Genomic DNA, 44,169 nt, shown 5'->3' with positions numbered 1-44,169 from the left:
GAGCCCGGTTCAATACCGAGCTCACGCCCTCGCGGCCTAATCTGAGTTCACGGTCCAACAAACCGGGACCAGTTCACAGCTGGCACCGCGCCTCCCGTTGTGTCAGGTGCGTCCGGACAGGACGCCTGGTCGCTACGCGCGACCGCGGATCGTCCGGAGCAGCCAGCCGATGACCGCCAGCAGGATGAGCACGATGCCCACCCAGAGCAGGAACTTCAGCGCACCGACGAAGATGCCGCTGAAGAGCAGGACGAGGCCGACGATGATCGCGATGATCAGCAGTGCGGGCATGAGGGTCTCCTATCCCTGGAACGAGACCGAGCAGATGCCCGGACCGTCAGGGACGCTACTCCTCGGCGTGCCGACGCGTTCGCTCAGCCGACGAGGTTCTGCACGAACACGTGCGGCGTGAAGCCGGTGAGGTCGTTGATGCCCTCGCCCTGCCCGATGAGCTTGATCGGGATGCCGGTCTTCTCCTGCACGCTCAGCACGAAGCCGGCCTTCGCCGAGCCGTCGAGCTTCGTGATGACGAGGCCGGTCACGCCGGCGCCCTCGATGAAGGCCTGGGCCTGTGCGAGGCCGTTCTGGCCCGTCGTCGCGTCGAGGACGAGCAGGACCTCGCTGATCTCGGTCTGCTTCTCGACCACGCGCTTGATCTTGGTGAGCTCGTCCATCAGCCCGGCCTTGGTGTGCAGGCGCCCGGCGGTGTCGATGACGACGATCTCGGTCTGGTCGCGGATCGCCTTCTCGACGGTCTGGTACGCCACCGACGCCGGGTCCTGCCCGGGCTGCGACGGACGGACGACGTCGACCCCGGCACGCTGGGCCCAGGTGGCGACCTGCTCGACCGCCGCGGCGCGGAACGTGTCCGCCGCCCCGACGAGCACCGTGCGGTCGTAGGTCTTCAGGAACTTGGCGAACTTGCCGATCGTCGTGGTCTTGCCGACGCCGTTCACCCCGACGACGAGCACGACGGCGGGCCGCGCGCTGAGCTTCAGGGTGGTGTCGAGCTTCGAGAGGCGTTCCTCGAGGACCTCGCGGAGCATGCGCTGCAGGTCGGCGGGGTCGGTCGTGCCGTACCGGTCGACGCGGGCGTGCAGGTCCTCGATGATCTCCTCGGAGATGTCGGGCCCGAAGTCGGCGCCGATGAGGGCGGTCTCCAGGTCCTCCCACGTGGTCTCGTCGATCGTCTTGCGCTGGAAGAGGCCGCGCAGCCGTGAGGACAGTGACCAGGAACTCGCCATGCTCCCAGCTTAGAGCGCGGCGCATGTCCGCTGTGCCCGGTATGCTCGGGAACACGAAGGGGAGTATTCCCTCTCGGTGACCCCGTCAGTACGGTCCGGAACGATCCGGCCCCGGGGCGCCGGTCGTGCGACACCGGTTCCGGTGCCGTGCGACGGAAGAGACCTTCAGGCCTCGGCGTACCCGCACATCAGCGGCGCGCCCTACCTGAAGGAAACCGTGGACGTCCCACTCTTCGTCTGGCTCATCACGATCGCCGGCATCCTCGCGCTGCTGGTGTTCGACTTCTACTCGCACGTGCGCACGCCGCACGTGCCCCACATCCGCGAATCCGCGTTCTGGTCGGCCTTCTACATCGGCCTGGCGATCCTGTTCGGCATCGGGATCCTGGTGTTCGGCGGCGGGCAGGCCGGCGGTGAGTACTTCGCCGGCTGGCTGACCGAGAAGGCGTTGTCGGTCGACAACCTCTTCGTCTTCCTCATCATCATGTCGAGCTTCGCCGTGCCGAAGGAGTTCCAGCAGAAGGTCCTGCTGGTCGGCGTCGCGATCGCGCTCGTCGCCCGCGGTGTCTTCATCGCCCTCGGCGTCACCATCATCGAGAACTTCTCGTGGGTCTTCTACCTGTTCGGTGCGCTGCTGTTCTGGCTCGCCTGGTCGCAGGCCCGCAGCGGCAACGACCACGGCAGCGAGGGCGAATCCCGGCTCATCCGGATCCTCAAGCGCATCATCCCGACCTCGGACCACTACGACGGCGACCGCCTGACCACCCGCGTCGACGGCAAGCGCCTGTTCACCCCGATGCTGCTCGTCATGGTCGCCATCGGTCTGACCGACGTGCTCTTCGCGCTCGACTCGATCCCCGCGATCTTCGGGCTGACGCAGGACGCCTTCATCGTGTTCACGGCGAACGCGTTCTCGCTGCTCGGCCTCCGGCAGCTGTACTTCCTCATCGCCGGCCTGCTCGAGCGCCTCATCTACCTGGGTCAGGGCCTGGCCGTCATCCTGGCGTTCATCGGTGTGAAGCTCGTCTTCCACGCCATGCACGTCAACGAGCTGCCCTTCATCAACGGTGGCGAGCACATCGAGTGGGCGCCGGAGATCCCGATCTGGTTCTCGCTGGGCTTCATCGCGCTGACGATCGCGGTCGCCACGACCGCGTCGCTGGTGGTCTCGAAGCGCCGCCAGGAGCGCGGGCTCACCCCGACCGGCGAGCCGAAGGAGTCGGTCGAGGCCGACGCGAAGTAGCCGTCACCACCTGACGGCCGGGAGGCGCGGTGCCAGCTGGCACCGCGCCTCCCGTCTGTCCGGGCGTCGTCCGGAGCGTCAGACGGCCTGGCGACCAGGGGTCGCGTCGAGCAGGTGGGCCAGGTGCTCGGGCACCGAGCCGCCGCGGGCCACCGTCGCCCGCGCCCAGAGCCGGCCCGCGCGGTACGACGACCGGACCAGCGGTCCGGCGAGCACCCCGGCGAAGCCCATCTGCTCGGCGACCTGGCGGAGCTCGACGAACTCCTCCGGCTTGACCCAGCGCGCGACCGGCAGGTGCCGGGGCGACGGTCGGAGGTACTGCGTCAGCGTGATGATGTCGGTGCCGGCGTCGTACAGGCGCTGCAGGGCGTCCTCGATCTCGATGCGTTCCTCGCCCATGCCGAGGATCAGGTTCGACTTCGTCACGAGCCCGGCGTCGCGGCCCTGGGTGATGACGTCGAGGGACCGTTCGAACGTGAACGCCGGCCGGATCCGCTTGAAGATCCGCGGGACGGTCTCGACGTTGTGCGCGAAGACCTCGGGACGGGCGCCGAACACCTGGCCGAGCTGGTCGGGTCGACCGTTGAAGTCCGGCACCAGGATCTCGACGCCGGTGCCGGGGGAGTGCTCGTGGATCGCCCGGATGGTCTCGGCGTAGAGCCACGATCCACCGTCGGGCAGGTCGTCACGCGCAACGCCGGTCACGGTCGCGTACTTCAGGCCCATCTCCGCGACGGAGTCCGCGACCCGGCGGGGCTCGTCGCGGTCGAGCGGCTCCGGCTTGCCGGTGTCGATCTGGCAGAAGTCGCAGCGTCGGGTGCACTGCGAACCGCCGATCAGGAAGGTGGCCTCGCGGTCCTCCCAGCACTCGAAGATGTTCGGGCAGCCGGCCTCCTGGCAGACGGTGTGCAGCTGCTTCTCGCGCACCAGGCTCGACAGCTCGCGGAACTCGGGTCCCTGCGTGGCACGGGTCTTGATCCACGCGGGCTTCGTCTCGATCGGGGTCTCGGCGTTCCGGGCCTCGACCCGGAGCATGCGGCGGCCTTCGGGGGCGAGGGTCATACGAGGGTCTCCTGTCGGGCGGGCGCGGTGCTGGTCCTGCGGGGGGTCGTGCTGATCCGGCGGCCGCTGTGCATGCCGTCGACGGCCTGCTGGACGCCGTGCGCGACCACGGGTGCGAGGACGTCGACGGTCACGGGAGCGAGCCCCGCGTGCGCCGCCGCGGCGCTCAGGGTCGTGACCCCGGCGTCCGCGATGCCGCACGGGACGATCGCGGCGTAGGCGTCGAGGGCGTTGTCGCAGTTGATCGCGATGCCGTGGCTCGTCACGCCCTCGGCGACGTGCAGCCCGATGGCCCCGACCTTGGCGGCGGGGGAGCCGTCCGTGCCCGGCACCCATGCGCCGCTGCGACCCTCGACCCGTTCGGCGTGCACCCCCACGGCCGCCGCGGCGTCGATGACGACCTGCTCCAGGTCACGCACCCACGCGACGACGTCGATCGGCGCGGGCAACCGGAGGACCGGGTACGCGACGAGCTGTCCGGGACCGTGCCAGGTGATGCGTCCGCCACGGTCGACGTCCACCACGGGGGAGCCGTCGGTCGGCAGGTCTGTCGGCTCGGTGCGACGGCCGGCGGTGTACACGGACCGGTGCTCGCACAGCACGAGGGCTCCGGCGGAACGGCCGGCGACGACGTCGGCGCGCAGGGCCTGCTGCAAGCGGAGCCCGTCCGCGTGGTCGAGCAGCCCGGTCGGTCGCAGGATCTCGAGTTCCGGCATGCGGTGAGCGTACGGCAGTTTCTGGACGGCGTCCAACAACCAGGGGGACCGAGACCAGGGCGGCCCCCGCGGGTCCCGTCCTGGTCAGCGCAGCCGGTCGAGCTCGCCGAGGAAGTACGCGTCCGCTCGGGCGTGCGCGGCGGCGGAGGTGTTCTCGGGCGGCAGGTCGTCGAAGGACCGTGCCAGGTCGAGTTCCGCGTCGACGAAGCGGACGAGGACATCGGGCGGGGTGCCGGTGCCGACCTCTCGCGTCCGTGCCTTCACCGCGATGAGTTCCGCCGTGGCGTCCGCCACCGCGCGGTCGACGGTCGACTCGGCGAGCAGCGTCGGCAGGTCCATCGGCGGCGTGGCGCTCTCCGGGTGCTCCCGCAGCCAGCGGAGCGAGGCGGCGGTGCGGAGCACGTAGAAGAAGCGCTTTAGCGTGACCTCGCGCTCGTACTGCCGTTCGGCGACGTGCAGGTAGTGCCGGCCGATGCGCCCGCGGTCGGCCACGCTCGCGACGAACGCCAGCAGGCGGTCGCGGAAGCCCTCGTCGCCCGAGTACACGATCGGTGACCGCAGCCACTCACCGACCGTCGCGTTCCCGTTCACGGCCAGGCGGACCGTCTTGGCGAGGTCCCACCCGTTGACGTCGAAGACCTTGTCCAGCGGCGTCTCGATGACGTCACGGCTGGGCCAGAGCGACAGGTAGTCGTCGGGCCGTCGCACGTACAGGAACCGGCAGTCGTAGTCGCTGTCCGGTGACGGGAAGCCCCAGGCGCGGCTGCCGCTCTCGATCGCCCAGGGGATCGTCACGCCGAGGTCGGTCTGCAGACGCGCCAGGCGCCCGTCGATCTCGGTGACCACCGTGGGGTCGAGCTCCTCGGGGACGGCGCGCATGCCTCGACGATACCGAGCGCTGGACGCCGGATCAGGTGATCTGCTCGTCTACCAGTAGAATCGACGGATCATGGCGCAATTCGGTTCACTCTCCGATCGGCTGACCGAGACCTTCCGCAATCTGCGGAGCAAGGGTCGGCTGACTCCGTCCGACGTCGACGGCACCGTCCGCGAGATCCGGCGGGCGCTCCTCGACGCCGACGTCGCGCTCGAGGTCGTCAAGGCGTTCACCGCATCGGTGCGCGAGCGCGCCCTCTCCGACGAGGTCAACAAGGCGCTCAACCCGGCGCAGCAGGTCGTCCAGATCGTCAACGAGGAACTCGTCGGCATCCTGGGTGGGCAGCAGCGACGGCTCGAGTTCGCGAAGCAGCCGCCGACGGTCATCATGCTCGCGGGTCTGCAGGGTGCCGGTAAGACCACCCTCGCGGGCAAGCTCGGCAAGTGGCTCAAGAAGGACGGCCACACCCCGATGCTCGTCGCGGCGGACCTCCAGCGTCCGAACGCCGTGCAGCAGCTGCAGGTCGTCGGCGAGCAGGCCGGCGTGCACGTCTTCGCGCCCGAGCCCGGCAACGGTGTCGGCGACCCGGTCAAGGTCGCCAAGAACGCCATCAAGGCTGCGATCGACCAGCAGTACGACACCGTCATCGTGGACACGGCCGGTCGTCTCGGTGTCGACGCCGAGCTGATGAAGCAGGCCGCGAACATCCGCAAGGCCGTCGACCCGGACGAGGTCCTGTTCGTCATCGACGCGATGATCGGTCAGGACGCCGTCAACACGGCCCGGGCGTTCCAGGAAGGCGTCGACTTCACCGGTGTCGTGCTCTCGAAGCTCGACGGTGACGCCCGTGGTGGTGCTGCCCTGTCGGTGGCCAGCGTGACCGGCCGCCCGATCATGTTCGCGTCGACGGGTGAGTCGCTCGACGACTTCGAGCCGTTCCACCCGGACCGCATGGCGAGCCGCATCCTCGACCTCGGCGACATCCTGTCCCTCATCGAGCAGGCGCAGGGCGCCTTCGACGAGGAAGAGGCGCGCAAGGTCGCGGACAAGATCGCGACCGACAACTTCACGCTGAACGACTTCCTGCAGCAGATGCAGCAGCTCCGCAAGGCCGGCTCCATCAAGGGCATGCTCGGCATGCTCCCGGGAGCCAAGGGCATGCGCGAGGCGCTCGACAACTTCGACGAGCGCGAGATCGTCCGCACCGAGGCGATCATCCAGTCGATGACGCCCCAGGAGCGCGAGCTCCCGAAGCTCCTGAACGGTTCGCGTCGTCTGCGCATCGCGCGCGGTGCCGGCTCGACCGTCACCGAGGTCAACGCCCTGGTCAACCGCTTCGAGCAGGCCTCCAAGATGATGAAGACCGTCGCCCGCGGTGGCGTGCCGCAGATGCCGGGCATGGGTCCGATCCCGGGCATGCACGGCGGCAAGAAGCAGCAGCAGGGCGGCAAGAAGAAGTCGAAGGTGGGCAACCCCGCCAAGCGTGCGGCCTTGGCTGCCGGCGCGGCGGCTGCGCCGCAGCAGGCCCCGAAGGGGTCCGGACTCGGCCTCGGGGGTGCCAAGGGCGGCAAGGCACCGACCGAGGAAGAGCTCGCGTCGCTGCAGAAGTTCCTGGGTCGCTAGTCGCGACCACCTGACGGACGGGAGGCCCGGTGCCAGCTGGCACCGGGCCTCCCGTCCGTCGTCCGGTCGCGTCGCGACGTTCCTTCCCATCGCACGCGCGATGGAAAGTGGAATCGGGCGTACCTGGTCGTAAGGAAGGACCAGGTACGCCCGAATCGGCCAGGTACGCCCGGGGCGGTCCGGTCGCGACTAGAGCGCGTCGCGGAACTCCGTCACCAGGTGGCGGACCACGGCGCGGAGGTCGCCGCCGTTCTCCTGCGCGACCTGCAGCTGCCGCTGGTACGAGGCGCCGCGCTCGATCATGGTGTCGAGGTGGTGCAGCTCGTCGAGGCAGCCGAGCCGTTCGGCGATCGGGTCGAGCCGCTGCACCAGGTCGTGCACCTCGTCGGTCACGAGCCGCTCGTCGCCGGCGACGTTCGTGATGATCTCGGCCTCCATTCCGTAGCGGGCCGCGCGCCACTTGTTCTCGCGGATGAACCACGGCTGCATGGTGGGCAGGGTCTCACCGGCGTCGAGCCGGTCCGAGCAGGCGGTGACCAGGCACTGCACGAGCGCGGTGACGGCGCCGACCTCGTGCAGGGTCGAGATGCCGTCGGACACCCGGTTCTCGAGCGTGCCCCAGCCCGGTGACGGTCGGATGTCCCAGCGCAGGTCCTTCACCCCGTCGATGACGCCGGTGTGCGTGAGGTCGCCGACGACCTCTTCGAAGTTCGCCCAGGCGCCGAGCTGCGGCGGGAGTCCGCCGGTCGGGAGCTGCTGGAACATGAGGGCGCGGTTCGAGGCGTACCCGGTGTCGGTGCCGCCCCAGAACGGGCTCGACGCGGTGAACGCCTGCAGGTGCGGGACGTAGGCGAGCATCGCGTTCATGATCGGGACCGCCTTGTCGCGGTCGTCGATGCCGACGTGCACGTGCACGCCCCAGATGAGCATCTGGCGTCCCCACCAGCGGGTGCGGTCGATCAGGGTCGTGTAGTGCTCGCTGTCCGGGGTGATCTCCTGCTGGTCCCACACCGCGAACGGGTGTGTGCCGGAGCACATCACCTGGGCGTCGAGCGGCTCGGCGGCGTCGATGACCTCGCCGATGATGCCGGACAGCTCGCTCGTCGCAGCCCCCACGCGGTCGTGAACGCTCGAGACCACCTCGACCGTGTTGGTCAACAGCTCCTCGGTGACCCGGTCGTGGTCACCGAGCCGCTCGTGCACGGCGGCGATGACGGCGGGGGCGCGGGGCGCGAGGTCGCCGGTCGACCGGTCGACCAGCGGGAGTTCCCACTCGACGCCGATGGTCGACGGGCGGGACTCGGTGAAGCGGATGTCCATGCCGTCCATCCTGCCCGGGTCCTTGTCGGACACGCACAACGAAGCGGTGTCCCGATCGTGCGGATCGTTCCGCAACTAGTTCCACTCCGGGCGTACCGTTGAAATGTTCCTACAGGGAAGAGGTACGCATGCAGTTGGTCGTGCGCGGGACGAACGCCCCGCTCGTCGGAGAGCTCGACATCCCGGTCTCGAAGTACCACGCGCACCGCGCGCTGGTGCTCGCGTCGCTCGCGAAGGGGACGAGCATCGTCTCCGGGGTCAGCGCGACGCGACAGGTGGAGTGGACCGTGGGCACGCTCCGCGCGCTCGGGGTCGACGTCAGGCGTCGAGGGAACGCCTACCACGTGACCGGGCTGGGTGGCCGGTACGCGGCGACCGACGTCGTGGACCACGGTTCGCGCGGTGCCGAGGGGCTGCTCAACATGGGCTCCTCGGGCACCACGCTCTACTTCATGACCGGGCTTGCCTCGCTGGCCGACCGCCCGATGACCCTGTCGGGCATGAAGTACTTCCAGCGCCGGCCGATCAAGGCGCTGCTCACCTCGCTGACGCAGATGGGGGTCGAGCTCGAGGCGACGAACGACTGCCCGCCCGTCACCGTGCAGCCGAAGCGTCCCCGCGGCGGGGACGTGACGATCGCCGGCACCCTGTCGCAGTGGGTCTCCGGACTGCTGCTGGTGGCACCCTTCGCCGAGCACGAGACCCGGATCCACATCACCGGCGGGCGGCTCAACGAGCAGCCCTACGTCGAGCTCACCGTGCGGATGATGCGGCAGTTCGGCCTGACGGTGGAGGTCTCCGACGACTGGCTCGAGTACCGGATCCCGGCGGGCCAGCAGGCCACCCCGCACGACTACGTCATCCCGCCCGACATCGGCTCCGCAGCGTTCGGCATCGCGGCGGCCGGCACCCGCGAGTCGAACGTGCTGCTGCGCGGCATGACGGCCACGACGACGGCCGAGACGGACCACCCGGAGAGCGAGTTCCTCGACCTCGCCGCCGCGATGGGCGTCCCGATGCGGATCGACGAGGAGACCGGCTTCGTCCGGATCGAGCACGACGGGTCCCCGCTCCGGCCGCTCGACGTCGACTGCCGTCCGATCCCGGACCTGCTGCCCGTACTGTCGACGATGGCCACCTTCGCCGAGGGGACCAGCCGACTGTGGAACGTGGCCCACATCCGGCTGAAGGAGTCCGACCGGGTCGCCGCGATGCTCCAGCTGAACCGGATGGGCGGCCGGGCGGAGCAGGGTGCGGACGAGTTGCGTGTCACCGGCGTGGGCGCGGCCGGGCTGCACGGTGCGCCGATGTCCTCGTTCAACGACCACCGCGTGCTGATGTCGCTGGCGGTCGCCGCGTCCCAGGCAGACGGGGTGTCCGGGTTGACCTACCCGCATGCCTACCGGATCTCCTACCCGACGTTCCTCGAGGCGATGAACTCCGTCGGCCTCGACATGTCCGTCGGCGACCGCCACGCCGCCCAGGTGGCACGGGACGAGCGGATCGACGCCGCCGAGGCAGACGGGGTCCGCACGCACCTCGGCACGCCCCTCGAGACGTCGGCGGCGCCCGAGCCCACCGACCAGCCGGTCGCGCAGGCCGCCGCCACGCAGCCTGCCGCAGCGCAGCCCACCGCCCCGCAGCCCGCCGTCGCCGTGCCCGAGCTCGCCGGCGTCGACGCGGACCCGCTCGTCCTGAGCGAGCGGGTCCGCGCCCTGTCGCAGACCGACCCCGACGGCCTGGCGGTGATCGAGGTCGGCGGTGCGACACCGGCGAACACCACGTGGAAGGAGCTGCAGGACGAGGCCGACCGGGTCTCCGCCCTGCTCCTCGAACTCGGCGTCCGCACCGGTGAATCCGTCGCGATGCAGCTGCCGAACTGGCGCGAGTTCGTGTCGATCACCCTCGGAGCGATCCAGATCGGCGCCGTCGCGACCCCGATCATGCCGGTGTTCGGTCCCCGCGAGACCACGATGACCCTCGCGCGTTCGAAGGCCCGCGTGGTCTTCCTGCCGAACGTCTTCCGGAAGCGCCGTCCCGCGCTCGAGCTCCTCGACGTCATCGACGAGGCCGCCGCGCAGGACCGTCGCCTGTCGCTCGAGCACGTCATCGTGCTCCGTGCGGAGGCGCGCGGGCAGGGGGACACCCCGACGAACCAGCCGCCGCTGCCAGCCGACGCGCTGGAGCGTGTCGTGGCGAGCGACTGGCACTGGCGCTACTTCGAGAACGCCCTCGCCGCCGTGCACGTCGACGTCGACGAGATCGCGTCGCACGCTCCGGGGCCGGACGACGTCTGCCAGCTGCTCTTCACGTCCGGCACCACGGGCGAACCGAAGGGCGTGCAGCACCCGCACCGCACGCTCGGGCTCGCGACCGCCATGCACGTGGCACAGTCCGGTCTGACGAGCGCGGACCGCATCTACATCCCGTCGCCGCTCGCCCACCAGACCGGGTTCCTGTACGGCATGCTGCTGGCCTTCCGACTCGGTGCGCCGCAGGTCATCCAGCCGGTGTGGGACGGCCGGGTCGCACTCGAGCAGGCGTTCGGCGTCGCGAAGGCGTCGTTCGTGCAGTGCGCGACGCCGTTCCTGACCGACCTCGTCGACCTGGTCGAGGCCGGTGCTCCGCAGCCCGAGTCGCTCCGGGTCTTCGTGCCGACGGGCGCCGCGGTGCCCCGTGCACTCGCCCAGCGAGCGAGCACGGTGCTCGGCAGTGCCATCCTCGGCGCCTTCGGGACGAGCGAGACGTGTCTCGGGGCCCTGTCCAGCCCGAGCGACGACCCCGCCGACGCGTACGGCCACGACGGCCGGGCGCTGCCGGGCATCGCGATCCGCATCGTCGACGACGCGGGGATCGAGCTGCCCGCCGGTACCGAGGGCAACTTCGAGCTGCACTCGCCGACGATGTTCGACGGGTACCTCGACCGCCCCGACCTGACCGACGACGTGTTCACCGTGGACGGCTGGTACCGCACCGGCGACCTGGCGAAGGTCGACGAGAAAGGCTTCCTGTCGATCACCGGACGCGTGAAGGACGTCATCAACCGCGGCGGCGAGAAGATCCCCGTCGTCGAGATCGAGAACCTGCTGTACCAGCACCCGCTGGTCACGGACGTCGCGATCGTGGCGATGCCGGACGAGCGGCTCGGTGAGCGTGCCTGCGCCTGGGTCGTGAACGCCCGCGCGGACGAGCCGCTCGACTTCGCCGGCATGCAGCAGTACCTCGACAACGCCGGCGTGAGCAAGTACTACTGGCCGGAACGACTCGAGTCCACCACCGAGCTGCCGCGCAACGCGGTCGGCAAGGTCCAGAAGAACATCCTGCGCGAGCAGGCGGCCGCGCTCGTCGCGACGAAGGAGAACGAGACACGATGACGATCGTCGAGCAGACGAGCACGGGCTTCGACGAAGCCGCCTTCCAGCAGCTCAAGGCCGAGGTCACCGAGTGGGTCCGCGGCCCCGGCGAGGAGTGGGCGGACGAGATCGAGCGCACCGGCCGGGTCGCTCCGGAGCTGTTCCAGGAGCTCAAGGAGAACGGGTGGCTCAGCCTCGCCGCCCCGACGGAGCTCGGCGGACGGGCGATCCCCTTCTCGCGGTACCTCGAGATCATGGAGGTCATCTCCCGCTCGCACGCCTCCATCCGGATGCTGGTGCACGTCATCAACGGCACCTGGCGCGCGATGGCCCCCTACGCGACGCCGGAGCAGATCGAGCAGGTCGTCAAGCCTTCCGTCGCCGGTGACACGCTCGTCGCGTTCACCCTGACCGAGGCCACCGCGGGCACCGGAGCGGACATCCGCACGACGGTGCGACGCGAGGGCGACACCTACGTGATGAACGGCGAGAAACACCTCATCACCTTCGGGGTCAAGGCCGACCACTGGCTCATCGCCGCTCGGCTGGAGGGCACCACCGGCCAGGACGGCACGGTCGCGTTCCTGATGCCGAACAGCGGGCTGCCGGGTGCCGAGGTGATCGACGACTCCGACACCATGGGCATCCGCGGCACCGACCACGCGATCCTGCGGTTCACCGAGACGCCGATCCCCGCCAGTGCCCGCCTGGGCGCGGAAGGCCAGGGCCTCGAGGTCGCGCTCGGCGGCTTCCTGCTGCCGAGCCGGGTGTCCGTCGCGATGAGCGCCGTCGGCCTCGCCGAGCGGGCGAACGAGCTCGCCGTCGAGTACGCGAACAAGCGCGAGACGTTCGGCAAGCGGCTCTCCAGCCGCCAGGCGATCCAGTTCTACCTGGCCGAGAACTACGCCGACATCGCCGCGGCACGCGCCCTGGTGCTCGAGGCCGCGCGGGCGTACGAGGAGGACCGTCCCGACGCCGGCACCCTCTCCAGCGCGTCGAAGATGATCGCCGTCGACATGCTCGCCCGCGTCACCGACAAGGCCCTGCAGGTGCACGGCGGTCAGGGCTACTGGAAGCGCAACGCCATCGAGCGCGTCTACCGCGACGCACGCGCGCAGCGCTTCGAAGAGGGCACCAACGAGATCCAGAAACTGATCGTCGGCCGCGCCGTCGTGACCGGCCAGGCCGGGTTCTAGACCGCAACCCAGTACCGGACGGGAGGCGCGGTGCGGGCCCGCCCCGCGCCTCCCGTCCGTCACCCACCACCGTCAGCAAAGGACCGCAGTGACCGACTCCACCAACGCTCCCATCGCACTCATCACGGGTGCCTCGCGCGGCATCGGCCGCCTGCTCGCGCAGAAGCTCGGCCAGCGTGGCGTCACCGTCGTGGTGACGTACAAGGGCAACGCCGACCTGGCCGAGGAGTCCCTGGCCGACGTCAAGGCGGCCGGCGGCGACGGCATCACGGCGCAGGTCGACATCGAGCAGCCGGAGTCGATCGACGCCCTGTTCGACCTGGTGCGCGACACCTACGGACGCCTCGACATGTTCGTGGCGAACGCTGCCGCCAGCGCGTTCAAGCCCGTCGCCGACCTCAAGCTGCACCACCTCGACCGCAGCTACGCCACGAACGCCCGCTCGTTCGTGCTCGGGGCCCAGCGCGCCGCGGAACTCATGGACCGCGGTGGCCGCATCGTCGTCGTGACGTCGTACGGATCGCTCCGGGCGTTCCCGACCTACGCCGCACTCGGTGCCGCCAAGTCGATGAGCGAGGCGTACATGAAGTACATGGCGGTGGAGTTCGGTCCGCGCCAGATCACCGTCAACGCGGTGAACGGCGGCCTCATCGACACCGACTCGCTCGAGTACTTCTACACGAAGGTCCCCGGCCAGGCACCGATGGACACCGTGCTCGAGAAGCTCCCGCTGCAGCGCCCCGGGACGGCCGACGACATGGCCGACGCCGTCGACTTCCTGCTGTCGGACAAGGCCGGGTACATCACCGGGCAGGTCCTCTCGGTGGACGGCGGTCTGACGGTCATCGCGCCGCCGTACTGGTCGGACACGACGTCGCCCCTCCGCGACGCGGTGCTGCCGGCCGACGCTCCGGGCTCGGACACCGCAGAATAGGCGCATGAGCAGCGTCGCTTCCGCCCCCGTCGTGCCGGAGTCCCTCCGGAGGGTCGCGTCACCCTGGACCCTCGGCCCCCTGCACCTGGCGAACCGGGTGGTGATGGGGTCGATGCACACCGGGCTCGAGGTACGCGACGACGGCGGAGCCGGCATGGCGGCGTTCTACCGCGAACGGGCGGCCGGCGGAGCGGCGTGCATCATCACCGGCGGCATCGCGGTGAACGACGAGGCCCGCGGCGGTCCCGACTTCGCGGTGTTCGGCGTCGGGGGCGCCGATGAGCGGTTCCGGGTGGCGGTCGACGCCGTGCACGACGAGGGCGGGACGATCCTCGCGCAGCTGTTCCACGCCGGGCGGTACGCCCTCGCCGCGGGGATGGTCGACCGGCACGGGGACCCGCAGCGCGTCGTGGCACCCACGGCCCTTCCTTGGGCAGCCGCCCGCGGCGTGGTGCCGACCGAGCTGACGTCGGCCGAGGTCGAGCGGACCATCGAGGACTTCGCCGCCGCCGCCCGCACCGCCCGCGCGATCGGGTTCGACGGCGTCGAGATCATGGCGTCCGAGGGGTACCTGATCAACCAGTTCCAGTCGCCGCTGACGAACCTGCGCGACGACGAGTGGGGCGGCGATGCGGAACGGCGTCGGCGCTTCGCGATCGAGGTCGTCCGGGCCGTGCGCGCCGCGGTGCCGGAGCTTGCCGTGACGATCCGGCTGTCCGGCGCGGACCTGATGCCCGGCTCGTCGACCGACGACGAGGTCGACGCGCTCGTGCACGACCTGCTGCCGCTCGGGCTCGACGGCATCTCGGTCGGCATCGGCTGGCACGAGTCCCGCACCCCGACCGTGCAGGCCTCGGTGCCGCACGGGGCCTGGCTGGCGTACGCATCACGGATCGCTGCCGTCGTGCGCTCGTCCCCGTACCCGGACGTCCGCGTGATCGCGTCGAACCGGATGACGGACCTGCGGGACGGTGACGCCGTGCTCAGCGACGGCCTGATCGACGCCGTCGCCCTCGCCCGGCCGTTCCTCGCCGATCCCGCCATCGTGTCGCGCTCGCTCGCGGGCGGGTTCGCACTGGTGAACACCTGCATCGGCTGCAACCAGGCATGCCTCGACCGTTCGATCATCGGCGCACCGGTGTCGTGCCTCGTGAACCCGCGGGCGGCCCGCGAAGTGGCCTTCCCCGCACGGCCGACCGCGGACCCGAAGCGCGTCGACGTCGTCGGGGGCGGACCGGCCGGGCTCGCCGCCGCGGTGGACGCCGCCCGACGGGGCCACGACGTCACCGTCTGGGAGGCCTCCGACCGCCTCGGCGGCCAGTTCGACCTCGCCGCACTCGTCCCGGGGAAGGAAGACTACGCCGCCACCGTGCGGTCCGCCCGCGCCGAGCTCGCGGAGCGGGGCGCCACGATCCACCTCGGACGCCCGGCGACGGCTGCGGACCTCGTCGACAGCGACGCCGTCGTGCTCGCGGCCGGCGTGGTCCCGCGGAGCATCGACGTCCCCGGCAGTGACCTGCCGCACGTGCTGTCCTACGAGCAGGCACTGCGGGACGGCGTGCCGGAGGGCACGGTCGCGATCATCGGCGGCGGCGGCATCGGGGTGGACACCGCGGCGTTCCTGACCGAGTCGCCCGACGAGGTCGTCCGGGCCGCCGAGTTCGCGGCCCGCTGGGACCTCGACGTGTCCGAGGAACTCGTCGGCGACGTGCCGCAGCGGCTCCCAGCGGCACAGCGCACCACCCGGCCGGGGTCCGAGGTGACGGTGCTCCGGCGTTCGGGCAAGTTCGGCCAGGGGATCGGCATCACCTCGCGCTGGGTCGCGATCGGTCGGCTGCGGGACGCCGGGGTGCGGATGGTCGGCGGCGTGCAGGAGTACCTGCGCATCGAACCCGGGGTGCTCTGGATCCGCGACGAGCACGGGGACGAGGTGGGCGTGTCAGCGGACACCGTCGTGGTCTGCGCCGGGCAGGAGCGCTCGAGCGACGCCGAGGGCGACGCGCCCGACGGACTCGCCACGGGCCTCCAGACCGCCGGCGTCCCGTACGCCGTCGTCGGCGGCGCGCGGGACGCACGGAGCGTGGACGCCGTCCGGGCGACGTCCGAGGCCCTCGAAGCGGTGCGGCGCCTCGCGCCGTAGCGAGTCGGCTCGCATCACGGCCGGGAATCTGCAAGAATGAACGGTCGAATCGCCGCAGCTCGACCCTCTATCCAGCTGTGAGCGATCTCTCTCGAGCTTTCGCCGTGTGTGCCCCCACGCCCGCGGTTCCAGTTCAACCACAACGAAAGCAAACAGGAGCAATTGTGGCTGTCAAGATCCGTCTGAAGCGTCTCGGTAAGATCCGTGCGCCCTACTACCGCATCGTCGTCGCCGACTCGCGCACCAAGCGCGATGGTCGTGTCCTCGAGGAGATCGGTCAGTACCACCCGACCGAGGAGCCCTCGGTCATCAAGATCGAGTCCGAGCGTGCGCTCTACTGGCTCGGCGTCGGCGCGCAGCCGACCGAGCAGGTCGCGGCCCTCCTCAAGCTGACCGGCGACTGGGCCAAGTTCAAGGGCGAGAAGGACACCGAGTCCAAGGTCAAGGTCGCCGAGCCGAAGCCGGCCTTCCAGGTCGACTCCTCGAAGAAGGCCGTGCTCAAGCCGAAGTCGGAGAAGACGGCTCCCGCCGCCAAGGCCGACGACGCCGAGACCGCCGACGAGACGACCGAGGCGTAGTCCTTGCTCGAATCCGCGCTGACGCACCTCGTCAAGGGGATCGTCGATCACCCTGACGACGTGCGCGTCGCCAGCTCCACCTCCCCACGCGGCGAGGTCCTCGAGGTGCGCGTGCACCCCGAGGACCTCGGCCGCGTGATCGGTCGCGCCGGGCGCACCGCCAAGGCGCTCCGCACCCTCGTCACGGCCCTGGCCGACGGCAAGCGCGTGCGGGTCGACGTGGTGGACACCGATTCCTAGGGAGACGACCCAGCTCCGGGTGGGTCGAATCACGAAGGCGCACGGGCTCAAGGGCGGCATCAAGCTCGAGCTCTACACCGACGACCCGGATCGTCGGTTCACCCCGGGCGCCACCTTCACGCTCCAGGTCCCCGACGATTCACCGTGGTCGGGCAAGACCCTCGAGCTGGACGAACTCCGCTGGTACAACGGTCACCCCGTCGCGTTCTTCGCCGGGATCGACGACCGTACCGCGGCCGAGTCCCTGGCACGCATCATCCTCTGGGTCGAGCAGGACGCCGACGCCGAGACCGGTGAGGACGACGCCTGGTACGACCACCAGCTCGTCGGGCTGAAGGTCCTGCGCGACGGCGTCGAGGTCGGCACCGTCGCCCGGGTGGACCACATGCCGGCACAGGACCTGCTCGCGATCGACACGCCGTCCCGCGGCGAGGTCCTCGTGCCGTTCGTCTCGGCCATCGTGCCCGCGGTCGACATCTCGGCCGGCACCGTCACGGTGACACCGCCGCAGGGCCTGTTCGAGGACCCCGAGGACACGTCCCGCCCCGAGACGGTCACGGACTAGCTCCCGTGCGGATCGACATCGTCACGATCTTCCCGGAGTTCTTCTCCGTGCTGGACGTGTCCCTGCTGGGCAAGGCGCGCTCCGGCGGCCTGCTGGACCTCCACGTGCACGACCTGCGGTCGTGGACCACCGACCGGCACCGAACCGTCGACGACACCCCGTACGGCGGTGGCGCCGGCATGGTGATGAAGCCGGAGCCGTGGGCGCAGGCGCTCGAAGCGCTCTTCCGCCCCGACGGCTCGTCGACCCTGGTGGTCCCGACGCCGGCCGGCACCCCCTTCACGCAGTCGATCGCGCGCTCGCTCGCGTCGACGTCGGAGCACCTCGTCTTCGCCTGCGGGCGGTACGAGGGCATCGACGCCCGCGTCTTCGAGTGGGCGTCGTCCCGCGCCACCGTCGTCGAGCTCTCGCTCGGCGACTACGTGCTGAACGGCGGCGAGGTCGCCGCGATGGCGATGATCGAGGCCGTCGGCCGTCTCGTCCCCGGTGTCGTCGGCAACCCCGAGTCGCTGGTGGAGGAGTCCCACGAGGACGGCCTGCTCGAGTACCCCTCCTACACCAAGCCCGCGTCGTGGCGCGGAATCGACGTCCCCGACGTCCTGCTCAGCGGGCACCACGCCCGCGTCGGCGCGTGGCGGCACGAGCAGCAGCTGGAGCGGACGCGGCGCGTCCGTCCCGACCTACTGCCGCCTTCCTGACCGGCTGGCGCGCTTGCCTGCTGGACGAGTTTCGGGCTGAGCGACACTCCTCGCGGTTCGTTCCGCGTGAACGGTCGCTGAGCACGAAACCCGGCTCCGTAGCGTCTGCCTGGAGGCACGGGGCGGGCCCGCACCGTGCCTCCAGTCCGTCAGCCGGTCAGGTCGGCGCGCTGGGCGCGACGCAGGGTCAGGACCTCGGGGCCTGCCTCGGTGACCGCGACCGTGTGTTCGACATGCGCGGCACGCGAGCCGTCGACGCTGCGCAGGGTCCAGCCGTCGTCGTCCTGGTAGAGCTCGTCGGTGGTCTGCATCAGCCACGGCTCGATCGCGACGACCAGTCCCGGCCGGAGCTTCAGGCCGCGACCCGGACGGCCGTCGTTCGGCACGTGCGGGTCCCCGTGCATCGTGCGACCGACGCCGTGCCCGCCGAACTGCAGATTGACGTCGTGACCGGCCTGGTGTGCCACGTGACCGATGGCGTGCGAGACGTCGCCGAGCTTGTTGCCGGGAGCGGCCTGGGCAATGCCGGCCGCCAGTGCCCGTTCGACGGTGGCGATCAGGGCCTGGTCCTCGTCGCGGGGCCTGCCGACCTGGACGCTGACGGCGGAGTCCGCGACCCAGCCGTCAACGCTCGCGGCGAAGTCCAGGCTCACGAGGTCGCCGTCCTGCAGTGTGTAGTCGTGCGGCAGGCCGTGCAGAGCAGCGTCGTTGACCGAGGTGCAGAGGTTCTTGCCGAACGGCGACATGCCGAACGACGGGTGGTAGTCGACGTAACAGCTCTCCGCCCCGCGTTCGGCGATCATCCCGGCCGCGACGCGGTCGAGGTCGAGCAGGTTGACGCCGACGTCGACCGTCTCGAGCAGTTCGTCGAGGACGTCGGCCACGAACCGGCCGGCGACGCGCAGTCCGTCCAGCTCGGCGGGGGTGCGGAGTTCGATCATGGGTCCATCCTCGTCGTTTTGTCTCCCGCGCTCTCTGTGGCAGTATTGAACGCTGTGCCCTGGCTGGACTCTGCCACGGGGGAGTCGCCGACACCGGGCACGCACCACCACTTTCCGAACCTTCGATCCGCGGCGACCCGTGCGCGTCCGCAGAGAGTGAAACCCACCATGAGCCAGCTCCTCGACAACGTCGACGCAGCATCGCTGCGTACCGACGTCCCGGACTTCCGCCCCGGCGACACCATCAAGGTGCACGTCAACATCATCGAAGGCACGCGCTCGCGTGTCCAGGTCTTCCAGGGAGTCGTCATCGGCCGTCAGGGCCACGGCATCGGCGAGACCTTCAAGGTCCGCAAGGTGAGCTTCCAGGTCGGCGTCGAGCGCTGGTTCCCCGTGCACTCGCCGATCATTGACCACATCGAGATCGTCACCAAGGGTGACGTCCGTCGTGCGAAGCTCTACTACCTGCGCGAGCTCCGCGGCAAGGCGGCCCGCCGCAAGATCAAGGAGAAGCGCGACGCCTGATCGCCTTCACAGTGAACGTCCGCGAGCCGGACGGCGCTGCGAGCCCCTCGTCCATGTACGGTTGTGCATCGACGGGGGGCTCTTCCCATTGCGGGGAGTCAGTGGTTCGAACGAGAGCGGAAATGACGGACACGACAGAGGATTCCGGGCGCAGGCCACGTGCCGAGAAGCAACGGAACGGAGTCCTCACATTCCTCCGCGACCTCGTCATCATCTTCATCGCGGCACTGCTCGTGTCGTTCCTGGTGAAGACCTTCCTGATCCGGTCGTTCTACATCCCGTCGGCGTCGATGGAGAACACGCTGCAGATCAACGACCGGGTGATCGTCAACGAGCTCGTCCCCGGCGCCGTGGCGCTGAAGCGGGGGGACGTCGTCGTCTTCAAGGACCCGGGCGGCTGGCTCACCGGGTCCGAGGTGCCGAGCGTCACGCCGGACACCCAGCCCGCCAAGGCCATCGACTGGCTGCTCACGCAGGTCGGGCTCGGCACCGGTGACAGCGACGACCACCTGATCAAGCGCGTCATCGGGCTGCCGGGCGACAAGGTGTCGTGCTGCAACGACCTCGGACAGATGTCCGTCAACGGTGTGCCGATCAAGGAGCCGTACCTGAAGCTCCCCGCCGGCGCCCCGGCCTCGGCCACCGACTTCTCGGTCACCGTGCCGAAGGGCACCATCTGGGTGATGGGCGACAACCGGAACGACTCGAAGGACTCCCGGTACAACGGCGACACCCCGTCGAAGGGCTTCGTCCCGATGTCCGACGTCACCGGTCGCGCGTTCGTCATCTCCTGGCCTGCGAGCCGCTGGACCTGGCTCGACGACCACCCCGAGGTGTTCGCCGGCGTGGAGGAGCGCGACGAGTGACGGCAGTCCGTCCTTCGCTCCGGGTCGAGAAGCGCCTACTGGCTGCGGGTCGCGTGACGGTCATCGGCATGGACGAGGTAGGCCGTGGCGCCATCGCGGGTCCGGTCGGCGTCGGTGTGGCCGCGGTGACGCTCGACATCGGTCGTGTGCCCCAGGGGCTCGCAGACTCGAAGCTGCTCTCCGAAGCGCGCCGGACCGACCTCGTTCCCGTCGTGCAGCGGTGGGCACGCACGGCGGTGGGCATGGCGTCAGCGGAGTTCGTCGACCAGCAGGGCATCGTCCCCGCCCTCGGCGCAGCCGGTGCACAGGCACTCGGCTCCCTGGTCGCCGACGGGGTGTCACTCGACGGCGCGGTGGTGGTGCTCGACGGCTCGTTCGACTGGTTGAGCCGCGCCGTGCCGGCGTCGCTGCGCCCGGCCGACGATCCGCTCGAGGTCGTCGTGCGGGTCAAGGCGGACCGCGACTGTGCCTCGGTGGCCGCAGCATCGGTGGTGGCCAAGGTCGCTCGTGATGCGGTCATGATCTCGGCGCACGACGAGGCTCCGCACTACGGGTGGGTGTCGAACAAGGGCTACGGGTCGACGGCCCACTACGACGCGATCCGGACGATCGGGGCGCACGCACTGCACCGGAAGTCGTGGTTGCACCAGGCCTCGAACGTCGCGCTGGACGGGTTCGAGGAACTCGACGCGATCACGGCCCTCGCTGGTCGTCCGCTCGGGCGTTCGTCGCCGTAGACTGTGGGCGCAATGGATGAGGACGAATTCGACGACTACGACCGCGAGGTCGAGCTGGCCCTGTACCGCGAGTACCGAGACGTGGTGTCGCAGTTCCGTTACGTGGTCGAGACGGAGCGCCGTTTTTACCTGGCGAACGAGGTCGAACTCGTGCGCCGTGACACGGAGCACGACTTCTACTTCGAACTGACGATGAACGACGTCTGGGTCTGGGACGTCTACCGTTCCGATCGGTTCGTCAAGGGTGTCCGGGTCCTCACGTTCAAGGACGTGAACGTCGAGGAACTCACGACGCGTGAACTCGAACTGCCGAAGGAACTCGCACTCGACGAGTGATCGTCAATTTACTTTCTTCTGCTCCTTTCTCGGTGAATCGCCGCTGACCCGAACTGACGGGGAATTGTTCGCGCTATTCTGATGGGGAAACAACCGCCCCACGAACAGGAGCACCCCATGGCACAGAAGGTCACCGTCCAGCTCGTCGACGACCTCGACGATTCCCCCATCACCACCGGTGAAGGTCGGACGGTCGAATTCGCGTTCGACGGCTCGTCGTACGAGATCGACCTGTCGAACGACAACGTCGACAAGTTCCGCGAGGCGATCTCCGACTACATCGCCGCAGCGCGCAAGGTCTCCGGTCGTCGCACCGGTGGCGGTTCCGCACCGAAGTCCGCCCCCAAGCGCGGCAACTCGGAAGAGCTGGGCAAGATCCGCGAGTGGGCCAAGGAGAACGGGTACGAAGTCTCGTCCCGCGGCCGGATCTCGACCCAGGTGCAGGAAGCCTACGCAGCAGCGCACTGACGCTCGTCACGGCAGGACCCGGGTGATCTCGATCGCCCGGGTCCTTCTTCTTTCCTCCACAGGAGGAATCAGCCAGGGGTGATTCCACAGATTCTGCAACTCCACCGGTCAGGGTGTTCGTTCCGGAGAGCGTTGTCGTGGAGGCAACGACATGGAACAAGACGTGCAACGTCCAACGGGGCGGTCGCTCCGGAACGGTCGACTCGGACGATTCGGTGAAGAACGGGCGGTGGTCTGGCTCGAAGCGCGGGGATTCCGTGTGCTCGAGCGGAACTGGCGATGTGCCCGTGGGGAGATCGACATCGTCGCGTGGGATTCCTGCACGCTCGCGTTCATCGAGGTGAAGACCCGGTCCGGGGCGGCGACCGGTCACCCGTTCGAGGCGATCACCGCAGCGAAGCTCACCCGGATGCGGCGACTCGTGCCCGAGTGGTTCGACGCGCATCCCGGGGTGTCGGCGCGCGCGGTCCGGGTGGACGTCGTCGCGGTCCACGTCGACGGCCCCCGCACCGTCGTCGAGCACCTGGCGGGTGTGCTGTGACCGGCATCGGGCGGGCGGCTGCGGTCGCGCTCCTCGGTGTCACCGGTCGGTGCATCGAGGTCGAGGCGCACCTGACCAGCCAGCTCCCGGCCTTCAGCATCATCGGTCTGCCCGACACCTCGCTGGGCGAGGCACGGGAACGCGTGCGATCCGCGGCGACGAACGCGGGGTGCCCGCTGCCCGCACGTCGGATCACCGTGAACCTGACCCCGGCGGCGATCCCCAAGCGCGGTTCCGGGTTCGACCTCGCCATCGCGATGGCCGTGCTCGCCGGTGCCGGGCTGGCGCCGGACGTCTCGGAGCGCGTCGTGTACATCGGCGAGCTCGGCCTCGACGGGCGGGTGCGTCCGGTCCCCGGGGTGATCCCGATGCTGGTCGCCGCGCGCGACGCAGGCGCCGACCGCGTGGTGCTGCCGGTCGGCAACCTGACCGAGGCCCGCGTGGTCAGCGGTGTACGGGTCCGGGGCGTGGACTCGTTGCGGGCGGCGGCCATCGATGCCGGAGCGCTCCTGCCTGCGGTCGAGGTCGACCCGGTGCTGCCGGTCCCGATCACGGCGGTCCCGCGTCCCGTGGCCGAACTGTCGGACGTCGTCGGGAACCCGGTCGGCGTCCGGGCGCTCATCGCGGCGGCGGCCGGGGGACACCACGCACTGCTGCTCGGGCCGCCCGGTGCCGGCAAGACGATGCTCGCCGAGCGACTGCCCGGGCTGCTGCCCGACCTCGACGACGAGACCGCGCTCGAGGTCGCCGCCGTCAGGTCCGTCGCCGGACTCGGCCCCGCGTCGTGGAGCACGAAACCACCGTGGGAGGCTCCGCACCACTCCGCCTCGGCGGTCTCGCTCATCGGCGGTGGGTCGGGGGTCCTCCGCCCCGGAGCCGTGTCGCGCGCCACCGGGGGGATCCTGTTCCTCGACGAGGCGCCCGAGTTCCCGAGGGCCGTGCTCGACGCGCTCCGGCAACCGCTCGAGTCCGGTCGGATCACGATCCACCGTGCGGCGGGCGCGGCCGAGTTCCCCGCACGCTGCCAGGTCGTCCTCGCGGCGAACCCCTGCCCCTGCGGCAACGCCGGTGGTGCGCACGGGCAACCGTGCGAATGCTCCCCGAGCACCGTCCGCCGGTACCTCGGGCGGATGTCCGGGCCCCTGCTCGACCGGATGGACATCCGGGTGCTCGTGCCCCGCGTGACGACGGGTCGGATGCGGGACGCGGACGGCAGCACCCCGACGACGGCGGTCGCGCGTGCCGCGGTCGCGGCAGCCCGGTCTCGGATGGTCGAGCGACTGCGCGGGACAGGATGGTCGCGCAACGCCGAGGTCACGGGGACGTGGCTCCGGGCCGAGGGGCGCATCGAACCCGGGTCGACGGCTGACCTCGACCGCGCACTCGACCTCGGCACCCTGACGATGCGTGGGTGGGACCGCGTGATGCGACTGGCGTGGACGCTGGCCGACCTCGACGCGGTCGAGCGGCCCACGGGTGCGCACGTCCGCGGAGCGCTCGCGCTGCGGAGCGCCCTGTGATCCCCGCGGGCACCGAGCTCCTCGACACCGTGGCGCGCCTGCTCGGTTCCAGTGGTGCTGGGGTCGACCCGGTGCCGGCCGCGGCCCGCGTCGCGTGGTCGGCCATCGTCGAGCCGGGGGACTCCGTCGCGGGAGAGCTCCTCGCCGGACTCGGACCGGAGCGCGCGCTCGGGGCCGTGCTGCTCGCCGCCGACGGTGAGTTCGACGCGCTGCTCGGCGGCTGTGTCGAGGCCGAAGTGCCCGGCGCCGAGGACCCCGCGGTGCTGCTCGGTGTGCTGCAGACCGCGGTGGAACGCTGGCGGCCCCGACTCGCCGTCGTCGAGGTGGGGGACGTGCTCACGGCGGCGGGAGCGGTCGGAGCCGCTCTGCTGGTCCCCGAGAGCGAGGGGTGGCCGTCGGCGATGGACGACCTGGGGCCGCACGCCCCGGTGGTCCTGTGGTCGCGCAGCTCGGGCACGTGCCTCGGCGACGGGCTGCCGGCGCTCGGGGTCGTGGGGTCTCGGGCGAACACGGTGGCGGGTGCCGAGGCCGCGGCGGAGATCACATCGACGGCGGCGGACGCGGGGTGCCGCATCGTGAGCGGGGGCGCCTACGGCATCGACGCGGTGGCACACCGTGTCGCCGTCGCTGCCGGGACCCCCACGGTCGCGGTCCTGGCCGGTGGCATCGACCAGCTCTACCCGGTGGGCAACGCGCAGCTGCTCCACAACGTGGCACGGCAGGGCGCGCTGCTCGCCGAGTCGGCGCCGGGGACGCGACCGACGCGGTGGCGCTTCCTCGCCCAGAATGTCAAGTCGATGCGTCGCCTTAGGATGCGGTCCATGACGACTGACGACGCTGCCAGCGACGGAGCTGAGAAGCCCGAGACCATCGAGGAGGTCATGGACGTCTTCCACACGTACATGGCGTTGATCGACCAAGACGATGACGGGGACACGGGCGTCGTGCACGTGCTTCCCGACGCTCTGATCCAGGAGATGATCGCCATCGTCGAGGCGAAGCCGACCGAAGCCGACATACAGCACTATGCAGCTATCGGCCAGTTCATCTCGACAGCGGCGCACATCGAAAAGCGCATGCAGTCACTGGGGGCGTTCTTGCTGAACCCGGAGCCGCACCTTGCACGCCCCGCGATGCGGGCTCTGACCGCCCGGAACGCCCGAGAACTTGTTGCGACACTCCTGGTGCCTCAATGGCCAGACACGCGACGGCTGATCGCAGAGCTTGAACGCATCGCGGCCATGCGCAACAAGTTGGCGCACAACCCTGTCTCCTCCTTCCACCTCTCAGAGGACGAGACAGCCGTCATCCAGGAGTACCGGTTGACCTTCGCGAAGCAGACTAAAACCGGAGTCGAGCCGGTGACCATCGCGATGCCGATCGAACTTGTCAGAGAGTGGGACGACCGAGCCAGAATCGCCCACTGGATGGTCGGGCAAGTGCTCACAACCCTGGCGATGAGGCTCCTGCATGAGGAGATGTCGAACCCGGTTGTGACGCTAGACCACTTCTTCCAGGACGCGTTTACGGAGTCGTCAACCACCATCGGCGAGCATGAGAAGGAGCTGTTCGAGAAGTTCTGGCCGCCGTTGAACTGACCGGGTCCTTGTTCTTGACGAGCGCATCCACCGGGGTGTCCGAGTGATCCTCGTCGGAGGTCGCCTGTAACTTGATGCTGATTGGAAGGACCCCCATTGGAAACGTCTCGTCTGCCTGCCCTTCGCCCGACTTCTGGCGCGGCCGAAGCACTGGTCGCGCTCGTACACAAGAGTGAGGTTGCGAGCCTTGAGCGCGGTGCCGCGAAGCATGGGAGGAAGCGTGGCCACGACTGGACTAACCAGTACTCCGACGAGCTTGACAGATATCGCGAGACCGGGGAGCTGAGCGGCATCCAGGCGGGCATCACGTCAATCACACGCGGAACCCGCAGCTGGACGGGCATCCCGGTCAAGGACTACGAGCCGGGGGTGTTTGCTGACCTGGACCGCCCTGATGTTCAGAACGCGACGATCCGCATTGAGGGCACGTGGGCGTCCAAGAGCTTGGAGGTCTCGTTCGTCCCGTGGGAAGCCGAGGTGAACTTCCAGTCTGGCGGACACATGTTCAATGATGATGAGACCGTCCCGCCTACTCTCGATGCCATCGAACAGATTCTCACCAGCATGCTGGAGCCGTGGACGTATGTTCCGCTTCCTCCGGTGCAGCAGCCGCCCTTCCGTGTGTTCATTGGGCATGGCGGTGACTCCCAGTGGAAGGACCTGAGAGACAGCTTGCGTGACCACCACGGGTACGAGGTGGAAGCTTTCGAGGCGCTGCCACGCACGGGTCAGGTCATCAGCGACATCCTGCAGGGCATGGCTGCAGCCTCAACGGCTGCCGTTCTTGTCCTTACCAAGGCGGATGAGATGAAGGACGGGACCTGGCACGGACGACAGAATGTCATCCACGAGATCGGGTTCTTCCAGGGGCGGCTTGGATGGGATCACGCCATCATCGTCATGGAGCAGGGCGTCGTCCTGCCGACCAACTTGGACGGCACCCAGCAGGTTCGCTTTCCGCCCGGAGTCATCTCCGCAGCAGAAGGCAAAGTGGCAGCCGCGCTGCAACTGCTACGTGCCCGTCCAGTTGGTATCTGCCCTTAGGTCACACCTTGTCCAGCCACACCACTTCAAAGGTCAGGCTGGTGGCTCCGTCATCGACGCCCACAGTGTTCGCTCCGTAGTTGTCCTGGAACCCGGCCATGCGGAGCTTGTCACCCTCGTTGAGCTGCACGGCGAGACGCATCGCCGTGGAAGACGGACTGACGCTGCTCGACTGGTTGGACGCGCGGTCACCGGGGTACTCGGTGGAGCGAGTGATGAAGGCTCCCGCCGTCAAGTTCGCCGGGTCAGACACGTTCTGCGTGATTCCGCAGTACTGCCGGTAGTAGTCCGTTGCCTGGAGCTTCATGGTCGTGACCACCGTGTACACGCCGGTCCGTGGGACCGTCAGGACGCCCCCGCTCCATGTCCACCCACCCTTGTTGAGGACCGGGGATGCGAACGCTGCCGACGTGAAGAACGTGGGGTTGCCCGCCTGGAGCGACTGCCCCGCCGACGACTTCGCAACGCTGAACTTGGGGACGCCGATGGTCTGCGCCTCCAGCGTCTTGATGCGCGCCAGTGCGGCTGCCAGCTCGTCGCCGCGCTGGTTGTCGTTCTGGTAGCCCAGACGACGGTCCTGGGTGCTGGTGTAGGTCGCGAGGCCTGCTGCTGCGGCTGCGTCTCCGATTGCCATGGTGTGTCTCCTAGACGGTCTCTGCGGCCCACGAGGAGCCAGTTGGGGATGAGGACCAGGCCACGCCGGGGGCGAGGTTGAACCAGGCGGATGGTGGGGTCGAAATCAGGCCCTTGGTGACGACGGACATCTCGTCGTTGGTGAGGTCCCAAGTGATGGCATCGACGTAGCCGGTCTGCGTGCCGCCGTCCGGCGTGCTGATTACGGCGTCCATGCCCGGGCGTGCGGAGTAGTCGGTGGTGCGGACCACTTCCATCTGACGGCGGCGCTGCGAGAGCCTGGAGAGCATGTAGGCCGCTCGTCCGCCACCGGGGAACGGTGCCTGGATGACGTCCGGCACGTAGGGCTTGGTGTACCCGGCCGGAGCGGCGACGTCGGACTTGCTGCGCTCCTTGCCGGTGGCGTCGGTCCACTCATAACGCAGGATCACGGCATCGGCGTAGAGGGGCAAACCATCAGTCTGGGTTGCCGTCTTGCTGATGAGGTCGGTGGCCCGGATCAGGTTGAACCCGTACGAAGCGCGGACCTCACCGGCCACTGCATAGTCGTTGTTCGCCAGCTTCCAAGTGCCGTCGATGTCCTGGATGAGGCGGAAGCCGACCGACTGGACGATGGGCTGCAAGAACTCCATGCCGCCCGTCCCCGGGGACCACGTGAGGGTGTCGGGGTCACGGTCGATGACCGGCGTGCGGGTGCTCGTGGACAGGTGAGCGTCACCCTGCCAGGAGTACGTGTAGAGGCTCGTGGCTGCGGTGGAGCCGTCGAAGTAGTCGAGCTGGCTGCCGTCCGTGTCCTTCCCGTTTCCCTCGGTGAGCATGACGCCATCGACGTAGATGCTGTTGTCCGCGCTGTTGGAGCCGCCGTTCACAAGGCGCACCGAGACGCTGGTGGCGTTCTCCGGGACAGTGAAACTCATGGAGACCCGGGTGGTGGTGAAGCCCGTGTTGGGGGCCTGAGCGGAGCGCCCGATGATCTGCGTGCTGACAGCGGAGCCGTCCTGGAACGTGGCGACAGCCTGGAACTGACGGGCTGCCGAGTTGAGGGTGCCGGACTGGAGCGACTGCACGCGGACGTAGGCAGAGAGCGTGTACGTGCCGCCCTGGGAGACCGGCACGACGACGGCAGCCCACGACTGATTCGAAGTGTTCGCCGGGGTGATCTTCAGACCGTAGGAACCGAACTGGGACCAGCCGGTAACCAGTGCCAGCGTGGCGTTGTTGCCCGTCCACTGGCCCGTGGCGGTCTCGAAGTTGCCACCGGGGATCAGGTTGTCCAGCTCGGTCGTCGTGGGCACTGCAACGTCGGCCCCAGAGGCGTAGGCAGCCGTCGTGGTGGCCCCCATAGCGCGGGTCAGTACGGCGTTGACGATGGTGCGGAGGCTGGCCTGGCTGCCGTTGTAGTTGACCGCCGTGGTGGGGCTGTAGTCCTGCACCCGGGCCTCGTCGTTCACGAGGTTGATGCCCACTTCGCCGCTCTCTGCCACGAGCTGGCGGGCCTGGATGGTGAGGGTGGCAGTGAGCGTCGTGCCCCGGGTGGTCGAGTTGATGCGGACCTTGTTACCGGGAACGATGAGCGCGAACACCGTCAGGCCCGGGTGCGCGACAGTGATGTCCCCGCCGACGAACGGGCTGATGCTCTCGTCCATGTCCACGGTGCCGGTGGTGAGGGCCAGGGGGTAGGACGTGGAGCCGACGAGGAGCGTGGCAGTCAGGGTGCGCGTGGAGACCGTCACTGCTGGACCTCCAAGTACTCGAATGTCACAGACCAGTAACTCTGGCTCTGGGAGTCCGTGGTGATGTTGACCGCGCCGTTCGCGATGAAGTCCATCCCCGTCGTCGCCGTGTCGTCGTCGGAGAACGTGAGCACGTCAGTGCCCCGGAGGGCGGTGTGCAGCGCGGAGGCGTCGGCCTCGTTGTCGAAGAGCGCGGACATGGTGCCGGTGCGGGGACCGGCAGGCTGCAGCGTGATGTCTGGAATGGGGTTACCCAGCAGCTCGTGCACGATGTGTCGAGTGGTGCTGCTGGCGTTCCACTGCGTCACGAGAAGCGGGTAGGCGGCGAGTGCTGGCCCGGTGAAGGTGGTGCTCATGGCGTCCCCATTCCCTGGCGTCGTCCGCCCTGATTGTCGGTGTATGCCTTGATATGAACTTCCCGCTGGCGGGTGGCCTCGGCCATCTGCCGGTTGAATTCAGCGAGGTCAGGCACGACGGTGACGCCCTTCGTGGCGTTGCCCTGAGCGTCCAGACCGCCCTGGAGCGAGCTGCCGAAGTTGGACGCAGAAGTGCTTCCAAGGCCATCCCAAATACGGGCCAACTCGTCCTTCTTGGCCTCAGGAGCCTTGATGAAGGCGTCCACGAGTGGAGCGGCGTCAGGCCCCAGGTTCTCCAGGTAGCGGATCGCCTCGTCATGCCCGGACTTGCCCAGCTCTCCAGTGGCCTTCGCCATGTTCGCGCTGTAGTCCTGGAGCTGCTTGACGGTCTCTGCGGTCTTCGAGATGTACCGGTCGAGGTTGAACACGCCGTCATCGGTGAAGCCCTGCTGCGCGTCCCCGGCCTCCTGGAAGGCGCTGGCAAGGGAGTCACCGTAGGACTGCACAGCCTCGGCGTTCGCTGCGAGGGCGATGCCTCCAGCGTCGGCGTAGTTCTTCTGCTCGGCGGCTGCTTCCTTCGCGGCCTTCTTTGCTTCGCGAAGGTAGCCCAGCGTCTCGTTGAGGGCCTTCGTGCGGTTGTTCGCGCTGGAGCCGAAGACGTCATCTGCCTCCAACTGCGCCTGGCCGGTCTTCTGCCACTCGTCCTTCTGCTTGACGATGGACTTGATCTGGTCGTTGATCTCATCGGTATGCCCAGCGGCTGCACGGGCCAAGTCCTCGTAGCTAGTGCCGGAGCGGTCGGCTGCCTGGCGAAGGTCCTTCAAAGACGTCGTGGAACCGTCCGTGACGGTCGCCATCTCCTTCAGCTCGTCGCTGATGTAGGAGAGGCTGGCGGAGCCTGTGCGCCCGGTCTCGATGAGGTCCGTGGTCAGCTCACCCACACGCGCCTTGAAGGCCTCGGTGTCCTCCTGAGCGCCCGTGATGGCTGCACCGATGAGGCCAACACCGACTGCTGCTGCGGCACCGGCAGCGAGACCGATGGGACCCAGGTCAGCGACGACGCCACCCAGCGTGCCCTGCACGAGGTCCACAACGCTCGTCATGTCGCCGGAGAACGATGAGGTGACTTCGGAGAGGTTCGCCTTGGCCTCGTCCTTGAACGTGCCGACCGACTCGCCAGCCTCGGCGGTCCCGCGCTTCATGTCGGTGGCGATGTTGGTACCGAGGCCACCCTTGCCGTCCGTGCGTGCCATGTCGCGCACGCTGTCCTTGAAGGTCTTCTCCAAGTCCTGAACCGACCGCTCGGCCTTCTCGGTTCCCTGGTCGATGCCCTTGGCAAGGTCGTCCCCGGCGTCGCGGGACTGGCGCTGCGAGTCGCGTGCCAGGTCGTCCAGGGAGTCACCGATGGACTCGATGGCGTCGCCGGTCGCCTTGGCTGCGCGGATCGCATCGGAGGCGTTCGCGCCGATCTTGATTGAGATAGCCACGTCAGTCTCCCTTCTTGCCTTCTGCGGCTTCAGCGATGGTCAGGACGGTGATCTGCGTCCACAGGGCTGCGGCGCGGGGGATCATCTCCGCTGCTGCGCCGTAGACCGGGCCGGACCGACGACGGGCCGGAAGCATGGCCTTGGTGCGTCGGGTCACGGAGTAGTTCTTGCCCTTGCTGGACCGTGCCTGATACGTCGTCTTCTCGTTCCGGTTCGCGCCGAACTCGACCCCGGCGTACATCGCCTTCGGGTCGAATCCTCGGGTGAGGCGACGGCCCACGGTTGCGGCCTTCAGGGTGATGCCGTTGCTGCTGACGGACGTGCGGGCGGTGTTGCCCAGCGCGACGACTTCCAGCCGCGTGTTGGTGCGACCACGTACGGCCTCGGTCCACTCCGGTCCAAGCTCGGACTGGGTTGACTTCCGGATGCGCTTGGCGATGGTCTGATCGACCGCGCGGAGAGTGATGAGCACTGCGCGCAGCTCGTCACTCTCCGCGAAGTCGAGGGTCAGCATCAGGCAGCCGTGCTCAGCTCGGGCTTGCCGTTGACGGGCAGGGACACGGTGGACTCGACGTAGGTGTTCGTTGCGCCGCCGACCGATCCAGGCGTCAGGGTGACGGTCGCCGTGAAGGTCGGGCCTCCCGACTTGGGAGCGAAGACCACTTCGACCTCCTCGCCCTCGTTCTCGTACAGGTAGCGAGAGAAGCCGTCAGCGGACCAGTCCTGGCCAAAGGTCAGGTCTGCGGACCAATCGGCCGCTGCGGTGTTCTTCTGCGTCGCGCCGTTGAACCCGGCCCAAGTCGCCGTGGTGGTGTTGGGAGTGAGAGCCACGCTGGAGAGCTGGGTGGCGTAGTCGTGTGCCGCCACCGTGAAGGTGACCTGCTTCATGTAAATCGTGTTCGACATTTGCTTAGTCCTTTGGGGTGATTTCGGTGGGGACGGAGAAGGTGATGTTCCAGCCGAAGAGGTTCGAGATGGCGACTGGCTCGGCTCCCGTCCAGTCGAGGGCTTCGATGGCGTCGAGAGCGGCGATGGCTTCCAGCACTTCGTCGTCCAGCGCATCCCAGACGCGGGCCGGGTCCTTGCTCGGGTCGAGGACGGTGGCCTCGAAGTTGATGCGGAGATACCCGCTCGCCTGAGGGAACTTCTCAACGCCGGTCGCGTGGACCATGACGATGGTCCGGTCGATGTTCTCGAAGGACGCGAGGTAGGGCACGACCTTCCATGCCTTCGGGAGAGCGGGCGTAATGGCGTCAACCACCTGCTGCCGTGCGCTGGTCATCAGAAGAAGCCCCCAATGGCTCGGGTCGGACGGAGCAAGGCCTTCACCTGCCAGTCCATGGGAAACGCGGTGACGGTCATGCCCTCCGCGCCGAACTGGTCCTGGGCGGTATGCCCCGCATTCCAGAGCGCCCGCGTCTGCATGGCCTGCGCCTGACGGAAGCGGAGCGGAACGGGGCCGGTGAGCGCCGGAGCGAAGGCTTCGCACTGGTCCCTTGCGGACTGCATCAGGACGAAGAGCTCAGCGTCATCCATCGGTGCGTCCCGCCACTGGTCACGCAATGAGTCGATGGTGTGCCAGCCGTCTTCCTGCTCCACGGGGAGGTTGTACGGCGGGAAGTGCTGGGTCTTGCCGTCCTCCGTCGTCAGGTCCACGAGGAGCTGCCACAGCCCCGGCTTGTCCAGGACAGACTCCTTGGGCCACACCACTTCGACGTGCTCAGGAAGGCCCTCCAGCGAAGCCGTCAGGCCGGTGCGCTGCATGCCGTCCGGGTCGATGAGGCGGGCCGCTGCGCTCTGGAAGGGGGCGAAGGTCCAGTCCTCGTCAGGCGGGAGCACCGTGACCTGCACGGGGCTGTCTCCGACGTAGTAGCGAGTCATGGCCTTCGCCCTCCTTTCAGAACTTGTTTCGGCCGGCCGTTGGGTCAGGCCGTGTAGGCGCTGACGAGCTGGAGCGCGTCGGACTTGTTGACCATGGCTCCGGCGTAGCCGTAGAGGCCCGCGTCGATGCCACCGTGCGCGACGTCCAGCGCGTCCACGCGGACCGGTGCACCCGGCAGCTCGAAGACCGTGACGGCCTCACGAGCACCCACGAGAACCTGACCAGCGGCGAGCTTGTCGGTCGGCTGGATCACGAAGGAATCCAGCTGTCCCTCTTCGCCGGTGAGGCGGAGCGAGGCGTTGAGGTAGCCCAGCGTCGAGTCCGAAGGAATCTTCGCGATGGACTTCCACAGGCTCGTCTCGACCAGGGCGAAGCTCGGCGTGGCGTTGGCGGAGATGACCTCGGATGCGCCGTCGATGATGGCGGAGAGGCCAGCACCGATGGACAGTCCAGCCGGGTTGTCGGCCTCGACGGCGGTGGCACCGTTCAGAACCTCTTCCAGGACGATCTCCTCGTCCACCCAGCGGGCGTAGCTCTCGGCCATGGCGCGGTAGTAGCTCTCGAAGAACGAGAAGTCACCGAACGCGCGAAGGTCCTGGAACTCGCGGGCGATGTCGTGTGCACCAGCGAAGCGCTCAGCGGTGCCCTCGACCGGCACGAGCGACGGAGCGTTCGAGGGGACCTCGGACTTGTTTCCGGCCCACGAGCCACCCTCAGGCTTGACGCCCCACTTGTAGCCACGGAACTTCAGCGAGCTGAGGTCGGCGTGAGTGAAGAGCGGCAGGAACTTCTGGCGGTACTCCTGACCGTCCCAGATTTCACCAAGCCAAGTGGGCAGAGCGATGTTCGTGGTGAGGCCACCAGCGGCGTCGTACTTGACATCATTGAGCGCTGCGAACAGCGAGTGCTCCGGCGTCATCGACTCGTTGAGTGCAGCCAGGAGCGTCTGGTCGCGAAGCGTGCCACTGGCCTTGGCAGCCATCAGAGCGAAGGCCTGGTTCTTCGACAGGCCCTTCTTCTCGGCGGGGGCCGCTGCTGCGAGCGTGCCCGGAACTACTGCGTTGGGCATGTCTGCCCCTTCCTCGGTTGGGTTCTCTTCCGGCTGCTCCGGAGTGGTGACCGCGACGGTGGTCGTCGTGGTGGTCTCGGTGACCGTGCCGTCTGCGCCGGTCTCGGTCTTCTTGGTGGTGACGGTCTTGACGGCGTTGCCCGCCTCATCCACGGAGGTCTCTTCCGTGGTCACGGCGTCCTGCTCGTCAGGCGTGATCGGCTCCACGTCCTCGGGCAGCTCACCCGCGTCCGCGGCGAGGAGCGTGGCACCGGGGAAGGCACCGGCCTGGACGACTGCGGCACCGAAGATGCGACCGGCGAGAGCCTTGCCAGCGCGAAGGACGATGCCCTTGGCCTCGACAGAGAGGTTGGTGCGGGTGCCGGAGCGGAAGTCGCTGAGGGCCTGGTCCCCGTCCTCGGTGTCAGCGAAGCGGAACGTGGCGTGGATGCCGTCGTTCTTCTCTGCCAGGAGAGTGGCGCGGCCCACGGGCGACTCGTGGTCGTGCTGCACGTTGAGGGTGACCACGGACGGGTCCTTGGGGAGTGTGAAGGCCCCGGCCTCGACCGTGAAGCGACCCAGGTTGGTGTTGCCCTGCACCCCGAAGGGGACAAGCACACCGCTGATTTCGCGGGTGTCGGCGGACGCCTGGAGCGTGCCCGCCTCAATGAGTACGTCAGTCATGTCTCAGTCCTGAATCGGTGCGTCGGTGGCGGTGGGGGATGCGGCGTACAGCTCGGTGAAGTCGAAGCGGACGCGCTGGCCCCGTGGCACTACGTCGTCCAGGGACAAGCGGTGCTCGATGGGACCGGAGAAGAGGGGCAGGGCCTCGACGTAGAACCGGGAGCGTTCGCCCGCCTTGTTCTCGTACGTCAGAGATGCCTGGACCGTGGTGGCGTCCATCATTGACGAGGGCACACCCAGGAAGGAGCCAACGTCGATGCGCGAGAAGTTGCGAGCGTTCTCAAACATGGACGGCTCGGACTCACCCAGGGCCTCCATTTCGAGGCCGTAGGGCAGGAACGCGACGGTGCCGTCAGGGTCACGACGGTTGCGGGTGTAGGCCTCCACAATCGCCTTCACTTCGTCCTGCTCCAGGTCGGCGTTGTCCTCGGTCTGGCGGATGACGGTGGTGGGGATCGGGTTGCGAGCGCGACCGGCTACGGCGTCTTCGATGTCACGGGACTGACGGATGGTGCGGGAGCCAACGTCGAGGAGTGCGTCCACGAATCCAGGGACGTAGATGACGGAGCCACCCGCGCCTTCGGTGACCGGCTTCTCGTCCACGAGGATCGCGCCGTTCGTGATGGTCCAGCGGCTCGGGTCGATGCGCTCCAGGCTCAGTGGGAAGCCGTCAGTGCCGCGCTTGACACCCAGGAGCGATGCGCCCCGGAAGATCAGGTCATCTACCACCCAGGTCCACATGAGCGCGGGGCTGATGACGGGGCTGTCGCTGCGGTACAGGAAGGACGGCTGGCGGGCCGGGGGCAGGACACCGTTGGCGTCGAGAGCCACGAGGGGCTGGCGTCCGATGAGCGGTGCGAGGAGGTTGCGCGCCTTACTGACGGCGGGAACCTGGATTGCCTCTTCACGAGTCAGCGGGAACTCCACGCCCTTGAAGATGTCTCCAAGAACAATTCCGCTGAGCTGGTTCGTGGTGTACGGGGAAGAGATGCCGTCAACGCGCTGACCACCATTCGTCAGACGCCACGCGGAGAGGATTCCCATACTGACTACTATCGGATTGGCGGTTCCTCACTGACGGCCTCAGGCTGGCAATAACCTGTGTGAATTCGAGCTAACACGCAATCACGCAACAATGGCGTGCAGGCGCTTGACCTGCGGCTTCTCATCGAATGCACGGAGCGCCATTGTCGCGGCCCAGACCGGCGTGATGTCAGCACCGGCAACTCCAGGCACCCACTTCCAGGCCTTGTCTCCAAGCTGCTGGCGTGCGACCTGCAAGAACGCCTCAGTCATTCCAGCCTGTCCGGAGTGCTTGAAGTGCCCGTCATCGAACTCACGAAGAATCGTGGAGCACGACGGCGCAATCTGCGCATAGGCCACCGGCACAATGCGGCTCTTGGGGATGCTGCGGGCGCGCTCTACCTCTTCACGGACAGCACGGACGCCACCGATGTCGTTGAGGCCCACTGCGGCCTTGTACTTCTTGCTCAGCTCCACGATGCGGGGGCGCACCCACGAGGAGCCGGAGCGGTGCTCCACGAGGTTGAAGAAGACGTCATCGCCCTCACGCCAGCACGCCACGATGGCAGCGGTGGAGCCGTTGAAGCTGACGTCATACCCGAAGGCCACGTTGTCCGGCAGGGTCTTGGGCACCGGGCGCTCTGCTGCATTCCAGCTCGCACTGTCGAAGATAGATACTGAGTAATCCTCCGGCCAGAGGCCCAGGTACTCCATTGCCCACTCAGGGTCACCGAACGCCTCACGGCGGGACCGCATCTTCTCCAGGCTGGTCAGGGTGCCGATGCCAGGGTGAGCCGACACCCACACGTCCTCATCATTGAGCTGTTCGTACGTGGTGGACGGGTCGGCTGCGTACTCCAGGATGGCGACGCCTGCACCGGCCTTGCGGCCCACTTCGAGGGTGTCCCAGAACCAGCCGGAGCGCTGCTTGCCCGCCGTGCCCGACAGGATGAGCTGCGCGTCGTCGCGGGTGTCCATGAGCGGCAGGGCACCGGCCTTCAGCTCCGCGCTCTGCTCCGCATCGAACTCCTGGGACTCGTCCACCCACACCACGTCCGCGGCTCCACCACGGAGCGCCTTAGCGGTCGGGGTGTTCAAGAACTTGAAGACGGACCCATTGGGGAAGGTCCACTGGATGGAGCCTGCCTGCTTGCGCGGCTTGAACGGCCATGCCGATTCTTCGATGAAGCCCAGTGCTGCGTCGATGTCATTCAGCCAGTCACGGGAGAACTCTGCCGTCTTCGTTCCGGACTGCGCGGTGAAGGTCACCTTGTACTGACGACGGGTCAGGCAGCGACCCAAGAGGACGGCGAGGATAGAAGTACTCTTCGAAGAACGCCGGGGCATTTCAATGACGACAGTCTCTTCACCGTTGTTGAGAGTGTCAGCCACCATGAGCTGCTGCGCGTAAATTGTCTCCAAGCCCAGAAGCTCAGCACCGGCCAGGAACTCCTCCCGCATTGCCTCGTCATCCGAGAGCTTCGAGAAGAACAGCGGCTTGATGTGGCTGTCTCGCTTCTCCTCCCACCCTCCGGGGAGGAAATCCTGAAGACGCCGAGCGAGAGGAGTGCTGCTGTTCTCAAAGACTCCGCTGTCTGCGGTCACCACGGCATTGCTCCCTTCTTGTCGGCCTTCTTCTTCGCGTTGGTCTTTGCTGCTCCGATGCGCCCGCCGTGTGCCCTGTTGCAGCTCTTGTGCGCTGCTCGGATGAGGCTGTCGGGATAGGGCTTCGACTCGGGCCACTGGTCCAGCGCCACGATGTGGTCTGCCTCCCACCGCATCTCTGCTGTGACTGGCTTGCCGCACCGGCAGCACGGGGCAGGCAGGGTGCGAGCAAGGCGTGCTCGTGCCTTGGCTCCTGCTCCGTTGCGCCAGCGGGTGTGGTGTCGGGACATGGCTCTAGGACTTCTTCTGACTCTTCTGCTGCTCCAGCCACTGCGAGTAGAGCGGAGTCAGTTGCTCGTCCATGTCGGCTAGGAACTTCTGGATGTGCAGCCATTCGGCGTTGACCACGGCCAGCTCTTCGAGGAGCTGCGTGTGGGCTGCCTTCGCGATGTACGGCATCAGCTCTGGTCCTCACGGTGCTTGACGTCCCAGGAGCCGTCCTCGTTCTGCGTGATGATGAGGTCCGTGAGCGGAGTGACGCTGCCCTCGGGGTTGCGGCGGGCGATGCCCCACTCATCCAGAACGGCAATTAGGGTGGCTCGTGCCTCAGCGCTGAAGTCAGTCATTGGTGTTCTCCTCGTGCTGCTCCACGGCCTCTGCGAGGGCCAGGAGGTCGATGGGCTTACCCAGTGCTCGCAGCTCATCTGCTGCGGCCTGGAGGTCGTGAATGAGGTAGGTGCCCATCAGGAGTCCAGACCCAACATGGCGACGCGGAAGGTCTCGAACGCATCACGGTCAGCCTCGGTTAGAACCCAAGCGTCAGCGGGGCGCTCGTGCTGGCTGTCAGAGGCGCTGAGCCAGGCTGCGGTGAAGCCGTCGCGCTGACCGGCAGTGAGGGGTGCGACGGCTTCTGCAAGGCCCTCAGGGACGCTGCCCATGCGGTCAGTCAAGTAGGCCTGGAACCGCTGGCTCAGGATCGCCATTAGTTGTTCTCCCTCTGGCGTTCGGCCAGGACTTCTGCGAGCACGTGCCAAGCGTGGGCTTCTGCACGTGCGGCCTTGATTGGTTCGGGGGTGAGTGCGTGAATCAACTTCTTGAACATCTCGTGCTCCTTAGTGGCTGGAATGGCTTCAGTACCTACTATCGGCGCGACGGCACGACACTGGAGTGGACATGAAGAACGCCCCCTGGCGAATGGTCCAGGGGGCGTTCACTCCAGCCAAGGAGCGGTATCAGTCTATCGGTTTTGGTGCTACAGGCCCAGCGACTTAAGCTGCTTGTCCACTTCTTCTTCCACCTTCTTCACGGCCAGTGCGTCAACCTCTTCCTGAGTTGCATCGGCCGGTGCCTCGAACTCCAGCTCCCACTCGTCTTTCGCCATGTTTCGCCCTTTCGTGAGGCCAGAAGTTCTTCTGGACTATTCGTAACGTACGTCGGGCCTCCGACAGTCCGCAAGCGAAATGGACAACTAACCTGCTGGAGCGCACAAACTAAGGTACGGACCGCACAAACTAACCTGGCAGAAGCTCGTCCAGCAACGATGACACGTCGTCTACTGCGCCGCGAAGAGTCTGCTCCACGTGTGCTTCGTACCGGTCGAAGAAGGTCTGGTTGCTCTCGGTGTGCGGGCCGACCCACAGGGGTGCTGACGTCATGATCTGTTCTACGGCGCTCGGGGTCGGAGTCTCAGGGGTCTCCACGGGACGGAGACCCTTCGCCTTGCGACGCAGGTTGTCCACGGTGCCCAAGCTGCAACCCATGGCCTCTGCCTGCTGCGCCTTCGTCATGCCCTCTGGGAGCGCCAGGAACGCCTCCAGGCTGTAGGTGGCTCCGCGCTTGCTCTTCGTGCCTCCAGCGGCCCCACGACGGCGCGCAATGGCACGTGCGTCCTTGTCCCATTGGTCCAGCGCCCAAGCGGCTACGTCATCACACTCACGTGCCAGTGCCGACTGGATCAGCGCATGCGTCCGGTCTGCGCTCTCCACGTGGTCGTACTGGTCGTAGACGATGTGCTGAGCCGCCTTGTGGTGGACGAAGTAGTAGAGGGCTTCACTGAGCTGGTCCTTGCTCAGGAGACGGCCCCGGAGGGGCGTGCGGTCCTGGTCCAGGACGTACTCCACGTTGTCGTTGAGCATGCGAAGCGCCACTGCGTTGAGGTACTTGCCGACACGGAAGAGGTAGGTATCCATCTTCTTCGTCTTCCACCCGTACGCAGGACGGGGGAACTGCTTCGTCTTCTTGCCCTGCTGACGGAGCTGGAGGTTCAGCTTCCGCTGGTGGTCCAACTCCGTGGAGAGGATGTCTTCCATGTCCTGCTGACCCTGTGCGGTGTCGAGGTCCGTGGAGATGTGGACTACTCCTGTGGAGTAGTAGGTAAGACTGTGCAGTGCCATGAGCTTCTTTCGATGGAAGGCATTCGAGTAGTTCCATGATGTGCACGTGAAGGTTCCTCCGCTTGTCCTCGTCCAGTGCAGAGTCTGATTCTCAGCTAGCTGGCAGGGATGAAGAATTACTTCTGAGCCTCATGAGGGCAAACGAATGGCCCCCCGGCGACTAACCGGGGGGCCTGTGTTCGTACCTTCAAGGTGACTCGAATACCTTCGAAGGAAGCGTGTTCAGCTTACCTGCTCTTGGCCTTCTTGTCTCGTTCCTGCAACCGCCTCACCCTGTAGTAGTCGCGTGCCATTGCTTCGGCGTAACGGAAGTCAGACCCGAACGCCTCGGATGCCTCAACTGCCATCTCTCGCCACCGGTTTGGATTCCTCACGGGCAGCGGTGCGAGGAGGTCTTCTAGGGTTGCGGGCTTCGGTTCTCGCTTACGCGGGACCCTCGGCTGATTCCAGGGTGCGTCCTCGTCCTTCACCCAGACTCGTTCTTCTGTCAAGACTCGTCCAAGCTGCACACCACGGTGGACTGCATAGTGCACTCCTGCTCCTTGGTCGGTCCGTGGTCCGTCCCATTGAGGGTGACGCCCACCTGGATCACCACCAACAGGACCGCCACGACGCCGATGGCAATGAAGAGACGGGGCCAAGTGAACTCCACGGGGCTGTCGTTGTTGTCGTGCATGTCGGGTCCTTTTAGTTGAGGGTGGTGACGACTCGGTGAGCGACCACAACGCGGTCTTCCGAGCGGCCAGGGTTGACGGTGACGTGCACAAGGAGCTGGATCAGCTCACGGTGGCGGGCAAGGCTCAGGCTCTCTACGCGCTCCCGGATCGCCTGACGGGCCTCCACGGCCTTCTGGATGCTGACCCGGTGTCCGGCGAACAGATGCGACTTGATGCCAGCCAGGACCTCCGCCGCAACGCTCGACTGCGCGAGCTGGTCACGGCGTGCCACGAGGCGGCGTTCTTCGTCCTTCAAGCGGGTGAGAGCAGGGCGCTCTGCTGCAGCGTCCGTGAGGCCTTCACGGACCAGCGACATGATGCCCTCACGCTGCCGCTGTACGCGGCTCATTGCGGCGTCCAGGGCCTCCATGGTGTCCTGCTCGTCACTTGTCGCCGGAAGGATCGCGGACGGCCCCAGGAGGAGTGCTGAGGTCACCGCTCGCATGACGATGCCCTCCAGCTTGTCCTTGCGGATGACGGGGTGCTTGGAGTCGGCGCGGCACCTGTAGTCCCTCATGAACGTCATGCGAGAACCGCAGACACCGCAGTAGGTGATGCCGGACAGAAGGTGCCGAACCTCCGCACCGGGGCTGGTCTTCCGAGTGGGGTCAGCCAGCATCTCGTTGGCGCGCGTATAGAGCGGTACTTCCACGAGGGGGACCAGAGCCTCGCTCGGAGTCCAGGTGCCCAAGTGGGGGACCTCTCCGATGTAGGCCCGGTTGAGGATGGTGTCCCGGATGCGGCGGGGCGTCCATCGCTGGGTGCCGGTCGTGGGGAAGCGGCGTTCGGCGTTCAGCGTCTCCGCAATGCCACGGACCGAAGCTGTCTCTACGAAGGTCTGGAAGATGTACTGGACCACGGCTGCCTCATCGGGCCTCGGGGTGATGTTGTCCCGCTCATACCCGTACCGACGACGCCCCGGCACAGGACGGCCCTGGGACGCCCGGTACTCGTTCGCCCGCTTCTGCCGCTCGCTCTTCCGCCTGACCTCGAAGCGGGCCATGGCAGCCATCATCGATGCGCGGAACTCCCCGTCCGCCGATGCCAGGTCAATTTCGCCATCGACCGTAACGACGGCCAGTCCGGACTCGATGAGCGTGAGAAGGTCGCGCTGAGAGCGGAGGAGCCTGTCCAGGTCCACGGCCACTACGTGAGTGATGTCGCCTCGCTCAGCCGCCGTGAGCATCTGCCGCCACGCGCTCTTCGGACCACGGTCCTTCGAGGCGGACTGCCCGTCGTCCGCGTAGACGCCCGCCACCGTCCATCCACGTGATCCGGCCATGGAGCGGGTGCGGGCGTCCTGACGGTCGATGCCTTCGGCATGCTCGACGGACTGTCGGAGGTACAGGGCTGCTCTTGGGGTCACCCTCTGTTCTACGGCGCTGGAAGGAAGAGTCTCAGTTCGCACGCATCTATTGGCTCGTTTCTGGCGCGGAACCGACTCATCGCCGCGCTCGCCGACGTCACGGTCGTGGTCGAGGCCGGTGCCCGGTCCGGGGCGCTCAACACCGCCCACCACGCCGGGCAGCTCGGCCGGCCGGTGTTCGCGGTGCCGGGAGCGTTCGCGTCCTCGGCCTCGATCGGGTGCCACCGACTCATCGCACAGGGGCGAGCGCAGATCGTCGTGCACCCCGGCGATCCGGTCGCGGCGGCGAGACCCTCGACCGGGACGACCGGGACGACCGGGACGACCGGGCGAGCGGTGCCGGACGAACCGCTCCTGTCCGGCAGGCAGGACCCCGAGGTGCTCCGGGTGCTCGATGCGCTCGGTCGTCGCGCCCTGCCCGAGGCGGAGATCGCCCGCCGGGCCGGCATGTCCACTGCAGACGTCGCCGACACGCTCGCGCTCGCACAGCTGCAGGGACTCGTCGTCCCGAGCGGCGGCGGGTGGGGGCGGGCATGAGGTCCGGCCGCCGTACGCTGGCGTCGTGCTTGCGCGGACGGACGGTCGACTCGTGGTGGCGGTGGACGCCTTCATCGGGCACGCCCGGCACGCGCGGGGTCTCAGCGACCAGACCCTCCGCGCGTACGCCAACGACCTCGAGCAGCTCGTGGCGTTCGCGGACGCCCGCGGCATCGACCGCGTCGCCGACGTCGAGCTCGAGCTCCTCCGTGACTGGCTGTGGGACGCCGATCAACGGGGGCTCGCACGGTCGACCATCGCCCGGCGGTCCTCGTCCGTGCGGGCGTTCACCCGGTGGGCGAGCGAGACCGGGCTGACCGCGACCGACGCCGGGGTCCGGCTCCGCGCGCCGAAGGGTGGGGCGCACCTGCCTCGCGTGGTGTCGGCCGACCAGGTGCGGACCCTGCTCGACGGACTCGGTACCCGTGCGGCGACGGACGACCCGACGGCGCTGCGGGACCTGGCTCTCGTCGAGCTCCTGTACGCAGCGGCCATCCGGGTCAGCGAACTCGTCGGGATCGACGTCGCCGACCTGGACCGCCGACGGTTGACCGTGCGGGTGCTCGGCAAGGGCGGCAAGGAACGCGTGGTGCCGTTCGGGGTGCCGGCGCGGGACGCCCTCGAGGCATGGCTCGAGCGCGGACGGCCCGCCCTCGCCGCACGGGCGGAGGGACCGGCGTGCGCGGCACTGTTCCTCGGCGACCGTGGCGCCCGACTCGGCGTGCGGAGTGCCTACCGCGTGGTGGCTCGGTTGCTCGGTGACCTGCCGGGCGAGGGCCCGAGCGGCCCGCACACCTTCCGGCACACCGCGGCGACGCACCTGCTCGACGGGGGAGCGGACCTGCGTGCGGTGCAGGAACTGCTCGGTCACGCCAGCCTCGGGACGACGCAGATCTACACCCACGTGTCGTCGGCGCGGCTGCGCGAGGTCTACCGGACGGCGCACCCGCGCGCCTGACGCTGCGCCGACGTCCCGGTCGGTTCCCGGTTGGTCGACTCACCCGCGCCAGGCTGACTCGGGCAGCAGCACCGGCCACTCGGCCGGTGGCAGGTACGCCATCGGGTCGACGTAGCGACCGTCGACGCGAGCACCGAGGTGCAGGCACGGTGCCGAAGCCGGACAGTGCCCGACCGAGACCTGGCCGACCGGCGTGCCGCGAACGACCTCTTCTCCCGCGGCGACCAGGGGTGTCACCGAGTCGAGCGTGCTGACCAGCCCGTCACCGTGGTCGATCGTCACGACGGTGCGCCCGCCGACCGCCCCCGCGAACGCCACGGTGCCGTCGTCCACGGCCGCGGCGGTGCTCCCGAGGGTGGCCGGGACGTCGAGCCCCCGGTGCCCGGCTGCGTAGTCCGAGGACGGTGCTTCCCACGCGCGCTCGACCACTCGCGACCCGGTCGGCCAGGCCCAGCGAGCCTCGACCTCAGGATCGGTCGCAGTCGCAGTCGCAGTCGCAGCCGCAGCCGCAGCCGCAGCCGCTCCCGACGGCCCAGCTTCCGTCGACGGCGCTGCACCGAGCACTGCCGTCCCGCTCAGCGCCGCCGCGCACACCACGGACAGCAAGACGGGACGTGAAGGCGATCGCATGCCCCAAGCGTCGGCCGTGGAACCGGCCTCGGGGCGGACCCGACGTGATCCGTGGAGGGGGAGTCGCGCCTCCAGGCCTGGGGAGGAACCATGCAGCGACGGGGCGCGAGTCGTCCCGATCACGCCCCGGTCATGACCAGATCCCGAGCGAGGAGTACAGTCGGGGCCGCTCCGGACCACGCAACGCCGCTCGGACGGCGAACCAGCCGACCGCCGGGGCACCGTGCTGCACGACTGCACGGCGGCAGAACCCAGGAGCATCGTGTCCACCACGACCACCGGGCACGGCGAAGACCGTGCGTTCAAGGGGAAGGTCACCCTGTTCGCCATCGCGGCGGCGGTCGGTGGCTTCCTGTTCGGCTTCGACTCGTCCGTCATCAACGGCGCCGTCGACGCGATCAAGGGCGAGTTCGACCTCTCCGACGCGGCCAGCGGCTTCGCGGTCGCCTCGGCCCTGATCGGCTGCGCGTTCGGCGCGTACTTCGCCGGCCGTCTCGCCGACCGGTACGGCCGCACCCGGATCATGTTCTGGGCCGCCGTGCTGTTCTTCGTCTCGTCGATCGGGTCCGCGTTCGCGTTCGCCACCTGGGACCTCGTGATCTGGCGCCTCGTCGGCGGTCTCGGCATCGGTACGGCGTCGGTCATCGCACCGGCGTACATCTCCGAGGTGTCCCCGAAGGCGATCCGCGGGCGTCTGGCCTCGTTCCAGCAGCTCGCGATCACGCTCGGTATCTTCGCCGCGCTCTTGTCCGA

At 68.1% G+C, this 44,169-nt stretch carries 50 protein-coding genes (1 of these 50 cut by a window edge); 22 read left to right on the top strand and 28 right to left on the bottom strand.

The features are described 5' to 3' along the window. Positions 1–132: 132 nt before the first annotated feature. Both DEJ17_RS17785 and ftsY read right to left on the bottom strand, forming a co-directional pair. Positions 133–291 carry a hypothetical protein gene (locus DEJ17_RS17785; protein WP_171907827.1) on the bottom strand — a complete coding sequence of 53 codons (159 nt, stop codon included), beginning with the start codon at positions 289–291 and terminating at the stop codon, positions 133–135. Between the two features lie 83 nt (positions 292–374). Beyond that, positions 375–1,244 (bottom strand): signal recognition particle-docking protein FtsY, encoded by an 870-nt coding sequence (gene ftsY, locus DEJ17_RS09890; RefSeq protein WP_027465892.1) that lies wholly within the window; start codon positions 1,242–1,244, stop codon positions 375–377. A 217-nt stretch (positions 1,245–1,461) separates the two neighbouring features. Here ftsY and DEJ17_RS09885 point away from each other — a divergent pair, with 217 nt between their 5' ends. Continuing rightward, positions 1,462–2,487, top strand: coding sequence for a TerC family protein (locus DEJ17_RS09885; protein WP_110893467.1), 1,026 nt, complete (start codon positions 1,462–1,464; stop codon positions 2,485–2,487). 78 nt (positions 2,488–2,565) lie between these two features. Here the strand turns inward: DEJ17_RS09885 and lipA are convergent, their stop codons facing one another. The 3 genes from lipA to DEJ17_RS09870 form a co-directional block, all read right to left on the bottom strand. Beyond that, positions 2,566–3,549: a lipoyl synthase gene (gene lipA, locus DEJ17_RS09880; RefSeq protein WP_110893465.1), complete on the bottom strand. Its 984-nt coding sequence runs from the start codon at positions 3,547–3,549 to the stop codon at positions 2,566–2,568. Further along, positions 3,546–4,265: a lipoyl(octanoyl) transferase LipB gene (gene lipB / locus DEJ17_RS09875; protein ID WP_110893463.1), complete on the bottom strand. Its 720-nt coding sequence runs from the start codon at positions 4,263–4,265 to the stop codon at positions 3,546–3,548. The genes lipA and lipB overlap by 4 nt, the downstream gene beginning before the upstream one ends. An 84-nt stretch (positions 4,266–4,349) precedes the next feature. Then, positions 4,350–5,144 (bottom strand): nucleotidyltransferase domain-containing protein, encoded by a 795-nt coding sequence (locus DEJ17_RS09870; protein ID WP_110893461.1) that lies wholly within the window; start codon positions 5,142–5,144, stop codon positions 4,350–4,352. A gap of 70 nt (positions 5,145–5,214) precedes the next feature. Here DEJ17_RS09870 and ffh point away from each other — a divergent pair, with 70 nt between their 5' ends. Then, a complete protein-coding gene (gene ffh / locus DEJ17_RS09865; protein ID WP_110893459.1) occupies positions 5,215–6,765 on the top strand; it encodes a signal recognition particle protein in 1,551 nt (516 codons plus the stop codon). A gap of 189 nt (positions 6,766–6,954) precedes the next feature. On the opposite strand, the gene DEJ17_RS09860 is transcribed toward ffh, so the two are convergent. Continuing rightward, positions 6,955–8,094 (bottom strand): glutamate--cysteine ligase, encoded by a 1,140-nt coding sequence (locus DEJ17_RS09860; protein ID WP_181421132.1) that lies wholly within the window; start codon positions 8,092–8,094, stop codon positions 6,955–6,957. A 119-nt stretch (positions 8,095–8,213) separates the two neighbouring features. On the opposite strand from DEJ17_RS09860, the gene aroA reads away from it, so the two are divergent. The 8 genes from aroA to trmD all read left to right on the top strand — a co-directional run bounded on the left by aroA (position 8,214) and on the right by trmD (position 17,789). After that, positions 8,214–11,459 (top strand): 3-phosphoshikimate 1-carboxyvinyltransferase, encoded by a 3,246-nt coding sequence (aroA, locus tag DEJ17_RS09855; RefSeq protein WP_110893457.1) that lies wholly within the window; start codon positions 8,214–8,216, stop codon positions 11,457–11,459. Then, positions 11,456–12,634: an acyl-CoA dehydrogenase family protein gene (locus DEJ17_RS09850; RefSeq protein WP_110893455.1), complete on the top strand. Its 1,179-nt coding sequence runs from the start codon at positions 11,456–11,458 to the stop codon at positions 12,632–12,634. The genes aroA and DEJ17_RS09850 overlap by 4 nt, the downstream gene beginning before the upstream one ends. Before the next feature lie 88 nt (positions 12,635–12,722). Beyond that, positions 12,723–13,568, top strand: coding sequence for an SDR family oxidoreductase (locus tag DEJ17_RS09845; protein ID WP_110893453.1), 846 nt, complete (start codon positions 12,723–12,725; stop codon positions 13,566–13,568). A gap of 4 nt (positions 13,569–13,572) precedes the next feature. Beyond that, complete coding sequence (locus DEJ17_RS09840; RefSeq protein ID WP_110893451.1) at positions 13,573–15,708, top strand: FAD-dependent oxidoreductase; 2,136 nt, start codon at positions 13,573–13,575, stop codon at positions 15,706–15,708. 164 nt (positions 15,709–15,872) lie between these two features. Further along, positions 15,873–16,286, top strand: a complete 414-nt coding sequence (gene rpsP, locus DEJ17_RS09835; protein ID WP_027465884.1) for a 30S ribosomal protein S16 — start codon at positions 15,873–15,875, stop codon at positions 16,284–16,286. A gap of 3 nt (positions 16,287–16,289) precedes the next feature. Beyond that, on the top strand, positions 16,290–16,526 hold the full coding sequence (locus DEJ17_RS09830) for an RNA-binding protein (protein ID WP_017888258.1): 237 nt from the start codon (positions 16,290–16,292) through the stop codon (positions 16,524–16,526). Between the two features lie 19 nt (positions 16,527–16,545). After that, positions 16,546–17,091, top strand: coding sequence for a ribosome maturation factor RimM (gene rimM, locus DEJ17_RS09825; RefSeq protein WP_181421130.1), 546 nt, complete (start codon positions 16,546–16,548; stop codon positions 17,089–17,091). A 5-nt stretch (positions 17,092–17,096) separates the two neighbouring features. Next, the gene (gene trmD, locus DEJ17_RS09820; protein WP_110893447.1) at positions 17,097–17,789 is read left to right on the top strand and encodes a tRNA (guanosine(37)-N1)-methyltransferase TrmD; all 693 of its coding nucleotides are present in this window, start codon (positions 17,097–17,099) and stop codon (positions 17,787–17,789) included. A gap of 149 nt (positions 17,790–17,938) precedes the next feature. On the opposite strand, the gene map is transcribed toward trmD, so the two are convergent. Further along, a complete protein-coding gene (map, locus tag DEJ17_RS09815; RefSeq protein ID WP_110893445.1) occupies positions 17,939–18,730 on the bottom strand; it encodes a type I methionyl aminopeptidase in 792 nt (263 codons plus the stop codon). A 168-nt stretch (positions 18,731–18,898) separates the two neighbouring features. Between map and rplS the strand changes: the two genes are divergently transcribed. The 9 genes from rplS to DEJ17_RS09770 all read left to right on the top strand — a co-directional run bounded on the left by rplS (position 18,899) and on the right by DEJ17_RS09770 (position 26,365). After that, complete coding sequence (rplS, locus tag DEJ17_RS09810) at positions 18,899–19,255, top strand: 50S ribosomal protein L19 (RefSeq protein ID WP_110893443.1); 357 nt, start codon at positions 18,899–18,901, stop codon at positions 19,253–19,255. A gap of 122 nt (positions 19,256–19,377) precedes the next feature. Beyond that, a complete protein-coding gene (gene lepB / locus DEJ17_RS09805; RefSeq protein WP_110859094.1) occupies positions 19,378–20,121 on the top strand; it encodes a signal peptidase I in 744 nt (247 codons plus the stop codon). 68 nt (positions 20,122–20,189) lie between these two features. Next, a complete protein-coding gene (locus DEJ17_RS09800; protein WP_258366749.1) occupies positions 20,190–20,858 on the top strand; it encodes a ribonuclease HII in 669 nt (222 codons plus the stop codon). Between the two features lie 12 nt (positions 20,859–20,870). Then, positions 20,871–21,194, top strand: coding sequence for a DUF2469 family protein (locus tag DEJ17_RS09795; protein ID WP_017888251.1), 324 nt, complete (start codon positions 20,871–20,873; stop codon positions 21,192–21,194). Between the two features lie 117 nt (positions 21,195–21,311). After that, a complete protein-coding gene (locus DEJ17_RS09790; RefSeq protein WP_017888250.1) occupies positions 21,312–21,662 on the top strand; it encodes an Lsr2 family protein in 351 nt (116 codons plus the stop codon). 151 nt (positions 21,663–21,813) lie between these two features. Then, positions 21,814–22,203 (top strand): YraN family protein, encoded by a 390-nt coding sequence (locus tag DEJ17_RS09785; RefSeq protein ID WP_110893439.1) that lies wholly within the window; start codon positions 21,814–21,816, stop codon positions 22,201–22,203. After that, entirely contained in the window at positions 22,200–23,723 is a 1,524-nt protein-coding gene (locus tag DEJ17_RS09780; RefSeq protein ID WP_110893437.1) for a YifB family Mg chelatase-like AAA ATPase, read from the top strand. Before DEJ17_RS09785 ends, DEJ17_RS09780 begins: the two co-directional genes overlap by 4 nt. Then, the gene (locus DEJ17_RS09775; protein WP_110893435.1) at positions 23,720–25,321 is read left to right on the top strand and encodes a DNA-processing protein DprA; all 1,602 of its coding nucleotides are present in this window, start codon (positions 23,720–23,722) and stop codon (positions 25,319–25,321) included. Before DEJ17_RS09780 ends, DEJ17_RS09775 begins: the two co-directional genes overlap by 4 nt. 96 nt (positions 25,322–25,417) lie before the next feature. Continuing rightward, positions 25,418–26,365, top strand: coding sequence for a TIR domain-containing protein (locus DEJ17_RS09770; RefSeq protein ID WP_110893433.1), 948 nt, complete (start codon positions 25,418–25,420; stop codon positions 26,363–26,365). A gap of 1 nt (position 26,366) precedes the next feature. Here the strand turns inward: DEJ17_RS09770 and DEJ17_RS09765 are convergent, their stop codons facing one another. From DEJ17_RS09765 to DEJ17_RS09690, 20 genes are all read right to left on the bottom strand, one after another. Further along, entirely contained in the window at positions 26,367–26,999 is a 633-nt protein-coding gene (locus DEJ17_RS09765; protein ID WP_110893431.1) for a hypothetical protein, read from the bottom strand. 10 nt (positions 27,000–27,009) lie between these two features. Further along, positions 27,010–28,731 (bottom strand): carbohydrate binding domain-containing protein, encoded by a 1,722-nt coding sequence (locus DEJ17_RS09760; RefSeq protein ID WP_110893429.1) that lies wholly within the window; start codon positions 28,729–28,731, stop codon positions 27,010–27,012. Further along, a complete protein-coding gene (locus DEJ17_RS09755; protein WP_110893427.1) occupies positions 28,728–29,087 on the bottom strand; it encodes a hypothetical protein in 360 nt (119 codons plus the stop codon). The genes DEJ17_RS09760 and DEJ17_RS09755 overlap by 4 nt, the downstream gene beginning before the upstream one ends. Then, positions 29,084–30,574 carry a hypothetical protein gene (locus DEJ17_RS09750; protein ID WP_110893425.1) on the bottom strand — a complete coding sequence of 497 codons (1,491 nt, stop codon included), beginning with the start codon at positions 30,572–30,574 and terminating at the stop codon, positions 29,084–29,086. Before DEJ17_RS09750 ends, DEJ17_RS09755 begins: the two co-directional genes overlap by 4 nt. Position 30,575: 1 nt before the next feature. Beyond that, positions 30,576–31,088, bottom strand: a complete 513-nt coding sequence (locus DEJ17_RS09745) for a hypothetical protein (RefSeq protein WP_110893423.1) — start codon at positions 31,086–31,088, stop codon at positions 30,576–30,578. Next, positions 31,088–31,480: a hypothetical protein gene (locus DEJ17_RS09740; RefSeq protein WP_110893421.1), complete on the bottom strand. Its 393-nt coding sequence runs from the start codon at positions 31,478–31,480 to the stop codon at positions 31,088–31,090. Before DEJ17_RS09740 ends, DEJ17_RS09745 begins: the two co-directional genes overlap by 1 nt. 4 nt (positions 31,481–31,484) lie before the next feature. Next, on the bottom strand, positions 31,485–31,856 hold the full coding sequence (locus DEJ17_RS09735) for a hypothetical protein (RefSeq protein WP_146239684.1): 372 nt from the start codon (positions 31,854–31,856) through the stop codon (positions 31,485–31,487). Continuing rightward, a complete protein-coding gene (locus DEJ17_RS09730; RefSeq protein WP_110893417.1) occupies positions 31,856–32,455 on the bottom strand; it encodes a hypothetical protein in 600 nt (199 codons plus the stop codon). The genes DEJ17_RS09735 and DEJ17_RS09730 overlap by 1 nt, the downstream gene beginning before the upstream one ends. Positions 32,456–32,499: 44 nt before the next feature. After that, positions 32,500–34,188 (bottom strand): hypothetical protein, encoded by a 1,689-nt coding sequence (locus DEJ17_RS09725; protein ID WP_110893415.1) that lies wholly within the window; start codon positions 34,186–34,188, stop codon positions 32,500–32,502. Between the two features lie 3 nt (positions 34,189–34,191). Next, on the bottom strand, positions 34,192–35,232 hold the full coding sequence (locus tag DEJ17_RS09720; RefSeq protein WP_110893413.1) for a phage portal protein: 1,041 nt from the start codon (positions 35,230–35,232) through the stop codon (positions 34,192–34,194). Positions 35,233–35,313: 81 nt separating this feature from the next. Next, a complete protein-coding gene (locus DEJ17_RS09715; protein ID WP_146239683.1) occupies positions 35,314–36,816 on the bottom strand; it encodes a terminase large subunit in 1,503 nt (500 codons plus the stop codon). Further along, on the bottom strand, positions 36,813–37,106 hold the full coding sequence (locus DEJ17_RS18185; protein WP_110893409.1) for an HNH endonuclease: 294 nt from the start codon (positions 37,104–37,106) through the stop codon (positions 36,813–36,815). Before DEJ17_RS18185 ends, DEJ17_RS09715 begins: the two co-directional genes overlap by 4 nt. Positions 37,107–37,110: 4 nt before the next feature. Next, positions 37,111–37,275: a hypothetical protein gene (locus tag DEJ17_RS17775; protein WP_181421128.1), complete on the bottom strand. Its 165-nt coding sequence runs from the start codon at positions 37,273–37,275 to the stop codon at positions 37,111–37,113. Then, entirely contained in the window at positions 37,275–37,442 is a 168-nt protein-coding gene (locus DEJ17_RS17770) for a hypothetical protein (RefSeq protein ID WP_181421127.1), read from the bottom strand. Before DEJ17_RS17770 ends, DEJ17_RS17775 begins: the two co-directional genes overlap by 1 nt. Further along, the gene (locus DEJ17_RS18060) at positions 37,435–37,560 is read right to left on the bottom strand and encodes a hypothetical protein (RefSeq protein WP_258366747.1); all 126 of its coding nucleotides are present in this window, start codon (positions 37,558–37,560) and stop codon (positions 37,435–37,437) included. The genes DEJ17_RS17770 and DEJ17_RS18060 overlap by 8 nt, the downstream gene beginning before the upstream one ends. Beyond that, on the bottom strand, positions 37,560–37,799 hold the full coding sequence (locus DEJ17_RS09705) for a hypothetical protein (protein ID WP_110893407.1): 240 nt from the start codon (positions 37,797–37,799) through the stop codon (positions 37,560–37,562). The genes DEJ17_RS18060 and DEJ17_RS09705 overlap by 1 nt, the downstream gene beginning before the upstream one ends. A 269-nt stretch (positions 37,800–38,068) precedes the next feature. Continuing rightward, a complete protein-coding gene (locus DEJ17_RS18055) occupies positions 38,069–38,197 on the bottom strand; it encodes a hypothetical protein (RefSeq protein WP_258366746.1) in 129 nt (42 codons plus the stop codon). 130 nt (positions 38,198–38,327) lie between these two features. Continuing rightward, complete coding sequence (locus tag DEJ17_RS09700; protein WP_110893406.1) at positions 38,328–39,209, bottom strand: hypothetical protein; 882 nt, start codon at positions 39,207–39,209, stop codon at positions 38,328–38,330. A gap of 487 nt (positions 39,210–39,696) precedes the next feature. Then, positions 39,697–39,885: a hypothetical protein gene (locus DEJ17_RS09695; protein ID WP_110893405.1), complete on the bottom strand. Its 189-nt coding sequence runs from the start codon at positions 39,883–39,885 to the stop codon at positions 39,697–39,699. An 11-nt stretch (positions 39,886–39,896) separates the two neighbouring features. Continuing rightward, the gene (locus DEJ17_RS09690) at positions 39,897–41,291 is read right to left on the bottom strand and encodes a recombinase family protein (RefSeq protein ID WP_181421126.1); all 1,395 of its coding nucleotides are present in this window, start codon (positions 41,289–41,291) and stop codon (positions 39,897–39,899) included. Between DEJ17_RS09690 and DEJ17_RS09685 the strand changes: the two genes are divergently transcribed. Together DEJ17_RS09685 and DEJ17_RS09680 are read left to right on the top strand one after the other, a co-directional pair. After that, a complete protein-coding gene (locus DEJ17_RS09685; protein ID WP_110893477.1) occupies positions 41,247–41,828 on the top strand; it encodes a DNA-processing protein DprA in 582 nt (193 codons plus the stop codon). The genes DEJ17_RS09690 and DEJ17_RS09685 overlap by 45 nt on opposite strands. A gap of 25 nt (positions 41,829–41,853) precedes the next feature. Further along, entirely contained in the window at positions 41,854–42,786 is a 933-nt protein-coding gene (locus DEJ17_RS09680; RefSeq protein WP_110893399.1) for a tyrosine recombinase XerC, read from the top strand. A 39-nt stretch (positions 42,787–42,825) separates the two neighbouring features. Here DEJ17_RS09680 and DEJ17_RS09675 read toward each other — a convergent pair whose 3' ends face one another. Next, a complete protein-coding gene (locus DEJ17_RS09675; protein ID WP_110893397.1) occupies positions 42,826–43,215 on the bottom strand; it encodes a M23 family metallopeptidase in 390 nt (129 codons plus the stop codon). A 463-nt stretch (positions 43,216–43,678) separates the two neighbouring features. Between DEJ17_RS09675 and DEJ17_RS09670 the strand changes: the two genes are divergently transcribed. Further along, positions 43,679–44,169, top strand: partial view of a sugar porter family MFS transporter gene (locus DEJ17_RS09670; RefSeq protein ID WP_258366745.1) — the start only. 952 nt of this gene lie beyond the right edge of the window; only the first 491 of its 1,443 coding nucleotides appear in the window; it begins with the start codon at positions 43,679–43,681; the stop codon falls past the right edge of the window.

The sequence above is a fragment of the Curtobacterium sp. MCSS17_011 genome, from assembly GCF_003224275.1.
Lineage (GTDB): Bacteria > Actinomycetota > Actinomycetes > Actinomycetales > Microbacteriaceae > Curtobacterium.
Note: the sequence above shows the minus strand (reverse complement) of the source record. Positions and strands in the feature narration are given on the sequence as shown.

Coding starts and splice junctions, on each gene's coding strand:
- DEJ17_RS17785 (WP_171907827.1), bottom strand. CDS start 291: ATGCCCGCACTGCTGATCATCGCGATCATCGTCGGCCTCGTCCTGCTC.
- ftsY (WP_027465892.1), bottom strand. CDS start 1,244: ATGGCGAGTTCCTGGTCACTGTCCTCACGGCTGCGCGGCCTCTTCCAG.
- lipA (WP_110893465.1), bottom strand. CDS start 3,549: ATGACCCTCGCCCCCGAAGGCCGCCGCATGCTCCGGGTCGAGGCCCGG.
- lipB (WP_110893463.1), bottom strand. CDS start 4,265: ATGCCGGAACTCGAGATCCTGCGACCGACCGGGCTGCTCGACCACGCG.
- DEJ17_RS09870 (WP_110893461.1), bottom strand. CDS start 5,144: ATGCGCGCCGTCCCCGAGGAGCTCGACCCCACGGTGGTCACCGAGATC.
- ffh (WP_110893459.1), top strand. CDS start 5,215: ATGGCGCAATTCGGTTCACTCTCCGATCGGCTGACCGAGACCTTCCGC.
- DEJ17_RS09860 (WP_181421132.1), bottom strand. CDS start 8,094: ATGGACGGCATGGACATCCGCTTCACCGAGTCCCGCCCGTCGACCATC.
- aroA (WP_110893457.1), top strand. CDS start 8,214: ATGCAGTTGGTCGTGCGCGGGACGAACGCCCCGCTCGTCGGAGAGCTC.
- DEJ17_RS09850 (WP_110893455.1), top strand. CDS start 11,456: ATGACGATCGTCGAGCAGACGAGCACGGGCTTCGACGAAGCCGCCTTC.
- DEJ17_RS09840 (WP_110893451.1), top strand. CDS start 13,573: ATGAGCAGCGTCGCTTCCGCCCCCGTCGTGCCGGAGTCCCTCCGGAGG.
- map (WP_110893445.1), bottom strand. CDS start 18,730: ATGATCGAACTCCGCACCCCCGCCGAGCTGGACGGACTGCGCGTCGCC.
- rplS (WP_110893443.1), top strand. CDS start 18,899: ATGAGCCAGCTCCTCGACAACGTCGACGCAGCATCGCTGCGTACCGAC.
- lepB (WP_110859094.1), top strand. CDS start 19,378: ATGACGGACACGACAGAGGATTCCGGGCGCAGGCCACGTGCCGAGAAG.
- DEJ17_RS09800 (WP_258366749.1), top strand. CDS start 20,190: ATGGACGAGGTAGGCCGTGGCGCCATCGCGGGTCCGGTCGGCGTCGGT.
- DEJ17_RS09795 (WP_017888251.1), top strand. CDS start 20,871: ATGGATGAGGACGAATTCGACGACTACGACCGCGAGGTCGAGCTGGCC.
- DEJ17_RS09790 (WP_017888250.1), top strand. CDS start 21,312: ATGGCACAGAAGGTCACCGTCCAGCTCGTCGACGACCTCGACGATTCC.
- DEJ17_RS09785 (WP_110893439.1), top strand. CDS start 21,814: ATGGAACAAGACGTGCAACGTCCAACGGGGCGGTCGCTCCGGAACGGT.
- DEJ17_RS09765 (WP_110893431.1), bottom strand. CDS start 26,999: ATGGCAATCGGAGACGCAGCCGCAGCAGCAGGCCTCGCGACCTACACC.
- DEJ17_RS09755 (WP_110893427.1), bottom strand. CDS start 29,087: ATGAGCACCACCTTCACCGGGCCAGCACTCGCCGCCTACCCGCTTCTC.
- DEJ17_RS09745 (WP_110893423.1), bottom strand. CDS start 31,088: ATGCTGACCCTCGACTTCGCGGAGAGTGACGAGCTGCGCGCAGTGCTC.
- DEJ17_RS09740 (WP_110893421.1), bottom strand. CDS start 31,480: ATGTCGAACACGATTTACATGAAGCAGGTCACCTTCACGGTGGCGGCA.
- DEJ17_RS09735 (WP_146239684.1), bottom strand. CDS start 31,856: ATGACCAGCGCACGGCAGCAGGTGGTTGACGCCATTACGCCCGCTCTC.
- DEJ17_RS09730 (WP_110893417.1), bottom strand. CDS start 32,455: ATGACTCGCTACTACGTCGGAGACAGCCCCGTGCAGGTCACGGTGCTC.
- DEJ17_RS09725 (WP_110893415.1), bottom strand. CDS start 34,188: ATGACTGACGTACTCATTGAGGCGGGCACGCTCCAGGCGTCCGCCGAC.
- DEJ17_RS09720 (WP_110893413.1), bottom strand. CDS start 35,232: ATGGGAATCCTCTCCGCGTGGCGTCTGACGAATGGTGGTCAGCGCGTT.
- DEJ17_RS18185 (WP_110893409.1), bottom strand. CDS start 37,106: ATGTCCCGACACCACACCCGCTGGCGCAACGGAGCAGGAGCCAAGGCA.
- DEJ17_RS17775 (WP_181421128.1), bottom strand. CDS start 37,275: ATGCCGTACATCGCGAAGGCAGCCCACACGCAGCTCCTCGAAGAGCTG.
- DEJ17_RS17770 (WP_181421127.1), bottom strand. CDS start 37,442: ATGACTGACTTCAGCGCTGAGGCACGAGCCACCCTAATTGCCGTTCTG.
- DEJ17_RS18060 (WP_258366747.1), bottom strand. CDS start 37,560: ATGGGCACCTACCTCATTCACGACCTCCAGGCCGCAGCAGATGAGCTG.
- DEJ17_RS09705 (WP_110893407.1), bottom strand. CDS start 37,799: ATGGCGATCCTGAGCCAGCGGTTCCAGGCCTACTTGACTGACCGCATG.
- DEJ17_RS18055 (WP_258366746.1), bottom strand. CDS start 38,197: ATGGCGAAAGACGAGTGGGAGCTGGAGTTCGAGGCACCGGCCGATGCA.
- DEJ17_RS09700 (WP_110893406.1), bottom strand. CDS start 39,209: ATGGCACTGCACAGTCTTACCTACTACTCCACAGGAGTAGTCCACATC.
- DEJ17_RS09695 (WP_110893405.1), bottom strand. CDS start 39,885: ATGCACGACAACAACGACAGCCCCGTGGAGTTCACTTGGCCCCGTCTC.
- DEJ17_RS09685 (WP_110893477.1), top strand. CDS start 41,247: ATGCTCGACGGACTGTCGGAGGTACAGGGCTGCTCTTGGGGTCACCCT.